Raw genomic sequence first — 54,645 nt, forward strand, 5'->3', positions numbered from 1 at the left:
GGAAGAGCGCTGCGTCGCCTTCACCGACCTGTGCCTGGTTCAGTTCGACGAATCCGCGGATGTCGCGTTCATAGGCGGCGAAGGCACCGGTGTGGTCGCGATGGGCGGCAAGCGAGCCGGCGAGCATGTAGGCCCCGACGAGGGCGAGGCTGGACCCTTGCCCGGTCAGGAACGACGGGGCGTGGGCGGCATCGCCGACCAGCGCGACGCGGCCGCTGGACCAGCACGGCATGCGGACTTGGCTCACGGTGTCGAAGAACGGAGCGTCCGCGTGGCGCATGGCGGTGACCATGGCCGGGATTTCCCATCCGTCGTCGGCGAATGTGGTGGCGACGAGGTCACGTTGTGCCCCGGCGTCGCGGAGGACTTCGTACGGTGGTTCGGGGTGGGCGAAGTTGAGGAATGCGTGCAGTTCGTTGCTGTCTCCGACCGCGTAGAGCGCCGCGGCCCTTCCGGGGGTGTTCCAGATGAGTACTTCATGGGAGAGCCCGAGGGTGTTGGGCATGGTGAAGACGGCGAAGCAGTACCCCAGATAGTGATGGAACTGCCGCTCGGGGCCGAATACGAGCCTCCGGGTGTGCGAGTGCAGCCCGTCCGCCCCCAGGACCAGGTCGAAGCTGCGCTGGACGCCGCTGCGGAAGGTGACGTCGACACCGTGCTCGTGTTCGGTGAGCGTGTCGATGGAGTCGTCGAACACGAACTCCACCTCGTCACGGACGGTCCCGTACAGGACGTCCGCCAGATCCCCGCGACGCACCTCGACGTCACGTCCCTCGACGCCGCCGGTCACGGCCTGTGGATGAACCACCGCCGCCTCACTGCCATCGGCATTGAGGAAGGTCAACCGGCGTGACTCGATATGCGCTTCCTGGAGCTGCGGCAGGATTCCCATCCGGCGGGCCACTTCCACCGCGGTGCCACGCACGTCGATCGGGTACCCGCCGCCCCGCAGTCCGATGGACTTCTCCACCACCGTCACCGCGAATCCGTACCGGTGCAGCCAGAACGCCACGGCGGGACCCGCGATGCTCGCGCCGGAAACCAGGACCGTGCTTTTCGATGCGGTTCTTGTGTCCATTCGTCAACTCCTACCGAGTACGCGAGAGACTGCCGGTCGGCGAGTTGGTGCTGAGGCGTGTGCTTCGTACGAGCCTGACGGCCGGCACCGCGGCGATCGCGAAGGCGACGGAGGCGATCCCGATATAGCTGAACACGCCCGTGGCCGAGTTCGTCGTTTCGCCGTCGACGACCACGGTGGTCGACTTCAGTACGGCCGCGCCGACGAAGTCCATGACCACCGCCCCGGTCGAGACCATGACCATGACCAGGCTGGAGACGATTCCCTGCCGGTCGGGGGACGCCAGGCCGGCCGCCATGTTGAAGCCGGATGTCCCGAGCGCTCCTACCGTGACGCCCAGCAGGAATCCGCAGCAGAGCGCGACGGGAAGCCGGGAAGCCCCGAGGAACATCCCGAGGGTCACCACCGTTCCGAGCATGATCGCCCCGGCCAGCGTCAAGGCCGGTCCGGTGCGCGCGGCAAGCCATCCGGCCGCCGGACCTCCGAGCGTGACGCCGACTCCCGGCGCCGCGAGCAGCAGGGCCACCGATCCCCGGTCGGCCAGTCCGTAACCGAGTTGCTGATCCGCCGAGACGTCACCGATGAGAGAGACGAGCTGAAGCATGCTCTGGTACGAACCGGCTGCGAGGAAGACGACGAGGAGCGTGAGCGTCAATGGCCCGCTGATGTCCCTGACGTCGATCAGGGGGTCGGGCTTTCGGCTCGACACCAGGAACCACCTGGCCAATGCCGCGACGCCACCGGCGAGGAGAGCCAGCGGGCCGGCGGCGAGCCAGCCGACGTCCGAGCCCAGACTGACGTAGCCGAGCACCCCGGCGAGACCTCCGCCGAGGAGGAGGGCGCCGCCGACGTCGGTCTTCCCCGGTGTCCTGACCGGGGACTCGGGAACGACCTTGCGCACGCAGATCGCCATCGCGGCCGCCACGAAGGCCGAGCCGAGGAACAGGATCTGGAAGCCGAACTCCGTGGCCAGTTTCTCGATGAGGAAACGGGACGCGATGTTGAGCACCGCGGACCCGGAGGTCACGATGCCCACGGTGATCATCGCGATGCGGGGTGCGCAGACATCTCGGACGATGGCGACGGAGAGGAAGACGGTGGCCAGGGCCGCCCCTTGAAGCATGCGCCCCGGCACGAACACCCAGAGGCCGGGGGCCACGGCGCATAACAGGGCGCCCGCGCAGCTGAGGAGCAACGTCAGTACGAGCACCCTGCGCTTGCCGTGGATGTCGGCACTCTTTCCGAGCAGGGGTGCCCACAGCACTCCCGCCAGCATCGCGGTGGCGTTGAGCCACGCCGTCTGGTCGGTGCCGAAATGGTCGAGCATCTCCGGGAGGACGACCAGCGGCGCCGTGATGGCCGAGTCGACCACGAAGTTCACCAGGGCCAGGACGGCCACCAGGCCGACCAGCCGCCCGTTCCCTCTCGTGTGCAGTGCGCCGACGTGTTCGGTGCTCATACGCACCCCCTTAAGATACGTTTTAGTTTCTTATTCGCAGAGTAGGGTGCGGCAATAAGAAACGTCAAGGTTTCTAAGGAGTGTCGTGAGTGGTGTGGGACGACGGCGCGGCGAAGCGCTCGAGGCAGCGATCCTCGATGCGGCCTGGGACGAGTTGAGCGAGCGGGGGTACGCGAACCTGACCTTCGACTCCGTCGCCCGGCGGGCCGGCACCAGCAAACCGGTGCTCTACCGGCGCTGGGCGGACAAGCGGAAGCTGGTCGAGGCGGCAGTCGTACGCCGCAATGTCAGCCGGCTGACCGCCCCGGCCGACACCGGGTCCCTGCGCGGCGACCTGATCGCCACCCTCACCGAGATGAGCGAGAAACGGGGGCCGTTCCTCGCTCAACTCAGCCTGCTGCTCACCGACTACTTCGCCGAGACCGAAACCGGCTTCGCCGAGCTGCGCGAGATGATCCTCGCCGGACGCCGCTCCGGACGCGACGAGATCATGGAGCGCGCCATCGAGCGCGGCGAACTCGATCCGGCCAAGCTCACACCACGGATCGCCTCGCTCCCCTTCGACCTGCTTCGCGGCGAGGCGATGATGACGCTTCGGCCGGTCGCACCCGAGGTGATCGAGGAGATCGTCGACACGATCTTCCTCCCGCTGGTCCACCCTCAAGGACACGATGGTCCGCGCCGGGCGTAGGTTGCCACCAAGGAGGGAGACATGGTCACCGTCGAGGACGTACGGCGCCTGGCGATCGCGTTGCCGCGCACCGAGGAGCACCTGGTCCGGGACCGGGTGAAGTTCCGCATCGGCCAGATCGTCTACCTCGCGCTGTCCCGCGACGAGACCGTCCTGGGCTTCGCGTTCCCCAAGGAGGAGCGCGCGGCCCTGGTGGCCTCGGAACCGGAGAAGTTCTCGCTGCCCCGGACCTCCGAGCTGCGCTACAACTGGGTCGAGGCGAGGCTGGCCGCGCTGAGTCTGGCCGAACTCACGGAACTGGTCACCGAGGCGTGGCGTATGTGCGTCCCGGCGAAGGTGGCCCGCGCACATCTCGGACCCGGCCCGGAGCCACCCCCGCAACCGGCCCCGCGGACAGCCCGACTGCGCCTGTCGGCCGAGGTGTTCGCCGCTGCCGGGGGCGTCGACCGCAGCTGGCTGGAGCTGTGCCGCCTGACCGCCCCCGCCCTCGACCTCACCGTTCCTGACCACCGCACGGCCCTGCACCGGTGGCTCAACTCCTGGGGGTGCAGGCTCCCTTGTCCGCCCGAGGGCGGGCCGTACCCACTCGGCGAGGGCCTGGCTGCCTGGACGGACAGGCACCCCCTCCCCGGCACACCGCTTCCCGACCTGACCGATCCCGAGATCGACGCACTGGCCGCCGCGTACGAGGAACTCGCCCGTCTCCCGGCCGGCTCCGGGCCGCGCCCTCGGCCCCTCGGCCCGACGGCCGCCGCGAAGGCGCTGTACGCGCTGCGCCCGCACACAGTCATGCCATGGGACGCGGCCATCGCCAAGGAGCTGTACGGCGCCCGGGACGGTGCCGCCTTCGCCCGCCATCTGCGCACCGGCAGGGCCTGGGCACGGGCCGTCCTCGCCGAGAGCGGCCTGAGCGCCGACGCGCTGGTCGCCGACCTCGGCCGGCCCGCCGTCACCCTTCCGAAGGTCCTCGACGAATACCTGTAGGTGACGATCACTCGCCGTACGCCCCCCCATGTCGCTGCGGCCCGGGGAGACCGAGGCCGACCGCGCCGAGCGGGTGAAGACGGAGAACCCGCTGGGCCGGATTGCGGAGGCCGAAGAAGTGGCGGCCGCAGTGCTCTATCTCGCCTCGCCCCTGGCCGGCGCGGCGGTCGGCACCGACCTGGTCGTCGACAGCGGAGCATCGGCCTGACGGTTCGCAGGCGCGTCAGCATGGCGAGCCGTGAGCGGGCCGGCGGACGGTCTCCGACGTGCATGGCGTGGTCGGCTCCCTGGATGGGGTCGGAGCTGGCCGAGCCTCTGAGCACGCCGTTCGGCGCCGAGGTGGGCGCAGTGGTCGGTGAGGGCGGGGTTGTCCACGGCGGAGTAGTCGGAGAGGCCGGCTTCGAGGCCCCGGTGCCGGGCGGCCCAGCGGCCGAAGTCGGCGATCCGGCTGCGTGCGGCGGCTTTCGGGTCCGGGGCCCGGAAGGGGCGGGCGTACGGCGTGGTCATCGCGCGGAACTCCTCGAAAGAGGTACGGATACGGACTGTTCGACGGGCCCGCGGGTGGTGCACAGCAGGGGCGCCCAGGCGGCGGTGCCCGTGAAGTCGCCGCCGCCTGCCGGAACGACGTCCATCACGACGCGATCGGGACGCAGCAGGACGGCGTCGGCACGGCCCGCGCGCAGCCAGGCGGCGAGGGTGCCGTCGTCGCCGGTCCCGTGTACGTCGACGACCCGGGCGCCGAGTCCATCGGTGAGCGCGCGCAGTGAGGGCGGCAGCGGCACCGCGGTCAGCACGGCGAAGGAGTCGCCGAGGACGTCGTCGAGACGGACATGTCGTCCACCCTCGGCGGTCACCCGGGGCTGCGGGCAGAAAGTCCCGCCGAGCCCGCTGCGGCGTACGAGCGGGCCGGCGCGCAGCGGGCGGCCGAGGTCCCGGCTCGCCCTGCCCGTCACCCCGGGGATGCGGCAGGCCGCGGCGACGGCGGTGCGGCGCAGGGCGGCCGCGCGGTCCTGGCCGCCGGTCATGGCCCAGCCGGTGGCGACCGCGAGGCGGATCACATGGCGGGCGTGGGGCTTGCGTTCCCGCTCGTAGGTGTCCAGCAGCCGTTCGTCGGCGCCCTGTTGCAGGACGCGGGCGAGCTTCCAGGTCAGGTTGTGGGCGTCGCGCAGCCCCGAGCACAGGCCCTGTCCGACGAACGGCGGGGTGAGATGGGCGGCGTCGCCGAGGAGGAAGACACGGCCGAGGCGCCAGCGGTCGGCGATGCGGGCCCGGAAGGTGTACTGGGCCTGCCGGATGACGTGGAAGCCGTCGGCAGGGGAGAGGCGGGAGAGGTCCACCCAGGGCGCGACCAGCTCGCGCAGTCGCTCCCACCCGCCGGGGCCGTCGAGGCCCTCACCCGCACGGAGCCGGAACTCCCAGCGGTAGCGGTCCTCGCCGATGCGCATGAACGTCGCCGGGCGGTGCGGGTCGCAGACCTGGTCGACGCCTTCCCAACAGCGGACGGCGGCTTTCGTCGTCACGTCGATGGCGGTCCAGTGTTCCTCGAAGCGCAGGTCCTCCCACCCCGCGCCGATCGCGTCGCGGGTGAGGCTGCCCGCGCCGTCGCAGCCGAGGACGGCGTCCGCGAGCAGCAGGTGCTCGCCGTCGTCGTCGCGGTAGGTGACGCGGACCGGTCCCTCGGCGGGCTGCTCGATCGCCGTCACCTCGACCCCGCCCCGCAGCTCGCACTCCGGGTGGCGGGCGAGTGCCTCGCGCAGCAGCCGCTCCAGCTCGGGCTGGTCGAACATGCTGGTCTGCGGGAAGCCGTGGTGGCCGTGCGGGGACCGCCGGAACTCGGCGATCACGCGGTGCCCGGCGTCCAGCAGCCTGAGGCCGCGCGCGGGACGGGCGATGGCGGCGAACTCGTCGGCGATTCCGGCGGACTGGAGGATCCTGCGGACCTCGTCGTCGGTGGCGACGGCACGCGGCAGGAGGTAGACGTCCCGGTGGCGTTCGAGGACGAGGCTACGTACCCCACGCCGGGCGAGCAGGAGGGCGGCGGTCACGCCCACCGGTCCGGCGCCGACGATCACCACGGGTACGTCTGCCGAGTGGTGCACGGATTGCTCGACGGTCATGTGCGGCTCACTTCCGTCGTCTCAGTGCGCGTCGGCCACGGGCGTGCGCTGCTCGCCCAGGTCGATCCGGCCGTCCGGCGTGGCGATGGAGGCGGTGACGACATCGCCGTGCCGCAGGTAATGGGGGTTCTTGGCCTGGGACTTGAAGAACGCCTTCCACTTCACCGCGGGCGGCAGCAGGGCGCCGATCTTCTCGACCGGCTTGGGCGGGGCCTTGAGGGCCGTACCGCCGGGGGTGCCGGTGAGCAGCAGGTCGCCGGGGTCGAGGGTCTGGAAGCGGGCCAGCAGCGTGAGTGCCTGCGCCGGGCGGACGATCATGTCGGCGAGGGTGCGGTCCTGGCGCAGGTCGCCGTTGACGGACAACGTCAGCCGCAGGTCGAGGAGGTGGGCGAAGTCCTCCGGCTCCAGCAGGGCCAGGTGGGGGCCGGTGGGCGTGAAGGTCGGGTACGACTTGCTCTCGTAGAACTGCGTCTTGGTCAGCTGGACCTCACGCGCGCTGACGTCGTCGGTGACGACGAGACCGGCGACGTACGACGGCAGGTCCTTCTCCTCGACCACGGTGCCGACGGGCAGGGACGCCCCCATGACCAGGCCGAGCTCGATCTCGTAGTCGAGGAACGTCACATGGGAGGGGCGGACGATGGCCTCGCCCGGGCCGCTGACCGAGCCGGACGCCTTGCGGAAGAAGGCGGGCGGAATGTCGCCGGTGAAGCCCGAATCCCGGGCGTGGCTGCGGTAGTTGACCATCTGGGCCACCACCCGGCAGGGCGTGGTGACCGGCGAGAGCGCTGCCAGGTCGGAAACGGGCGTGCCCGCCTCAGCGGAAAGAGCCGCCTCGCGTACGGCGTCACGGTCGGCGATCAGCTCGGCGGTGGTGACGGCCTTGGTGTCGACGGGGACGGCGCGCTCGCCGAGGACGACCCACCAGCCGTCGGCGGTACGCAGGACATTCGTACTCATGAGTTCATCGCTTTCATCAGGCCCAGCAGACGTTCGACGTCCAGTTCGTTGTCGCCGCGCAGGGCGTGCAGCACCTCGCGGACCTTGGCGGGCCACGGGCTCGCGCCCAGGAAGTCGCGGGTGGCCGGCGGGCCCCACTGGGCCAGCCCGCTCGCCGACATCGGCGCCCAGCCGGGCTCGACGTCGCAGGAGAACAGGTCGCCGTCGGCGAAGTGCTCCAGCATGAAGTGGTCGGGGTCGCGCCAGTAGTCGAAGAGCTGACTGCCCTGGATGTGCCGGCCGATGCCCCAGCTGCGCCGGTAGCCGCGCTCGGCCAGGTACTCGCCGCCGGCCGCGATCGCGTCCAGGTCGGTGACCTGGTAGGCGGAGTGGACGTACCCCGTCCCCGGTCCCAGGTGCATCGCGAGCGTGTGGTGGTCGGCGGGCACGCTGCCCAGATCGCAGCGGATGAACGCCATCGTCGGACCGCGCCCGCGCTGCCCGTCCAGGAACAGGAAGTCGGACACGATCATCCCGAGGAGGTCCAGGTACCAGTCCAGGGCCCGCGCGAACAAACGCGTCTCCAGCACGACATGCCCCAGCCGCTGGATCCGGGACGGCTCCCGCGGCGGACGCTGCGTGACGTTGATACGACGGTGATCCGTGCCGAAGTTGAGGGGCAGCGGCCGCTGCCCCGGCAGTTCGGGGAGCTGTTCGGCGCAGTGCACGACCCGCACCGGGACGCCCGAGGGATCGAGCAGGTCGACCGCCTTGCCGCCGCCGGGCACGTCCGCGTCCCGTACGGCCGCCCCGGTCGCCCGCGCCAGCCGGTCCAGGTCGGCCCGCTCGGCCGCCCGGAACGCCGGGCCGATGAAACGGGACGTACGACCGCGCCGGATCACCATGCAGGGCGGGCCGGCGAAGGTGCCCCGCAGCCACAGCTCCCTCTCCGTGCGGGCGGCGACACCGAAGCCGAAGTCCCGGGCGAAGACTTCCGCACGGTCCAGGTCGGGCTTCTCGAACTCCAGCCACGCCAAGTCCGCCACCTTGATCACGGGGTTCCGGGACCTGCCCGGATGCTCGCCGCGCAGGGCGCCCCGCTCGCTGTGCAGGTCCTGATGAGGGGGCGCGACGGCGGCTTGGGCCACGCGAGGTTCAGACATGGTGCCCTCCGAGCAACATTGCCGTATTGAGGAAATCATCATTACTGACAGAATCCTCGTCAATAGGCCGGCTGTCATGAGATGAGGATTTCATCAGAACTGTGGCGGTGGCGGATTCCGCAACTAGACTCGGCCCATGCCCACGTCAGCCCCGCCCAGCAACCGGTTCGAACGGCGCCGCGCCGAGACCCGCAGGGCACTCGTCCGCGCCGCCCGGCAGATACTCGCCGAGACCGGGGACACCAGCGTCAGCATCCAGGCGATCGCAGAGCGCGCGGACGTCGGCTTCGGCTCCTTCTACAACCACTTCGAGTCCAAGACGGTGCTGTTCGAGGCGGCGGTGACGGACGCCCTGGAGGAGTTCGGCCAGACCTTCGACGAGCGGCTGACCGGGATCGACGACCCCGCGGAACTCGTCGCGGCCGGCTTCCGGCTCAGCGCCCGCATGGCCGATTCCCACCCGGAGCTCATGCAGGTGCTGCGCCGCCGCGGCCTCGGCCACCTCCACTCGGAAAACGGCCTGGCCCGGCGGGCTCTGCGCGATCTCCAGGTCGGCATCGCCTCCGGCCGCTTCACGTCCGTCGAGCCGGTCGTGGCCCTGTCCGCGCTGGGCGGAACCCTCCTGTCCCTGGTGGAGCTGAGGTTCGCCCGCCCCGACCTGGACGGTGACGAGGCCGCGGTGAACCTCGCCGAGATGGTCCTGCGCATGCTGGGCGTCCCCTCGGACGACGCCCACGAGGTCGCCCGGCGCCCGCTGCCCGAGCTGGACTGACGAGCCGGCACCGCGGGCAAGGCACCTCCCATGACGCCCGATTCCCCCGGTGGCTGATCGAAGAGCGGCGCATCCGGAGGGTTGCCCGAAGGCCGGCGAGCGGGGAGACGTCGCCGATTTGGCGCCGTGCGGCAGTACCGGTCCGGCCGTGGGGCGGCGTCGTACCTCGGGCCTGATGGGGAGTGCATCGGCGCCGAGGAGACGTTCGAGACCGGGCTGGCGCGCCCCGCCGCCGGGGCGGTCAACTTCCTCCCCGACGGCTTCCGTGTCACGGCTCTCACCACTCCGACGAGGAGCGGCAGAGAGTGAGAGAGGCGGCCGCCGGACTTGACGACCTGGTGCGCGCCGAGCGCCCGAAGCACCACAGGGACGACCCCGCACACCACGACGTGCACCACAACGAGGAGGCCACCGGGTTGGCCTGCGCCTACGTGCCTCAGACGGTGCCGCGTGAGAGCGGGTTCGCACCGCTGTTGACCGCTGTCGTCTGCCCTTGAGGGCACGCTATGGGCACGGCACCGTGATGGACAGGCCGATGGCGGCCGGGGGGGGGCGCCTTCCAGGCCCCGCCCTCTACATCCGAGTTCTGCTCCCCGTGCTTCCGCTCAGTGCCTCCGCGGGATGACTGAGCTCTAACGGGCCCAGTCGAAGGGCATCGGCGCGCCCTGCTGGATCACCCAGGGGCCGGGATAGCGAGCCTGACAGCCGGTACAGCGCGCGACGAACGGACCGATCTCGGGGTTCGTCAGAACGCTGTAGTGGCTGGAGGGCTCGGCCGGGAGCATGTGCCCGTTCGCGGTCGTCTCCAAGCCGGGCCACTCCGGCGAGCATCGGCACGGGTGCTCCACTGCGAACGAACCACCGTCGGCAGTCTCAACGGTGCGTTTGAAAAGCTTGACAAAGCTCTCGCGTATCGACACGGCGGCGGCCCTCCCCTTCCCGACTCCCGGCTCCCGGGCCCTCGACAGTAACCGACGTCGGTGGACCCTCCTCGTCGATGCCGCCGCGCGCGAGGGCGATGAAATGACCGGAAGCTCTTGTTCCCGGGGTTTCCTCGCGGCTGCTCAGCGACCGAAGCCGCCCCTCGCGCTCAAGATCAAACGGAAGGTATGGAACATGTCAGGCCACTTCGGTCTCTCGCTCGATGGCCTTGAGGCGGTTCTTCCAGCCGGTGGCCAAGGCCGTTGATGGACAGGACCCCGCAGTGGTGCAAGGGGCGGCCAAGGATCCCGGTGGCGGAGCCGGGCGCGTACGCAGGTGAACCAGTACGAATGTGGGCTGCGTGTCTCTCCCGATGGGGTCAGCCGTGCTCGGGAGCAGGAGCAGCCCACTCGACGAACTGGATGATCACTCCGCTGGGGTCGGTGACCTGGAACAGGCGCTCGCCCCACGGTTCCTGGCGCAACGGCATGGTGATCCGAACTCCGGCCTCACGCAGCCGCTTCTCCTGCTTCTGCAGACCGGAGGCGACGGTGAAGGCCAGGATCAGGCCGCTGGCGCGCTGGTCACGCTGCTCGGGCGGCAGCACCTCGATTCCGCGGGTGAGCAGGACGATGTCGACCGCGTCGTCGCGTGTGAGGGATGCGAAGCCGTCGGCGGCCTGCCGGACGGCGTATCCCAGGTGGGCGGTGAAGAACTCCTGGGAAGCGGTGACGTCGTCGACGGTCAGCGAGACGGTGGAGGCGGTGAACTGCAAGGGGTCTCCCTAGGGACGTGGCGGTGAGGACGGGGGGTGAGGGGCGGGGGCGGGTCAACGGCCGTGGCGCCGCGGGATGTTACGGGCGCCTTGGGCCTGTTGCCGACCCCGAATGCTGTGGTGGAACGGCGGACGGCGCAGTTCGGTGCCGCGCAGCGGGAAGCGCTCGGGCTTCTCCGGCCGGCGCTGAGGGGCGGAGGGGTCGTGGATGGGCTTGCGCATGGGTGTCCCCCTTCGTAAGCGACGTACTGTCGGCGTAAATTTGCTACGGACGTAAACTTAGGCCGGGTGGCTGGGGGGTGTCAACATAAATTTAGGACGAGGGTAGAATTGCGCCCATGGCCAACCAGACGACCGCCCCCGCCACCGGGCTGCGCGAGGCGAAGAAGCAGGAGACCCGGCAGCTCATCTCCGACCATGCGACCCGGCTGTTCATCGCCCAGGGCTTCGAGCAGACGACCATCGCCGAGATCGCCGCCGCCGCGCGCGTCGCCAAGAAGACCGTCACCAACTACTTCGCCCGCAAGGAAGACCTCGCCCTGGACCACCAGGAGCAGTTCGCCGCCTCCCTGGCCCGCACGGTCGCCGCTCGACGGCCGGGGGAATCGGCGCTGGCCGCGCTGCGCCGGGCGTTCGACGACGCCGTCGCGGCCCAGGACCCGGTCGCCGGGTTCTCCGGCCAGGACTTCGCCCGCATGATCGCCGACAGCCCCACCCTGAGCACCTGCCTGCGCGGCCTGCACGACCAGCGCGAACACCGCCTCGCCCACGCGCTCGCCGAGGCCACCGGTGCTCAGCCCGACGACATCACCGTTCAGACCGCCGCCGGACTGCTGGCTGCCGTGCACCGCGTGCTGTTCCGCCGCATCCAGGAGCTCACCCTCGCCGGACACCCCAACGACCGGATCGCCCGGGCCGTCGCAGCCGAAGCCACCCGAGCCTTCGACCTGCTGGAACCCGCCCTGTGCGACTACGCCACCGCCTAGCGAGGTGTTCCCCCTCACCGACTGGGGTTCGGATGCGATGTGTGCGTGAACCGAACGGTGATGGACAGGCCCCCTTCGGGGCGTGCAGTGGTGGTGAGGGCGGCGTGGTGGGCTCGGGTGACGGCGTTGACCACGGCGAGGCCGAGACCGCGGCCCTCGCGGTGGCCGTTGCGATCGGGCGCCAGTTTCTGGAGGGGCGAAAGAGCCGCTGAATCTGGTCGTCGGGGATGACCGGCCCGCTGGCGGCATCCGGGTGGTCCTCGGCCTGCTCTATGTCGTCCCCATCGTCTCCCGGACCATCAGCGACCCGGACCGATCTCCCCGGCCGGCCCATCAGCCCCGGGGCCGGCCTCGGCGTGACCGCCGGGTGGGCCGCCGCGGCGCTGTCGGTCGGCGGCCTGCTGCTGCGCACGCGTGACGCCTGAACGCCCGCTCCGCCCAGTCGACTTCGCCCGCAGCGGCCACGCCTCCCGCTCGTCGGCGAGAAGGGCGCCCCGCTCCGCCGCTCGACCTTCGGCGGGAAGTGCCCCGGGCCATTGACGACCGTGGTGCTCCGCTCTGAAGGGCGCGTTATGGGCACGATCCCGCAGGGTGAATGAGTGAAGCGCCCGTCTCGCCTTCTCCGCCCCGCGGGCTGGTCGACGCGCGGGGCGAGGGAGCGGAGTCGTCGCGACTCTGCGCGGGAACCGGCTCGCCACTTTCCGGACCGGAAAGCCTTCGCTTGCCATACAGGAAAGTCAGACCTAGTCTTTCCTGTATGGAAACTGACGCGAGCTTCCCCGGCCGCTCCCCCCTTCCCACGTCGGACGAGGCGCGGGCCGCGCTGACCGAAGCCGCTCGCATCCGGCGCTCGGCCACCGCTCTGTCGGCCACACCCTGGCCGACCTGGTTCGCCATGGTCCTCACCGCGTACAGCGCGGCCTTTCCCATCGCGTACGGAGGGTTGCTTGCCGACGAGCGGTGGCTGCTGCCGAGCGAGGCCTGGGGGGCAGTGCTGCTGGTCATCACCGTGGCGTACCTGGCGCTGTTCGCTGTCGCGGCCCGCTCCTGGAGGCGGCGCACCGGCGTGGCACTCCGGTTCGACGTGCTGCCCAAGCGTGCGGCCGTTCCCCTGGCGATCGGCATGCCCGTCATGTTGGTGGGGTCGGCCTGGGTGTTCCGCGCCACGGGCCAGGCATGGTGGCTCGCCGCCGCCTCGATTGCCGCGGCCGCGGTGTCCGTCGGCTTCCACCTCGCTTTCGTACGGCTGCACCGGAAGGCATCATGACCACCCGGTCCACCGACCCGATGGACGGCTTCGACACTCTCGTCCACTCGCCCAACAAACTGCGCGTCTGCGCCTTGCTCGACACCGTCGGCGAGGCCGAGTTCGCGGTGATGCAGGAGCAACTCGGGCTGTCGGCCTCCGTGTTGAGCAAGCACGCCGGAGCCCTGATGGAGGCCGGTTACGTGGAGCAGCGCAAGGCCGTACGCGACACCCGGCAACGCGTCTGGCTGCGCCTGACCCCGCAGGGGCGCAAGGCGTACCACGGTCACCTCGCGGCACTACGGGCGATCGTCGGAGAGTAGACGCCGCCGCGGCGCTGACCTCACTCCGGCTGAGCCCTCTCGGCAGCGGCCGTCATCCGCAGTCGCCGCTCCTCGGGTCGACCGTCACGGGGGCCGACCCGACCGCCAGGTACGTCCTCGCCAGGCGATCCGCCTCGTCAAGCCACTGCACCGCCACCGCCCACCTCGATGACGATCTCCGACGGCCTCAGGTGCCTGCGGACGCCAGGGGCACCTGCACGGTCTGCTTCAGCATGCCGCTGAGCCGCCAGACGACGGCGGCGGTAAGGGCGGCAGCGCAGACGGACAGGAGGTCGCCTTCCATGACCTGCTGCAACGCCTCGCTGGTCTGGCCGGCGGTGTGTGCGTGCTTCAGTGCGGACAGGGCGTCGGTGCCCGCGGTTCCCGCGGCGATGACGGAGAGCCACCAGAAGGTGAGCAAGGGATGGCCGCGCTCACGCCGCGACGCCGGCCGGGCGGCGGCCCACAGGTCGTTGACGAACATCTTCAGCACGAAGACATTGGCAACGGGAACGACCCAGCCGAAGAACAACCAGGCACGGCTGCGACGCTGCCCCTCGGGCCAGGCCAGCTCCGCGAGGTCGCGCATGCGCGACATCCAGACGCTGAAGACCAGCACCGCCACGAGGGTGGCCCCGTTCCACCAGCCCCTCAGATTTCCGAACCATATGTCGGCGTTGAGCAGCGGCAGCGCCTCGCTGCCGTCCGGCTGAGCCGGCAGCGGCGGTGCGTGCAGCACTTGGTACTTGTGCCACGCCGCGATCCCGGCCGCCGCACTCAGCAGTGCGTACGCGGCGAGCACGCCGCACGTCCATCGGCTCAGCCCGCCCCGCGGCCCTCCACTCCTGCCCACCCCACACCTCCTGGAAGCCGCCCGATTGGAACTTCCCGCAGGTCGGCGGGGGATCTTAACCCCAGGCCGGCGCCAGATGCGACAAGACCGCCACCCTCCTGCTCGACAGCGGCGGTCGGCCCGGCGTCGTTCCCGCCCCCGGGCAAGACCCGTTTTGAAGACGGGCCCCTGAAAGAGACGCCGTGGGCACGCACCAAGGGCGAGCCTGACGTGGTCAGTTCGTCGGCGCACCCGTCAGGTCGTCCAGCTCGGCGGCGAAGAGCTGCGCGGGGTCGATTCCCATACCGGTGAAGTGGCCGGCGAGTTCCAGGGACAGGACGCCGTGCAGCCGGGTCCAGAAGGTCAGGGCCCGATGGAGGGCCGTGGGCGGGGCGGGATGGCCGTCCGCCCAGTCCCGGTGGTCTTCGAGGTGCGCGTCGAACGGCGTCGCCGGTCCGCACAAGGGCAACCCGGCACAGGCGTCCAGCAGGGTCGCCATGATCTCGGACGCGATCGCGGTCGTGTCGTCGGGTGCTCGGTAGCCGGGGACGGGCGTGCCGTAGATGAGGAAGTAACGCTGTGGGTCCCGCAGGGCCCAGCCCCGCAGGGTGTGCGCCAGCGCGGTCACATCGGCACCGCCCTCCGACGCCGCGCGGAAGGTGTCGGCAAGGCTTCGGTACGCGTCCCTGACGAGCTCGGTGATCAGCTCGTCGCGACCGCCGAAGTACCGGTACAGCGCGGGTCCGCTCATGCCCATCTGCTTGGCGATCGCGTTGAGGGAGAGCGCGGACGCACCCGCCGTGGCGATCTGTTCCCAGGCGCGCTCTTTGATCTCCGTGCGCACCTGGGCGCGGTAGCGCGCACGCGGGGTCTCCGCTTCCGAGTTCACCATAGTTAGAGGTTATCACTGAAGTTATTGACACTCTCGAACCCGTGCAGTTATAACTTCTAACGAACGCGAAGCCAGATAACTCACTGACTCTGTGGAGGTCGCCATGAACGCCGATGGACTCGTCGAGGTCGTCCTGCCGGGCAAGGTCGAGCCCGAGGGACTTCAGATCCGGCATGGAGCCGTACCCGCCGCGGGCCCCGGCCAGGTCGTGATCCGGATGGAGGCGACCGGCGTCTCCTTCGCCGAGCAGCAGATGCGGCGCGGCCGCTACTACGACCAGCCGCCCTTCCCGTTCGTGCCCGGCTACGACCTCGTGGGTACGGTGCTGTCGACCGGCGAGGGAGTCGAGCCGGGCCTGGCCGGCACCCGGGTCGCCGCGCTGGTCAAGGTCGGTGGCTGGGCCAGTCATGTGCTCGTCGACGCGGCGGACGCGGTACCCGTGCCCGACGGGATCGGTGCGGCGGAGGCGGAGACCCTGGTCGTCAACGGCATCACCGCCTGGCAGATGCTGCACCGCAAGGCCCGCGTCCGTGCGGGGCACACCGTCGTGGTGCACGGCGCGAACGGTGGCGTCGGATCGGTCCTGGTCCAGCTCGCCCAAGCCGCAGGCGCGCGGGTGGTGATCGGCACGGCGTCCACGCGCCACCACGACGCCCTGCGCGAACGGGGGGTCGCCCCCGTCGACTACCGCACCGACGACGTCGCCGCACGGATCCGCGAACTCGCCCCCCGCGGGGTGGACGCCGTCTTCGACCACGTCGGCGGCCGCGGCATCGTCGACTCCTGGCGCCTCCTCGCCCCCGGCGGCACGCTCGTCTCGTACGGCAGTGCCTCGACCCGGGACGACGAGGGCTCCAAGCAGTGGCCCGTCCTCAAGCTGCTCGGCCGGGTGTGGCTGTGGAACGCCCTGCCCAACCGCCGCCGCGCGTACTTCTTCAATGTCTGGGCCGGCCGGGCCCTGGCCAAGAACCGCTTCCGCGCCCGCCTCCGCACCGACCTCGCCCAGGTCTTCGCCGCCCTCCAGCGCGGCGAGGTCACAGCTCAGATCGCCGCGCAACTGCCGCTCACCCGCGCCGCCGAAGCCCTGCGGCTGGCCGAGTCGGGCACCGCAGCCGGAAAGGTCGTCCTGAACCCGTAGCAGGGCCCGAGTGGCCCGACCCGATCACCCCAACGAAACGAGAGGAACACGATGTTCAGCACCGGCCCGTCGAACGCCCCCGGCCTGCACCATCGCCCCCTGCACCCGCGCGCCCTGCACCCTCGCCCCCTGCATCCGCGCACGCGAACCCTCCGGCACCGGCCTCGCGCCGGTAAGGCCGCGGTCACGGTCGCACTCGCCGTCGCCGCCGTCCTCGCAAGCACCATCCCGACCGCCCAGGCCGCCGTCGCCCCCCACGGCGATACGTCCCAGTGCGGCGGGCGAGGTGTCGATGCCACCGCCCTCATCCGCTACGAGTCCGACATCGTGATCAAGGCGCCGCTGAGCACAGTCTGGAAGCTGCAGACCGACATCGAACGCTGGCCGTCCTGGCAGCCCCCTGTCACCACCGCCGAACGTCTCGATCCCGGCCGCCTGAAGGCCGGTTCGCAGTTCCGGTGGACGACCCCCGCGCCCGCCACCCCCACGACCCCCGCCACCACACTCGCCATCACCTCCACCGTCCAGGAACTCCAGCGCCGCACCTGCATCCTGTGGAGTGGACCCGCGACAGGTGAGGGGCTGCGCATCGACGAGGGCATCCACCTGTGGACCTTCCGCACATTCGAGGGCGGCGTACACGTCCACACCGAGGAAACCTGGACCGGCACCCAGGTCGAAGCGGACGTGCCCACCGCGACCGCGGCCCTCGGCGCGGGCCTCGAAGCGTGGCTGCACGACCTGAAGACCACCGCCGAAGCCTCCACCCGCGACCACCCGCGTCCCCACTGACCGGGTCGAGGGGTCGGCGACCTCGTTGAACGGCTCGCTCGGCGCCTCGACGGGGGCTGCCTCGGGCACCGTGGCCCAGACGCCTGTGCAGTACCTCAAAGGTCAGCTCGTCCAGCTCAGCCCTGGCGTCCGCCTTGGGTAGCTCCGTGATGTCCGCAAGCACGTCTTCCGCGGTCCGACTCAGCGTGGGGTCATCCGTCAGCATCTGCACCCGGAACCACGACGCACCCCGAGCGGCACACCCTCTACTGGGGAAGGAGCACGCTCACGTCGGGGTCCGAACCCGCTCGCTCATCCGGGTGGTCACGCAGGTCGATCAGCTCGGACTCGGCGTCGGTGCGGCGCGATGCGGTGCCATGGACCACGTGGCGACCTGTTCGCCGTTGCGGCCCGGGCGGGCGCTGCCGACGCATCTGTTCAGCGGGCGCCGGCGCTGCGCGGGGGCACGGAGCCCGTCAGGGGACTCTCATCCAGGTACCGGATCTCGTAGACGCGTTCGGTGAACTTCCAGCCACCCGAGGTGCGCTGGTAGCGGTCGTGGTAGATGGCGTAGTTCACCCCGGACCGGCCGTCGCGGCCGCGCCCGACCTCGGACATGTACGCACGACCGGACGCGGTGTCGCCGTCGAGCTGAATCATGCCTGTATGCGTGTTCTGCACCAGGAAGTCCACGAAATCCGGTACCCGTCGGCCCCAGGCGCGGATCTGCTCCTGGCCGGACATCTCAGCGGGGATGTCGGGCATCCGCCACACGCCGTCCGGTGTGAAGAGTGACGCGACACGGTCGTAGTCGCGCATCATCACCGCGTCGGTGAACTCACCGCGCAGCGCCTCGATCTCGACCCGGTCCGCGATCGCCTGAAAGTCGCTCATCGTTGCCTCCCTGCCACATCCACGGATGGATGCTGTGCCGGTGTCAGCTGTACGACGGCGCAACTCCCCGAGATGTCAGGCGCGACGCCGACCTCACGTTCGGTCCGCTGTCTCGTCGTGGCCGGCATCGAGCCGAAGCCGCACAGACCGAGAAGTACCGGGCCGGCGCCCGGTCATCACCATCGGATCACATGGCCGACGGGCCTCTCGCTGCGTATCGAAGCGCTTCAATTCACGCTCAAGCCAATGAGGGCTCCCTCGCGGAACAAGAGGCATGAAGGCACCATGACCTTGCTTCTCACCGGGCATTGACACCACATCTCGGTCAATGGGAGCGTCGAAGCGCTTCACACAATCCGGCTCACCCCCAGCCGCCCGGATTCCCGAAAGGACGCCGTCATGTCCCGGAAGCCCAAGAAGAGAAGCGTCAAAGGCGTACTGGTGGCCCTGCTGACGGCGATCTCGCCGCTGATCGCGGCGCTCGTACTGACCGGCGCCTCGGCCACGACCGCGTCGGCCGCGTCACTGACCGAGGTGACCAACTTCGGCAGCAACCCCGGAAACCTGCGGATGTACGTCTACAAGCCCGACAGCGCTCCGGCCCGCCCGGCGGTGCTGGTGGCAGTGCACTACTGCACCGGCACGGCGCCCGCCTTCTACTCCAACACGGAGTTCGCCCGCCTGGCCGACCAGTACGGGTTCATCGTCGTCTACCCGGACGCGAACGTCAGCGGGCAGTGCTTCGACGTCTCCTCGCCCCAGGCGCTCAGGCATGACGGGGGAAGTGACCCCACGAGCATCGCCCAGATGGTCCGGTACACCCTGCAGAACATGAACGCCGACCCCAGCCGGGTCTACGTCACCGGCGCCTCGTCCGGCGCGATGACGACCAATGTCCTGCTCGGCGACTACCCCGACCTGTTCAAGGCCGGTGCGGCGTTCATGGGCGTGCCGTTCGGCTGCTTCGCCACCACCGACGGCTCCGGCTGGAACAGCGACTGCTCCACCGGCAAGATCACCAAGACCCCGCAGGAGTGGGGCGACCTCGTCCGGGGCGCCTACCCGGGGTACACCGGCCCCCGGCCGCGGATGCAGCTGTGGCACGGCACCGAGGACGAGGCGCTGAACTACGTGAACTTCGGTGAAGAGATCAAGCAGTGGACCAATGTGCTCGGAGTGAGCCAGACCCCGGTCTTCACCGACTCCCCGCAGTCCGGCTGGACCCGCACCCGCTACGGCTCCGCCACCGCGCAGGCACCGGTCGAGGCGAACAGCTTCCAGGGTGTCGGGCACTCCCTGCCTGCCAGCGGCATGGCGGCCCGGGCCATCGCCTTCTTCGGACTCGACGGCGGGACCGGCGGCACCACCACGGGTCCGCTCCACGCCACCGGTTCGAGCAAGTGCCTTGACGTGCCCGGCCTCTCGCAGACCAACGGGACCCAGGTGGCGATCTGGGACTGCAACGGCCAGACGAACCAGACCTGGACCAGCACGTCGACCAAGCAGCTCACCGTCTACGGCGGTGCGAAGTGCCTCGACGCGACCGGCACCACGGCCGGCTCCAAGGTCGCGATATGGGACTGCAACGGCGGCACCAACCAGCAGTGGAACCGCAACTCCAACGGCACCGTCACCAGCGTCCAGTCGGGCCTGTGCCTGGACGTCACCGGTGCCTCCACCGCCAACGGCGCACTGGTCGAACTGTGGGACTGCAACGGCGGCAGCAACCAGCAGTGGCGCCTCGGCTGACACCACCGCCCAAAACCGGGAGGGCTTCTCGAAACCGAGTGTGGTTTCGAGAAAGCCCTCCAGGCTTCGGGGCGTATCGCTCACTCCGTGCGCAGGCCGTCCGGGCGCATCAGCCGCAGCAGCGGTGGCAGGCTGAGCACGGTCACCAGCAGGACGACGGCGGCCGCGGCGCCGGTCATGGACAGTACGCTCGTCCAGTCCACGCCCACCGGCTTGTCCGTCATCTTCAGCAGTGCCGCGCCCAGTGTCATCCCGATCGCTGTGGCCAGCGTCAGGCCGAGGCCGATCGGGATCGCCGTCTGCCACAGCACGGACAGACACAGGGTGCGGCGCCGGGTGCCGAAGGCGATGAGCGACGACAGCAGTCTGCGGCGCTCGCGCAGCTGCTCCAGCTGCGCGACCAGCAGACTCGCGCCGATCAGCGCCAGTACGCAGGCCGCGCCGACGAACAGGAAGGTGCGGATGGAGGCGTAGGTGTCGTCGGTCTTGCTGGACACCAACATCGCCGGGTCGTCGGTCAGGCCGATTCGGTGGGCCGTGTTCCGCGCATGGTCGGGTGCGTCCGCCAGCTTCTGGTCGAGCGCGAGGTAGACCTCCCCGTGGAGACCATGTGCGGCGCCCGGGGGCAGGGCGCCCGGCGTCAGCAGCAGGCCGCCACGCTTGTACCCGGTCGGGTCCGGGATCGCCCGTGCCTGCTTCACGCCGGCGGGCACGGTCCAGGGCGACTTGTGCTGACCAATGACGCCGTCGGTCGTGTAGAACCACAGCTTCTTGCCGGCCTTGGAAAGGTCGGCCGCCTTCAGCTCATAGTCCTCATCGTCGCCACCCCGGAGGGCGAAGGCGTCACCGTCCTTGCAGGAAGGCAAGGAAGCGACCTCGCGCAGGGACGCGCAGTCGGCGATGGTGACCTCGGCGCTGATGTCGACGCCCACGCGCTGGTCGCTGACACGGCCCTCGTCGTAGGCGTAGACCTTGGCGACGCCTCTGGTCGCCTTGAAGTCGGCCGCCGCCCGGTCGAGCGGGACTCCGTCCGGCAGCTCCGCGCGCATCTGGGCGCGGGTGGGGTCGTCGCCGGTGTGCTTGGTGTACTGCCCCTGCACCCCGGAGAACAGCATCTGCAGGGCGATGGCGCCCGCCACCGCGACCGCGATGCCGTTGACCATGCGGGCGGCCGTTCCGCTGCTCAACTGAAGCCGTCGGATGGCCAGCTGCCAGGCGACCCCGCCGGAACCGAGCCGGTTCACGACCCTCTCCACGACCCACGGCAGCAGCGCGGTCACTCCGACGAGCAGCAGCAGGACACCACCGGTGACCTGGTACTGGTTGAAGTCTCTGCTGTACCGGTCCTTGCCGATCATCGGGTAGAGCAGTCCGAGCCCGCCCAGGGGCAGCAGTATCCGCCACCACAGCCGGCGCCGCGGGGGCTTCGCGGTGCGCATCACGCCGAGCGGCTCGATCACCACGCCGCGCAGTGCGAACAGCGTGACCAGCACCGCGGCCGCCGGGACCGCGACCGCGACGAGCAGGGCGAGCACGGGGGAGGGGATCAGATAGCTGGGGAACACGCTCACGTCGAACAGGTCCACGGACCCGGAGAGCTGCCGGACGATCAGGAAGAAGGCCGTCCCGAAGGCCAGGCCGGCCACGGAGCCGGCGAAGGCCTCGCCGGCGGCGATCCGCCGGGTCATCCCCCTGTCCGCACCCACCAGCCGCAGCGCCGCCAGTCGCCGGTCCCGGCGCTCGCCGCCGAACCGCACGGCCGCGGCGATGAACACGCCGACCGGCATCAGCAGCGCCAGGAACATGACGAGGGAGAGCAGGACGAGGAGGGGGTCCTCCTTCTCGTCGGTCTTGTACCCTGCGCCGAATCGGTCGATGCGTTCGACCCCGCCGCTGTTCTCCTTGATCACGAGGTTGTCGGCGCCGCGGTAGAAGGCGAGTTCCTGGGCCCCGATCAATCCCGGTTCCGCGATGGTGCCGACGATCCGCTCCGGCAGCCGTTCGCGCAGCAGTTTCCCTTCGCCGGACTCCAGCAGCCGCTTCAGGGCGGGAGAGACGACCATCTCGCCCACCCCGGGAAACTTGGAGACTCCCGGCGGCAGGGGCGCCTTCGGCCCTTCTGGCTCCAACGCCCGGCCCCGCACCTCCTTGTCACGGAAGACCGTCGTGGCATAGCCGACCAGCAGGGTGTCGTCCGCCTTCCGCAGCGGTGACTTGCCCAGGCCCGACACTCCGTACGTGAGGTCGGTGCGCGCGTTCTCCCGGTCGTGCCGGACGGCCAGCGCGTTCGGGAGAGCGGTGGCGAGCAGCAGCACTGCCACGCCGAGCCCCACGCCGACGGCGGTGAGCAGCATCCGCACCCACCCCTCCCGCCCGCCGGTGAAGGCGAACCGGGCCCCCATGGCCAGATCCCTGGACCTCCCCCACCCTCGACTTCGCCCGAGCGGGAGGTGCCCCCTCCGGGCACTCATATGGCCCGCTCCATGTCCCTGGACTTTCCGTCACGCACGACGACCTCGCGGTCGGAGTAGGCGGCGACCCGGGCCTCGTGCGTGACGAGGACGACGGCCGCGTTGGTGGAGCGGGCCGCATCGGTGAGCAGCCCCATCACGCGTTCGCCGTTGAGCGAGTCGAGCGCGCCGGTCGGCTCGTCGGCGAACAGCACCCGGGGGCCCGTGACCAGCGCCCGGGCCACGGCCACCCGCTGCCCCTGGCCGCCGGAGACCTCGCCTGGCCGCTTCTTGCGCAGGTCGTCGACCTCCAGGCGCTCCATCCAGGCCAGGGCCGCCTTCTCGGCCTCCTTGCGGGAGGTGCCGTTCAGCCGCAGCGGCAGGGCGACGTTCTCGACGCAGGTCAGCTCGGGCACGAGCTGGCCGAACTGGAAGACGAAGCCGAACTCGGAGCGTCTGAGGGCACTGCGCTGGGCGTCGTTCATGGTGGCCAGCTCACGCCCCTTGTAGGTGATGGATCCGGAGTCGGGCGGCACGATCCCGGCGAGACAGTGCAGCAGCGTCGACTTGCCGGATCCGGAGGGGCCCATCACGGCGACGACCTCACCGGGGTGGATGGAGAAGTCGGCGCCGTCGAGCGCGGTGGTCGGTCCGTACGCCTTGCGCAGGTCCTGGGCGGCGAGCAGGGAACCGGGCGGAGGAGGAACACGGGTCACGCGGTCACCGCCTCGGCGAGCTTGTCCAGACGCGCGGCGGTCAGCTCCAGCCAGCGCAGATCCGCCTCCAGATGGAACAGGGCGTGATCGCAGATCAGCTGGTCGGCCAGGTCGCCCTTCCGCTTGCGGTCGGTCAGGATCCGCATGCTGCGCAGGTGCTCGGAGCGCTGCGTGTCGAGGACGCCGGCCGCGTCCCGCTGCGTCAGCAGCGCGAGGACGACCTTGCTGTACAGGGTCGACTGCAGGTACGGCTCCGGCTTCTCCGGCGTCGCGAGCCAGCGCTCGACGTCGGTGATCCCCGCGTCCGTTATCGCGTACCGCTTGCGCTCGGGCCCGCCGCCCGCCTCGACGCCCTCGACCTCGACGAGGCCGTTCTTCAGCAGCCGGGACATCGTCGCGTAGACCTGGCCGTAGTGCAGCGGCCGGTCATGACCGAACTTCTCGTCGAAGGCCCGCTTCAGGTCGTAGCCGTGTCGCGGGCCGGACTCCAGGAGCCCCAGGAGGGTGTTGCCGATGGACATGCCCGGCACTATACACATCAGGTATACGTGGCGTGTATACGCACGGTGTTTAGATCATGCCGGTGGGTACATCCGTGCAGGTGAGGGGCTTTGTCGCGGCCTCTGCTACCGGCGCTGGACAAGCATCTGCCGACCCGGACACCGGAGCCCAGCAGTGGGCGTCGCGGCGAGCCGTGGAAACCGGCCCCACCGGAGCGGCATGCTTCCGTAGCGGCTCAGCACTCGATGTATACACGTGGTTTATACACCTCGTGTATAGTGCCGGGCATGTCCATCAGCCCCACACTCCCGGGGATCCGGGAGGCCAGGCCCCAGCCACGGTTACGAGGCCGGCAGCGGTTCTGAGTGCAAGCGGTACGCCATTACGGAAGCCGGGGTCACCGGCATGGGGTCACCGACATGGACCGGTTGCCGGCCACGCCCCGAGCTGTACCTGAAGTCGCCGCTCCATACGCTGCGCACCCCCCCGCAACGCTGTACAGCCGAACCGGCCGATGTCCGCCATCAAGCCAGGGGCCACGGGGCGTTGTTGCGCCCGCTGGGCGATCTGAACGCCCTGGCTGTCCCGTCGGCCGCTCCTTCCGCAGGCCCGAGGCGCGCCGGGAGGAAAAGTTCCCGTGGTCGGCGACAGGGGCGTCGAACGACGGTGGCGAGCAGCGCGCCACCCGCACCAGAGAGTAAATCGAGTGAAAAACCAGACGCCACCTGTAATGGGAACCGGTCAGACGCCTCCAGCAAGTGAAACGCCTCAAGGGGAATCGGAAGACCTCGAAATCCGCAGGTTTGCCATCGGGGTCATCCTTTTCACGTCGACATGCGTGACACTGATGTCCGAGCTGGTGCTCGCCCTCGTCGGCGTGGGCCTCAAGGTGACGGCAATGGCCGCTGTGAGCGTATTCGGCGGCACCTTCGGTCTTGGATACTTCATCGCCAAGAGGCGCGGATATATTCGGACGAGCACGTAAGACTCGATAAAAGCGGTGGGCGGAGTGCGTGCCGGGACGGGCGCCGTGTTGCGCCGGCCTCGGTCGGACATCCAGTCAGGGCACGCCTTCGCGCGTGCACGGGGCTTGGCTGAAGCCCGTTCTGACGCCGCAAGGCCCATGGCCGCGACTTCCCCGGAACGGCCGGTACTCGCCCTGGGCTCACGCGCGAGCATCGGGGCCGTATCACTGGAGCGCCTGGCCGTTGACGGCAGCGACGCAAAGTGAGCCCCGCGAGTCGGCCGTGGCGGCCACTGAGGTCGACGGCCCCGGCGCTGCGTGCCTCCGGAGGCGTCTGTGACTTCTGCCGCCCTCTTGTGTTCGATTCATTCGACTCCTAGTGTCATCTTCGTTTCGCGTGGGGGCTCTGATCTGCGCCGTTGTCTGCGGAAGCGCTTCGACACAGGGGTGTCGACGGGCCCCCGCCGACTACATCGCACGCCCCGCCGTTCCCTCCCCGACGGTTCCCTGAGAGCTGGAGATGCCATGCAAATGTCACGTCGTGGCGTTCTGATCCTCGGCGCCGCCGGCGCCGCCGTCGCCGGAGGCATCTCCGCCGGCTCGGCCCGGGCCGCTGAGACGGCCGACGGAACGGACGCCTCCACGCGCACCGAGCGCCTGTATCTGTCCGGAGAGGACGCCGACCACCCGGTCGACTGGGACTTCCTGTGCACCAGCGGTCGGCGCAGCGGCAGTTGGGGCAGCATCCCGGTTCCGTCCAACTGGGAGTTCCACGGATACGGCACGTACAACTACGGGTGGAATCTGCGCCCGGAGGAGAAGGGCCGCTACCGGCACACCTTCACGCCGCCCGCCCACTGGCGTGACAGACGCGTCTTCCTCGTGTTCGAAGGGTCGATGACCGAGACCGAGGCGTGGATCAACGGCGAGTCGGCCGGGCCCGTCCACCGCGGCGGCTTCTACCGGTTCCGCCACGAGGTGACCGGCAAGCTGCGTCCGGGCCAGGACAACCTCCTGGAGGTGACGGTCAGCAAGGAGTCCACCGACGACTCCGTCAACCGGGCCGAACGCCTCGGGGACTACTGGAACTTCGGCGGCATCTACCGCCCCGTCCATCTCGAGGCGTTCCCGCTCCAGCACGTCGAACGCATCGCCGTCGACGCCCGCGCCGACGGCACGCTGCGGATCGACGCCCATCTGTCGGGTGCCGGTTCCGCCGACCGTCTCGTCGCCCAGGTCACCGACCTCTCCGGGCGCCCGGTCGGCGCCCCGTTCACCGCGTCCGTCGCTCCCGGCGACACGACGGTGACCCTCAGGACCGCTGTCGACTCCCCCCGGCAGTGGACGGCGGAGACCCCGCACCTCTACCGCGTCGAGGTCGCGCTCCGCGCCGGCGACGACCGCACCGTGCACCGCGTCGACGAGAGGTTCGGCTTCCGCACCGTCGAGGTGCGCCCCGGCGACGGCGTGTACGTCAACGGCGTCAAGATCCTCCTCAAGGGAGCCAACCGGCACACCATCTGGCCCACGTCCGGCCGGGCGACCAGCGCCCGCATCAGCCGCAAGGACATCCTCCTGATGCGGGAGATGAACATGAACGCGGTCCGGATGTCCCACTACCCGCCCGACAGTCACTTCCTCGACCTCGCCGACGAACTCGGGCTGTACGTGCTCGACGAACTGGCCGGCTGGCAGAAGTCGTACGACGAGGCGGCGGGCAGACCCCTCGTCGCCGAGATGGTCACCCGTGACGTCAACCACCCGTCGATCCTGTTCTGGTGCAACGGCAACGAAGGCGGCTGGAACACCGCCCTCGACGACGACTACGCCCGCCACGACCCCCAGCGGCGCACCGTTCTCCACCCCTGGGCGAACTTCGGCGGCATCAACACCGACCACTACGAGACGTACGACAGCACGCGCCGCATCCTCCAGGAACGGGGCGACGTCTTCATGCCCACCGAGTTCCTCCACGGCCTCTACGACGGCGGCGCCGGCGCGGGGCTCGACGACTACTGGAAGCTGATGGGCCGTGAACGGCTCTGTGCCGGAGGCTTCCTGTGGTCACTGATCGACGAGGGCATCGTGCGGGACGACCTCGGGGGCACCATCGACGTGGCGGGCAACGCCGCACCCGACGGCATCCTCGGCCCCTTCCGCGAGAAGGAGGCCAGCTTCTACACGATCAAGGACATCTGGTCTCCCGTACAACTCGCGGAGCCGGAGCGGTTCATGTCCGCCCTCCCGGACGACTTCGACGGCCGGATCGCCCTCACCAACCACTACGCCTTCACCAACACCCGCACGTGCCGGTTCACTTGGCGGCTCCTGGACTTCCGCACCCCGTCGCAGCGGCGGGACGGCCACACGGTGCGGGCCCAGGGCACCGCCTCCGCTCCGGACATCGAGCCCGGCGCGCAAGGAGTGCTGCGCCTGCCCCTGCCGTACGGGTGGCGACGCGCCGACGCCCTGGCGCTCACCGTCACCGATGCCGACGGCCGCGAGATCCGCGGCTGGACGTGGACCATCGCGTCCGCCGCCGACCAGGCCCGACGGCTGGTACGGACGGGCCCGGGCCCGGCGGTAAGCGGCTCGCTCTCGGACGACAGGCTCACCCTCGCCTCCCGCCACACCACGGTCACGCTCGACGCCGCGACGGGCCTGCTGGCCGGTGTCACCCACCGAGGGAGCGACTTCGCGCTGTCCCGCGGGCCGCTGCCCACCACCGGAACGGCCGACCTCACGCGCCTGACGCACGGGCCCGACGGCAACGGCTACACGGTGGAGGCCGAGTACTCCGGCGTGCTGCGTCACGTCCGGTGGCGTCTGCACCCCAGCGGCTGGCTGCAGTTGGACTACCGCTACCACCTCACCGGCGAGTACGACCTCTTCGGCGTCGGCTTCGACCATCCCGAGTCGCAGGTGAGCGGTGTGACGTGGCTCGGCCACGGACCCCACAGGGTGTGGAAGAACCGGCTGCGCGGCGTCGCGACGGACGTCTGGACGAAGCAGTACAACGACACCGCGACCGGCGCCGACGGCTGGGTGTACCCGGAGTTCAAGGGCTACCACGCGGACGTCCGCTGGGCGTCCCTGCACACCACCGCCGGACGTCTCACCGTGGTCTCCGAGGACGAGAACCTCTACCTCCGCCTCTTCACGCCCCGTTTCGGACCCGACCCCCGCCACACCGCGCCCCCCTTCCCGAAGGGCGATCTCTCCTTCCTCGACGCCATCCCGGCGATCGGCACCAAGTTCGACGCGCCGGCCGCGCTCGGCCCCAGCGGCGCCCCCACCACGGCGACGGGCGACTACGGGCGAACCCTGTACTTCTCGTTCTCCCAGTAGCACGTCCCCAGCTCGCCTGACCGACATCTACGGAATCCAGATCGTCGTCCCGCCGAGGGGTCCCGCCGCTACTTCGGCGACTCGTGGAACGCCACAACTGCGCGCGGGGGAGCGGCTTCAGTCGACGGGACAGATTCTCAGCCAATGCCTCGAAAGTAACGCGCGGATCATCAGCGCACGGATGGGTGTGAACGCCTGAGGCGTTTCGCTACCGTGGGGTGTCAAGCGGGGGTAGGAGACGACGGTGGGGCGGGTGCTGAGGTGTCGGGCCTCCATCGGCGGCGTCGGCGGCAACAGGCCCCCGCCCACCGACTCACCCCACCCAGAGGCGCGGGACACCCGTATGACACTTTCAGCTCTTTCTTGGCCCGACTGGCTCGAATCAGGAACGCTCTGGACGGTCGCCATCGGTGCTCTCGCATCGATTTTGAGCGCCGTTGCCGGAGCGTGGGTAAGCAACAAGTACAGCAACCCAAAGCGAGAGCTTCAGTACCAGTGGCGAAAGAACACCTCCCTACTCGAAACTTCTTCTTCTAGCGCGAGCAGCCTTACCGTTACCCACGGATCAACGCCACTCGCCGAGCCCCGCGTGATCGATGTCTTATTGCGTAACCACGGTAGGAGGGAAATCACCTCTGGTGATTTCCATAATGGGGATCCGATCACGGTCAAACTGGACTGCTTGATCGTTGAATTGAAAGGGGTGCACAGTGAGCCCCCGACTAGCATCGCGCCCCTCGTTACGGTCTCATCCAGCAATGAGGAGCTGCTGGTAAGCCCATGCCTCCTCGTCGGGGGGCAGGAAGTGGTGATTACCGTCGTAGCCGATGGTCCGGGCGATGAGAATAAGTTCGAATTACGTTCACCATTGGTCGGCATGCGCCCGCCGAAGCTGATTACAGGACCAGGGCAAGAAGAAAAGTTTCAAGAAATAAAGAAAAATGCACAGGCTGCCGGATATTTCCTGGCTGGTGTTGCGGTGGCAATGTTGTTCCTATTCGCTGACGATGTGCCAGACAGTTGGAAACATGACCCTATATTCTTCGACCAGAAGGGAGCGTGCAAGTTGCTGAGCGAGGATGATGCGAAAAATGTCGGATGCCCCTAAGGGTCTGGGCGGCCGAATCGCATCCCGAGTCCTCAAGAATGGAAAACGCCTTCGCTCCCTGAGGGTCATGCCGGTGTGCGGAGGTTGGGGTCCAGCCGCCGCAGGGTGAGAAACGCCTGGGCGGCAGTGACCAGGGTGACGTGGTGGTGTCAGCCGCGCCAGGTGCGGCCCTCGAAGTGGTTCAGACCCAGGTCGTGCTCGCGGGTGGGGACGAGGACCAAGGCGAGCGGCTGCCGTGATTCCGCGCGCCGACTGGCTGTATGGGCCAGCATGACGCGACCGAAAGCGAGGGTCTTGCCCGACCCGGTACGGCCGCGGCCGAGCACATCACGTCCGGTCCGGCGAGAGAGTTCGGCAGGGTCGCTCCCTGGATGGGGGAACGGTACGGTCACGCCCTCGTGCCCGAGCGCGCCAGCAACGGCGCCGGCAGGGTGAGGCCGGCGAAGGACTCGACGGCGGGCAGCGCGGCCTTGATCGTCTTCGGCAGCGCGAACTCGCCCTGGGGTGCGGCCTGTCGACGTCCGTAGCTCTGGGAACGCCGCAGCGCTCCCGAGCGCTGGGCGGCAGAACCCCGGAAGAGGACCGGCTCGTGTGGATCTTCACCCTGATGCTCGTCGCCGTATCGGCGGGCTGCACGGCGATCGCCGTCACCTCCACCTTGCTGACGGCCACCGCGGGCCGGGTGCGCGACTTCCGCGTACTGCGCCTGTCCGGTGCGACGCCCCGGCGGGTGCTGCTGGCCCTTACAGCCGAGACGTGCTGTGCCATCACCCTGGGTGCGGCCCTGGGCCTGGCAGCGGCCGCCCCGGCCCTGTTGGGGCCAGGTCAGCGACAACTCCACTGGCAGGCCCAGCTCCTGGCGAAGGCCGTGGACTGTGCCGACTCACGGGCGTGGTGACAGGCTGCCTGCTGCTCGACACGGCGGCAACCGTCCTCACGGCCCGCGTCGCTCTGCGGCGTATGAGGCGGGCGTGAGCAACCGTCCGCAGGGCTCGCAGGAAGCTGCGGCCCTGCTCGATGAAGACATCGGTGATCCAGACGATCAGCATGCCGGCACGAATCCGGCACGCGACCGCTGATCACGACGGACAGCAAAAAGGCCCGGGTCTCTGACCTGGGCCTTCTTCATGGAGCGGGTGACGAGAATCGAACTCGCGCTCTCAGCTTGGGAAGCGACGGCGCTTGGAAGGTCATGTGACCGTTGACCTGCGCTTATGTGGCGTAGCGGCCGCCTCGCGTGAACTGGTTCGCACCGCTGTTGACCGTGGTTGTCCGCTCTTACGGGCAGGCTGTGGGCACGGCTCTGAAGTGCGGCAGGCCGAGTAGCAGAATGAACGAGCGCCGCTCTCGGCTCGACTGGCTCATATGTCCAGCTCCCGGAGCGCTTTGCGAGTGGGCAGTCATCCGGCGAAGCGTCCGGCCTGCACCTGGCTCACTTGCCGGCTTCAGGGCCGTACCACTGGAGCGCCTGACCGGTGACGGCGGCGATGCACTCGAAGTCCCGGTCGCGGTGCAGAAGAGTGAGCCCCTGCAACTCGGCCGTGGCGGCCAGCACCAAATCGACGGCCCCGGCGCTGCGGTGCTGTCCGCGCTGGGTGAGGACCTCCTGGACCCGCCAGGCGCGGTCGTAGGCGCGGTCGTCGACCGGCACCCAGCCGAAGAGCAGGCGTAGGTCTTCGATGCCTTGTGCGCGGTCGGTGGCGGAGCGCGCGCTGTAGAAGAACTCCAGCTCGGTGATGGGGCAGGTGGCGATGAGGCCGGCGGCTGCCGCTTGGTCCCATCCGTACTGCTCGGCGTCGCCGCGCAGCATGCGGGCGAGTGCACTGGTGTCGATCAGGTATTGCGCGGCGTTCACCGGCGGTAGTTCCGCTTGTCCTCGAAGAGATCGAGGTCGAAGGCGCCTTCTTCCGCCGATGCCCGCAGGCGGGTGAGCGCCAGGGCCCGCCGCCGGTTCTCCAGCACCTCGCGTAGCGCGGTGTTCACCGTCTCCTTCTTGGTGCTGGTACCGAGGGCCTTGGCGACGTCGGCGACCAGCTGATCGTCGAGGTCGATCACGGTTCGGCTCATGCGAAGACACCTCCATGGATATCATTGACGCCATCGATTATATCTCCATGGGTAGGGGTGGTGTGGGGAATCAAATCGATGCCTCGGCCGCTGTGCGCGGCACGCACTTCGGGCAGGCTGATGGTGATCGCCTGCGCGAAGTCGGCGAGGCGGATGGGCCTGGCTGCCCTGCCCCATTCAACGGAAGCCGGCGTCCGTCCCACACCCCGTAGGTGATGACGGAATCCTGGCGCCGCACCGTCGCATTCAGCGGTGCCCCGGGGTTGTCCGCCCCGGCCGGCAGCCGACGTCCCACTCCGAGCGATGGTTGCTGTGGGCCGGGATGCCTCCTGCCCGCTTGAGCAGGGCCGCCATGTGCCGCCCGCGATCACGGTGCCGACGCCGCTCCTCCGGGGCGAGTTCGATGGTCGTCATCGAGTGTCGCCTGTGCGTTCACGGAAGCCAGGCCCCGCCGCCGACCCTGGCCCGGTCGAGTAGGACGAACGTGACCGTCGCCGCCGCAGGGTGGCCGTCCTGGTCGGCGCCGCGATGCAACGGGAGCACAGCATCCCTGCGCGTAGGCCGATCTCAGGGAGGATGACGTCCTTGGCGGGTGGACCCGACGAGGGACGCGGCTTCGCCAGGAGCTTGCCACGCCCAAGTAGTTCGCGGACGGCCGGCGGGATATACGACCCGATCTCGCGCAGGCGCTCCTCGACGTCGGGAAGCCGGGCACCGCCGGTGGTCTGCCGGTGCGTCGAGGGGGCGGCCAGACGCGTCGGCCATTCCTCGGAGCGCGCCCAGCTGATCTACCAGCACTCGACTGCGAAGCATCAGCGGAAGCTGGCGCAGGGGATCGACGCCGAGGTACGGCAGCAACTGCGTGAATCAGCAGGCGAGGGGCGGCGGCGAGCGATAGAGGCGTAACGGCGTCAGGGGCTTACGGAAACGGCCGGGACTTGGTGCCCGTTCACGCATGAGGCCGGAGTGGTTCGTCTTCCCCCGCGCAGGCGGGGTACCGCTCGCTGCGCGAGCCGTCGGCGGACGGGGAGGACGGCGAGGCGTAGCGCCCGCCCGCCGAACGCGGTCACGCCCTGCCGTCGGATGCTCGACCACAGAGCTGCTCCGTCCAGGCCCAGGCCATCACGGGTATCCGAGCAAGGCCCTCGCATCGCACCCGTCTGTGTGCGCGAGCCGCTGTCCGTCGCCGTCAGGCTTGGAGGGTTTCAGCGCGGGAAAGGGCCCGCTTGAGCAGACCCTCCAGCGCGTCCTGCTCATCCTGCGTCAGGCCGGCGAACAGGGGTTCCTCGGTCAGGACCTTCAGGAGCCGTTCCCGCAGCTCGGTGCCCTCCGGGGTGAGGACGAGCTGCTTGGCCCGGCGGTCGGTGGGGTGGGGACGGCGCTCTATCAGTCGCAGGGTCTCCAGTTTGTCGATCACGACGGTGGCATTGGACGGTTCGCAGCTCATCCGCCCGGCCAGCTCGCGCATGGTCATCGGTCCGGTCATCTCGCGCAGGGCCGAAGCCTGCGCGACGGTGAGGCCGAGCCCGGTCACCCATTCGCGCATGCGCGCATTGCTCTGCATGTCCAGGTCGTGGACCAGCTTGCCCAGCTCCCACTGCGCTTCCGCCTGCTCCTGTGTCATCGCCATGGCTCGAGGCTAGCAAACTGCTTCAACCCATGATAGATATGATTTGAAGCATTAAAGTCATATGCATTGGGGAGCCTCCGCGGCGGCACACAGAATCCAGCACCTCAACCCACAAACATGGAGGTCAGACCCATGGCTCACATCGTCGCCGCATCCGCCGAGCGCACCATTGACGCCCCCGCGGACGAGGTCTACCGGTACCTGGCAGACACGCAGCTTCACTCCCGGTTCCTGCCGCCCCCCTTCTACGACTTCCACGTCGAGGAGAGCGGCGTGGGCACGGCCGGCGCCCTCCGGTACAAGATCGACTTCGCTGGAGGCGTCCGGGAGCTTCGAATGCAGGTCACCGAGCCGGAGCCGGGCCGAACCCTGGTCCACACCGACACAGGCGACTCCGGCCTCGTCACGACGTTCACCGTGACTCCGCACGGCGAACAAGCGCTGGTGAACATCACCTCCCGCTTCGACGGCGAGAGCGGCGTTGCCGGCTTCGTCGAGCGGATCATCGCTCCGCGCAGGTTGCACCGGGTCTACGGCAAGGAACTCGCCCGCCTCGACGCCTACGCCCGCGAGCAGCGCGTCGGTTAGCAGCGGCACGCCGGCTGGAACGGGAGCTGGGGCCTCACGGCTTGCGGGACGGTCCGCACCGGTTATCAGTCATCAGTGATCAAGGAACAGGAGTTCAACCATGAAGATGCTCACCTTCAAGGCCACGACCCACGAGGCGAAGCCTGCCCGTATCGGTGCGCCGATCAGCGCGGCGGCCATGGAGTCCGTGATCGACGAGCCCGGTCCGGTCGAGGTCAAGACAATCGGCGCGGACTGGGAGGCCCCCATCACGGGGCTGCTCAACATCAAGCACCCGAAGGCCGTTGCGGCGGGTATCACCGACCGCAAGGAGCCCATCAAGATCTATGCCCACGTCGTGCGCCACCCCACGCGTGGCTTCTTCCTGGTGGACACGGGCGTTTCACGGCGGCTGGTGGAGGACCCCGTCGGCGTGGGGGTCGGCATGATGCTGAGGAAATACGGGGGCATCGAGAAGATGCACGCCCAGAAGAGCACCGCGGAGATCATCGAAGCGGAGGGAGTCCCCCTGAACGGGGTCTTCATGACCCATCTCCACCTCGACCACGTCTCCGGACTCCCGGACGTTCCCAAGGACGTCCCCATCTACACCGGCGCCAATGAGGCCGAGGCGTCGCTCTTCCTGAACCTGTTCGCCCAGGGCACCAACAACCACCTCCTGGCCGGACGGCCGCCGCTTCAGGAACTCCAGTTCACGAAGGACCCGGGCGGAAGACTCGAAGGTGTCAACGACGTATTCGGCGACGGCTCGTTCTTCGCGATCCTGACCCCGGGGCACACCACCGGACACGTCTCCTACCTCGCCCGCACCGCCGCAGGCCCGGTACTCATGACCGGCGACGTCAGCCACACGCGCTGGGGTTGGGACAACGACGTCGAGCCCGGAACCTACATGCAGGAGCGCGAACCCAGCATCAAGAGCCTGCTCGCCTTGAAGGCGCTCAGCGAGCGCCACCCGAACATGATCGTGAGGCTGGGTCATCAGGAGTAGGCAGCGCGGCCCGGGGCGGCCGACAGCAGCCGAGGCCGAGCCCCCGATGAGCTGATCGGGGCCAACACCCGGCCATCCTGGCCTGCCGGAACGCCCTCCAGCGAGTGGCCGCGACCAGGCCGATGTCAGCAGGCGCCGGGTGATCCACGGTCAGGGAGCCGGAGGCCGGTGAGCCCGGCGACGGCAAGCTGTGGTGCTGACGAGCACGCCGGGGGGCGCAGGCCGGCCGCGCAGACCGAAGACCGAGACTCAGTCCTTCAAGATCATGGCACGGCCCAGTCAGGTGGAACTCTGAGGCGAGTCAGCAAGTCGCCCTTTGCGTACGTGACTTGCTTGCCGTTTGCTGGCTATGTGACCCAGTTCGCCGAAAATGCGTCTCACAATTCGAGATGACTGGGCGTCGCGGTGTCAATGTTGGCAATCAAGGGCCTCGGTGAGGGCGGTTGACCTGTACTTAGGGCACATGGAGGGCACGGAGCCCTCAAAATGGTCTAGACAACAAACAAACCCCAGGCCACTGACCTGGGGTTTCATCATGGAGCGGGTGACGAGAATCGAACTCGCGCTCTCAGCTTGGGAAGCTGATGTTCTACCATTAAACTACACCCGCGTAAGACGCCCGCTCCGAGATGATCCGGAGGCGGTGTCCGATCGCCTCGTCACTGTACCTCATCTCCGGCCCCGGGCGCTGACGCCATGGGGCCTGAGCGCGTTTCAGGGGGTGGATGTGGGTGCGGGGTACCGGAGTTGGGGCGTACGGTGGAGGGGTGGGAGAGGGTCCCGGCGGGGGCGGAGTGCCGCCTGGAGAGCCGTCCTTTTGATCCCGTAATGTGGCCTTCGTCGTCAGGCAGGTAGCAGCCGGACGCGGCTCTTGGGGAAGGGACTCTAGGACTTGATGGAGCGCACCGTCGTCCGTTGTGCCGATGGGCACGTGTTCAGCACCGCTTCGTTCCCGATGCAGCAGGCCGAGCGACTCGGCCCCGGCCGGCTCCTCCGGTGTCCACGCTGTGCCCGGCTCCGCAGTGTGGTGCCGGTGACGCTGGAGAAGCGGTAGCAGCGGTAGCAGCGGTGACTGAGCAGTAGTCGTAACAGCAGTAGCAGCAGGTGTGCGCCGGGCGCGCGGAAGCCGCGATTGTGGCTGTTCCGCGCGCCTTGCGTATCCTCGGGGCGTGCTTCTCTCAGACAAGGACATCCGGGCCGAGATCGACGCCGGGCGGGTACGGATCGATCCCTACGACGAATCCATGGTGCAGCCGTCGAGCGTCGATGTACGGCTGGACCGGTACTTCCGGGTGTTCGAGAACCACCGGTACCCGCACATCGACCCCTCCGTGGAGCAGGCCGACCTCACCCGGCTTGTCGAGCCCGAGGGGGACGAGCCGTTCATCCTGCATCCCGGGGAGTTCGTGCTCGCCTCGACGTACGAGGTGATCACCCTTCCCGACGATCTCGCCTCCCGGCTCGAAGGCAAGAGCTCGCTCGGGCGGCTCGGGCTGGTCACCCACTCCACCGCCGGGTTCATCGACCCGGGGTTCAGCGGGCATGTCACCCTTGAGCTGTCCAACCTCGCCACCCTCCCCATCAAGCTCTGGCCCGGCATGAAGATCGGCCAGCTGTGCATGTTCCGGCTCAGCTCGCCGGCCGAGTTCCCGTACGGGAGCGAGCGGTACGGGTCCCGGTACCAGGGGCAGCGCGGGCCCACCGCCTCCCGGTCCTTCAAGAACTTCCACCGGACCCAGGTGTGAGCGTGCGGGAGAACCTGACCTACGAGCGGTTCGGCACCGCCATCCGCGAGCTCGCGCAGACCATCGCCGACGACGGCTACGAGCCGGACATCGTGCTCAGCATCGCCCGCGGCGGGGTGTTCGTCGCCGGCGGGCTCGCCTACGCCCTCGACTGCAAGAACCTTCATCTGGTCAACGTCGAGTTCTACACGGGCGTCGGGACGACCCTCGACATGCCCGTCATGCTCGCTCCCGTCCCCAACGCGATCGACTTCACCGACAAGAAGGTGCTGATCGCCGACGACGTCGCCGACACCGGCAAGACGCTCAAGCTCGTGCACGACTTCTGCCTCGATCATGTCGCCGAGGTGCGGTCCGCCGTCATCTATGAGAAGTCCCAGTCCCTCGTGAAGTGCGAGTACGTGTGGAAGCGCACCGATGAGTGGATCAACTTCCCGTGGAGTGTGCTGCCTCCGGTGCACAAGTCGGGGGAAGCGGCCAAGCAGAACAAGGAAGCTCTTTGATCTGCTGATCTGCTGATCCGGTGATCTGTAACGCGTTGGAAATAACGGCGTGTGAATCGTTGGCCAACGTCGTACGCTCCCTCTGATCAACACAGACTTCCTGGGGGGAACGTTCATGCGCGCAACCACGCGCCTCGCCCTGCTCGGCACCAGCGTCGCGCTGGTCGCCACCGCCGTCAGTGCCACCGCCGCCCAGGCGGAGGACGGCGGCTCGGGCAACATCACGATCGACAAGGTTGTCGTCAATGGCGGCAAGCCGGTCGTGGTCGGTACGACCAATGTGGTGACTGCCAAGGTCTCCGTGACCGCGTCGGACGACTCGGGCATCAAGGAGACCACGTACATCCACGCCCAGGGGCCGAACCCGAACTTCGCGCAGATCTGGTACGACGACGGCGACATCACCTGCGTCAAGGTGAGCGACACCACATCGACCTGCTCGGGCATGCTGACGTTCGACCCGCAGGCGTCGACCGGCTTCGTCGACAACAACGCGGCGGCCACCTGGAACCTCGCCACGCTGGTCTCCGCCAATGACTACGACTACATCCACCGGGACGCGGCCACCACGTTCAAGGTGCAGCGCGCCTCGAAGCTGACGGTCAACGCCTCGCCGGAGCCGGTGAAGAAGGGCAAGACCATCACGGTCACCGGCAAGCTCTCCCGGGCCAACTGGGAGGACAACCTGTACCACGGCTACGCGAACCAGCCGGTGAAGCTGCAGTTCCGCAAGAAGGGCAGCAGCACCTACACCACGGTGAAGACGATCAAGACCAACTCGACGGGCAACCTCAAGACGACCGTCACCGCCTCCACCGACGGCTACTTCCGCTACAGCTTCGCGGGCACGGCGACGACCCCGGCGGTCAACGCGGCCGGCGACTTCGTGGACGTCCAGTAGTAGGTCCAGCAGCAGAAGGGCCCCCGGCGTTCGCGCCGGGGGCCCTTCTGCGTGCCAGTGGGCTAGAACGTGCCCAGCTTCACGATCGACAGCAGCGCGACCAGCTGGATCGCGCTCGCGCCCAGCGCCTTCGGCCAGGGCAGGTCGTGGGACTTGGACACCATCAGGGTGAGGAGGGCGCCGCCCGCCACCCACGTCGCCCAGCCCAGCACCTGGACGAACGTCGCGTCGCCGCCGGCGAACATCGCGAAGACGAGGCGGGGGGCGTCCGTGAGGGACATGATCAGCATGGAGAGGCCGACCGTGGGCTGCCAGGCGCCGTCGCCGCCGAGCTGGCGGGCCAGGGTGTGGGTGACCACGCCCAGGACGAAGGCGGAGACGACCATCGCGATCGCCGTCGTCAGGACGATCGGGACCGCGTTCGAAAGGGTCGCGTTGATCGCGTCTTCCCGCGCGCCGTCGAAGCCGAAGACCGCCAGCAGGCCGTAGAAGAAGGTCACGATCAGGGCGGGGCCCCACATCGTGTAGTCCCGCATCTGGAGGAACGTCTGGGCGGGGGAGAGGACGATGCCCCGCAGCAGGTCCTTCCAGTGCAGGCGGGGGCCGATCGGGGCGGCGGGGGCCGCGCCGGCCTGGTAGGTCTCGCCCTGGTTGTAGGGGTCCTCGCCGACCGAGAAGGCCTGGGTGTGGCCCGGGTTGTTCGCCGCGTACGGGTCCGGGGCGCCGCCGGGGCCCTGCGGGTAGCCGCCGTCGCCGAAGTACTCCGGCTCGCCGTGCCCGCCATGACCGCCGTGGCCGCCGCTGCCGTAACCGCCGTAGCCACCGCCGCCGCCGTTCGCCTGCGGCCAGCCGCCTCCGCCGCCGCGCGAGCCGCCGTACGGCTGCTGCGGCGGCGGGGGAGAGCCGTACGGCGGTCCCTGGGGCGCCTGCTGCCCGTACGGAGGTTGTTGGGGGCGCGCTTGCGGGGTGCCGTGGTTCCGGCTGCCGCGTCCGATCCTGAATCCAGCCACGTCTTCGAACGTACCTGGTCCCGGAGAGTCGCGTGCCGGGCCCTGCGGTTCGGGCCCGGCTTTGCGGCCGAGCTGTGACATCCCCTGCACATCCCCTAAGGGGGTTGGCACGCCTGCCCCTTACTTCCCCCTTAAGCCTTCCCCCTCAAGGGACTTCACATGGGTCAGTCGGGTCAGCCCGCCAGTGCGTCGCCGAAGTACGTCAGGCCCGACGGGCCGCCCAGCGTCGTGCTGCCGAAGGACTTCGCGCCCGTGGCCGTGATGCCGGTGGACGTGCCGCGCAGGGCCCAGGCCGCACCCGCGCCGTCGTTCTCGCCGCGGGCGGACGCGATCAGCTCCGCGCGGCCGTCCTTGCTCATGTCGGTGAGCAGGACCGCGTGGCCGAAGAAGTCGTGTCGCTCGGCCGTTCCGGGTACGCCCGTGGTGTCCTGCGAGAAGGACTTGGCACCGCTGCCCGTCAGACCGGTGGCCGAGCCGCGCAGGACCACGACCGAACCGGCGTCCGTCTTGCCGCTCAGGTCCTCGTTCGGGACTCCGACCGCGATGTCGGCGTAACCGTCGCCGTTGGTGTCACCGGCCGCGAGGCTCCAGCCGAAGGCGTCGTTCGTCTCCGCGGTGCCCGGCACGCCTGTCGTGTCCTGGGTGATACGGACGGGGGTGCGGGTGCTCAGGCCGGTCGCCGCGCCGTACGTCACGGTGATCGCGCCGCCGAGGCCGCCGTTCGGCTCGGCGGCCGACTTCTCCATGAAGTCGCCGGTGACGATGTCGCCGTAGCCGTCCTTGTCGACGTCCGCGATGACCGCGTCGTAGCCGCCGGCGACCTTGGGACCCGCCGTCGGGCCGGAGGCCGACCCCTTGTAGAGGACGCTGCGGGTGCGGTAGCCGCCGGTGATCTCCTCCTGGCCCATGACCAGCAGGTCCGACGTGCCGTCGCCGGTGACGTCGCCCGCCACGAGCTTGTCCGTGCTGACGCCGGTCTGCTCCTGCGTGTCGATGCCGACGAGCCCGGTGGCCGCGCCGGTACGGGAGATCGGGCCCCGGAAGATGTTGAGCCCCGGGGCGGCGACGTTCGCCGCGGCCAGGTCGGTGTGGCCGTCGCCGTCGAAGTCGCCGGTCGCCACGGACCAGCCGAGCTCGTTCTTGTACTGGGGCAGCGGCGAGGTGATGTCGGTGCCGGACTTGATGCCGGTCGCGCCGCCCCACAGCACCGTCAGAACGCCGAACTGGTCGGTGGCGGCGATCCGTTCGCGGTGCACGCCGACGACGATGTCCGTGTAACCGTCGCCGTCCAGGTCGCCGGTGGTCAGGCGGTCGCCGAAGTCGTCGTAGTTCTCGGGGACGCCGGGGATGCCGTCGGTGGCCTGGCTGATGATCTGCCGCTTGCCGGTGTCCAGGCCGCTCGCCGTGCCGTACATCACGGCGACGTAGCCGGCGTCGCTCTTGCCGGCGACCGGGGCGAGGGGCGCGCCGATGACGGCGTCGCGGTAGCCGTCGCCGTTGAAGTCGCCGGACAGGCCGGACGGCGCGGCGGAGGCGGTGGCGGCGGGCAGCGCGGTGAGGAGGCCGCCGGTGAGAGCGGCGGCGAGAAGGAGGGTGCGCTTGCGCAAGGTGCGTGCTCCTGGGAAAAGGGAGGCCGGGCCCGGGGGCCCGGCCTCGGAAGGGGTACGACGGGGCCGCTCAGTCGGCGAAGTTCGAGCCGAAGTACGGCGCGCCCGTCGTCGAGACGCCGGAGGTGCTCGGGGAGACGGTGCGGGCGCCGGTCGTGGTGATCTTCGTGCCGTTGGACGGCAGGTAGAGGACCGCGCCGTTGCCGTCGTTCTCGGCCGAGCCCGCGACGAGGTCGGCCTTGCCGTCGCCGGTGACGTCGTCGAGCTTGACGTCCATGCCGAGCCGGTCGTCGCTCTCGTCCTCGCCCGGAACGCCCGCGGTGCTCTGGGCGAAGGACTGGGCGCCGGAGGCGGTGTTCAGGCCGTCCGCGGTGCCGTAGAGGATCGTGACCGCGCCGGTGTCCACCGCGCTGCCGATGTTCTCGCCCGCGACGCCGATCGCGAGGTCGAGGTAGCCGTCGCCGTTGACGTCGCCGAGGTCGAGCTCGAAGCCGAAGTAGTCGTTGCCCTCGGAGGTACCGGGGACGTTGCCGGTGTTCTGCGTGATGCCGGTGGCCGACGAGGTGAGCGGGCCGCCGTCCGAGCCGTACGTCACCCAGACCTTGCCGCCGTTGGCGGAGTCCGGGACGGTCGTGCCGTCCTCCGTGGTGGCGTTCCAGTAGGCGCCGGAGACGATGTCGCCGTAGCCGTCCTTGTCGATGTCGCCGACCGCGGTGATCACGCCGGGCTTGAGGGCCGTGGCCTGGGAGCTCTGCAGGCCGCTCGCGCTGCCGGGGATGAAGTAGTTGCGGTTCCAGCCGTTGCCGGTCTCGGTCTCGAAGCCGTCGACCACCAGGTCGGTCTCCGGGCCGCCGTTGATGTTGCCGGCGGTCAGGTTCAGCGGACCGCCCGCGCCGCCCATGATCGGCGGCTTGACCGTGTAGCGGCCACCGGCCGTACCGGTGCTGCTGAACCCGCCCTTGAAGACGTACACGGTGGTGCCGGAGCTGCCGACGGCCAGGTCGGCCTTGCCGTCCCCGTCGAAGTCGCCGGCGGCGAGGGTCCTGCCCCAGCGGTCGTGGCCGGAGGGGGCCGGGTCGGCGACGGTGACGCCCTTGCCGGTGATGCCGGAGGCCGAGCCCCACAGGATGGCGAGGCCGCCGCCGTCGACGTCACTGCCGACGTCCTCGCCCGGGGAGCCGACGGCCACGTCGTCGTAGCCGTCGCCGTTGAAGTCGGCGTACGCGGTGTCCGCGCCGAACCAGTCGCCGGACTCGGCGGTGCCCGGGCTGCCGGTGGTGTTCTGGCTGACGGTGCTGCGCTTCGCGGAGGACACGCCCGTGCCGGTGCCGTAGAGGACGACGAGCTGGCCGGCGCCCTTCTTGCCGCCGACGTAGGCGTCCTGGGCCGAGAAGGCCACGTCGCCGATGCCGTCGTTGTTGAAGTCGGCCTGCGGGACGGTGGTGGAGTCGGCGGCGGTCGCCGTCGCCGCGGTGAAGGTGAGCAGACCGCCCGTCAGCGCGGCCGCGGTGGCCGTCGCGAGGGCGAGACGCAGGTGGTGCTTGTGCATGCGGGTTCTCCTGCTGCATGCGGGATGCCTGGCCGGCATCGCAGTCGTTGGGGTGCCTCGTCCGCTTTTTGTTGGCCGGGGGTTGGCCTTGGGTTCACGGACGGTTGGCGATCAGGAGACTCGCGATGGGGCGTCAGGGTTGTACGTGAGTTCGGGGGTCTTCTGAGACGCCAGGGGCTATTCGGGTTTGGTGCCGATTTCGCACCATACGTACTTGCCGCGGCCTCCTCTGGGGCCGTTGACCTGGAACCAGCCCCAGTCGTCGGCGCAGGCCTGGATGAGCTGCAGTCCGCGTCCGGATTCGTCGTCGTCGGGTGGGGAGGCGGTGGGGGGTGTGGGGTCCGTGTCCCAGGCGCCGAGGCGGAAGGAGGGGCCGGACCGGCGGAGTTTCAGGGCGGCGGGGCCGGTGGTGTGTCTGATGGCGTTGCCGAGGAGCTCCGAGGCGAGGAGTTGGGCGGGTTCGATGAGGGTGGGGAGGTGGTGGGCGGTGAGGATGTCGGCGAGGGTGCGGCGGGAGATGGCTACGGCTCGGGGGTCGTGGGGGATGTAGAGGGTGTACTCCCAGGGGGTGGGCATGGCGGGGCTCCAGGTGTGTGGGGTGGGGAGGCGGTGGCTCCGTCGGCCGCGCGGGTGGTTGAGGGCAGGGCGCGGTGATGCACTTCCGCTCCGGGGAGTGGTCGGTACGTCACCGACGGTAGGGGGTTCAATTGAACCCCGTCAAGCGGAACGGGATACTGGGCTCCTCAACTCCCAGAAGAGGACGGGCACATGCCGGCACGGAGCATCATCACGGCACGCCAGGATCGGCTCGGCGCTGAACTGCGCAAACTCCGAGAGAGGGCCGGGCTCAGCGGTCGGGAGGCGGCGCGTACGTTGGGGATCGCCGAGAGCAAGCTCTCCGCCACGGAGATGGCCCGGGTCGGGGTGAGTGCCGAGCGCGTTCGGCATTGGGCCAGCCGGTACGCGTGTGATGACGTCGCTCTTGTCGACGCCCTGGCGGCCATGGCGACGGAGCGCGGGCGGGGATGGTGGGAGGAGTACCGGGGGCGGGTGCCGTCGGGCTACCTGGATGTAGCCGAACTGGAGCATCACGCCGTCGAGTTGAGGACCTTCCAGAGCGTGCACATTCCTGCGTTGTTGCAGACCGAGGAGCAGATCCGGGCGATCTTCACCTCAACGGTGCCGAAGCTGTCTCCGGAGGAGATCGAGGTGCGGACGCGCTTCCGGTTGCGGCGCCAGGAAGTCCTGGACGAGATCGGCTACCTGGCCGTGGTGCACGAGGCCGCACTGCGGATCCGGGCGGCTGATGCGAAGGTCGCCCGTGATCAGCTGCTGCACCTCCTGGAGCAGTCCGAGCGGCCACAAGTCACCGTCCGAGTAGTCCCGTTCGATGTGGACGGATTCGCTGGGATCGACACACCGTTGGTGTATGCGAGCGGTCCTGTTCCCCAGTTGGACACGGTCCTCGCGGACACGCCGCACGGTGGTGCATTGCTGGACGCGGAGGCGCAGCTCAACCGCTATCGGGCGATCCTCGGCACCATCGAGGAGGTGGCTCTGGGCGTCGTAGAGTCGAGGGACTTCATCCTTCGCCTAGCTCAGCAGATGTGAAAGGTCCCGACATGGCACAGGACACCGTCTGGCAGAAGTCCTCATTCTCCGGCGGCGGCGACGCCTCCGACTGCGTTGAGGTCGCCGCCCGCGAAGACGCAGTCCTTCTCCGCGAAAGCGACGAGCCCGGCACGATGATCACCACCACCGCCACCGGACTCGACGCCCTCATACGTCACCTGCGCACGACCCAGGCCTAGCGCCCGCGCCCCGTCGCCGCCAGCACCAGCCCACCTTGGGGGCATTGCGCCGCTCGCGACCATCCCGCCCCGTGCCGTTGCTGATCCAGATCGCCGGGGTACGGGCGACATCGCCTCAGACTTCGGCTGACCGGGACGGACACATGACCACGCACCTCGGCGAGCAGGGCTTCGACGGCCCGGTGGCCTGGGACACACCGGGCACCCGAACGGCGCTACGCCGCTGGGTGGTGGGGAACCTGGCCAAGTTCCTCGTTTGGATGGCCCTTTGGTGGGCCGCGCTGTACGCCACGGTCGTGCTGCCGGTGGCGGCCGTGGTGCCCATGGTGCTCGTCCTGCTCGTCCTCACGGTCCTGGAGGTCCGGGCTCTCGGCCAACTCGCCAGGGGCATGCGGATGCGGCGCGTCCTCGCCGTCTACCCCTGGCGTCAGCAGCCGGGCGCGGTCCGGATCGACAAGGGCAAGGCGGTCTTCGTGCTGCCCGACCCCGACCACCCGGAGAAGACGGTGTCGCTGAAGCTCGCTGCCGTGCTGTTCCGGCCCTGGACCCATGAGGCCCTGAAGGACTACGACGAGGAACTCCGGTACGCGGGCGACCCCCGCTTCGCCTGTGTGGTGGCCAAGCCCGGCCTGCGCGGACTGGACTGCCTGACCCAGCCCACCGCGTACGACCACCGCACCGACCCCCGCCGCAAAGGCCTCAGCCCCGAAGCCCGCCGCAGAGCGCGGGCCATCGGGGCCCGCGTCGCCGACTGACGCAGACGGCGTCAGCCCTCTACGGCGCCAGGAACTCCGCGCTGGAGAACGTCACCGACGGCTCCGCCGCCACCAGCCCCTTCTTCGCGCCCGGATACACGGCCACCGTGTCCTTCGTCTCGCCGACGTACGCCCGCACCACCAGGTCCGCCCGCCCGTCCCCGTCGAAGTCGCCGACGGTCACGACACGCGTCGTGCCCTGGGCCGGTGGCTGCACGGTCACCGTGCCCGCGGTGGCGAGGCCTGCCGTGCGGCCCCGGAAGATCCGCAGCCGTGAACCGCTGGAGAGGAGTTCGCTGAGGCCGTCGCCGTCGAAGTCGGCGGCGTCGAGCACCGAGCCGGGGACGTCGAGGGTGCCCCGTGCGGCGGTGGCCGGGAGGTCGTAGCGCAGGGACGTGCCGCCCGGTGTGCCGATCGCCGCGTCCAGGGTGGCCTTGGCCTTGCCGAAGGCGCCGAGGGCGACGTCGATACCGGAGGGGAGGGTGACGCCCGTGCGGGTGGGGCCGGTGGGGCCGCCCAGGACGAGGGCCGAGGGGCCGGTGCCTTCCGCCGTACGGATCACCAGGTCGTCGTATCCGTCCCGGTTGACGTCGGCGGACGGGCCCGTGGGGGCGTTGCCGGGTGCCGGGACGGGTGCGCCCGCGGCCCGGGGGGTGCCCTTGCGGCTGAACGGGCCTCGGAGGAAGGACAGTTGGCCGTTCGACGCGTGAACGACCAGGTCCTGCGCGTCGTCGCCGTCGAAGTCGCCGCACACCGGCTGGTCGGGCCAGTCGTTGCCGGCGCGGGCGGCGGCGGGGATGGTGAGCTTGACCGCCTTGCCGGTGAGGCCCTCCGGGGAGCCGAAGAGGAGCTGGAGGGGGACCGGGGGCCGGCCCTGGCCGTCGTAGGGCGGGTCGGTGGAGACGACCAGGTCCGTGAAGCCGTCGCCGTCCAGGTCGCAGGTCGCCTCCGCGTCGAACACGGCAGGCAGCTGCCCTTTCGTCGGGGCCGCCTGCCGCTTCGGGCTGAGCAGCTGCCGTGCGCCGGGGGTGAGTCCGCGATCGCTGCCGTAGACGATGCCGATGCCCGCGTCGTCGGCGTGCGCCTGGGCCTTGACCAGGTCGTTGAGGACGAGGTCGCGGTGGCCGTCGCCGTTGAAGTCGTCCGCCGCTTTGCTGCCCTTGCCGTGGGGGACCGGGAGCTTGGCGGGGGCGTCGGCGATCGCGAGGGGGGTGTGCCGGGTCGCCTCGGGCTCGTCGTGCCGGCCGGCTCCGCAGGCCGTCGTCAGCAGGAGGGTGGCGCTCAGGGCCGCCGTACACATCCCGGCTCTTCGCATGCGCACCGCTCACCTCGTCAACACCAGGGACAACAAGAACTGGGTAATCATGCACGCGTTCGAGAAGAGGGGACAGGCCTGTGCGCGCATTGCCGCGCGGGTTGCGGGGATTATCGGACAGGCCGGCCTCCCGTCCCCGGGCGGGCGGCGGTCCGCGGGGCTAGGTTATGGGTGACATCCGGCCAACTCGGGGAGCTCCCATGTCACTTGAACGCCCGCTGATCAACAGCAACGTGCCGCATTCCGCCCGGATCTGGAACTACTGGCTCGGCGGGAAGGACTGCTACGAGATAGACCGGCAGGTCGGCGACCAGATCGCGGGCGGCAACCCGGCGATCCTCGACATCGCCCTGGCCCAGCGGGCGTTCCTCGTCCGGACGGTGGAGTTCCTGGTCCGCGAGGCCGGGATACGGCAGTTCCTGGACGTCGGCACCGGCCTGCCGACCGCGAACAACACCCATGAGGTCGCCCAGCGGCTCGTCCCCGAGACCCGGATCGTCTACGTCGACCACGACCCCGTCGTGCTGGCCCACGCGGAGGCGCTGCTCACCAGCACCCCCGAGGGCGCCACCGACTACATCGACGCCGACCTGCGCCAACCCGAGGCCATCCTGGAGCAGGCCGCCAAGACCCTGGACTTCAGCCGGCCGGTCGCGCTGATCCTGCTGGGGATCACCGCCCACATCACCGACGACACCGTGTACGACATCGTCGGCCGCCTCGTGGACGCGCTGCCCTCCGGCAGCTACCTCGTGCTCTGCGACGACACCGAGGTGCTCAACCCGCAGCAGATGCGCGAGATGATCGAGCAGTGGAACGAGGCGAGCGACAACCCCCGGGTCAACCGCAGCCCGGAGGAACTCGCCCGGTTCTTCGAGGGCCTGGAGCTGCTGGAGCCCGGCCTCGTGTCCGTCTCGCGGTGGCGGCCGGGCGGGTCCGGTGAGCAGGCGCCGGCCGAGGTCGACGACTTCGGTGGGGTCGGGCGCAAGCCGTAGCGTTTTTCTCGGGGGTCAGCTGTTGGCGGCGGTGTGCGGTGGGCGTGCCATGAACACGTCCACCGGATCCTCGGTCTCGACGGTGAATCCGTGCCGCTCGTACAGCCGTCGGGCCGGACTGCCCTGCAGCACGTTCAAGCGGACGAGGAGACCGCTGCGGTCGCACCGCTCCAGCAGGGCTCGCAGGACGCCCGAACCGATACCGCTGCCCTGAAGGTGCGAGGCCAGGTAGAAGTGCTCCAGCCAGTGGGCGTCCTCGGCCGGTCGCAGCGCCACGCAGCCGGCGAACGCGCCGCCCACCTCGATCACCCAGGTGTGGGCCGGGTCGAAACCGTCCCGCAGCCGCTGCCGCACCCGCCGCTCGTCGTACCGCCCGAGCCGCTCCAGATCCGCCCGCAGCACGACAGCGCGCAACTCGGCCACCGCCTCGACGTCCGACGCCGAGGCGGGCCGTATCTCCCAGTCCGCCATGATCGGCACGCTAGCGTGCCGGGGTGCGCCCGGCTTCACTGAGGGCATGGAGTTCTTCTGCTACCACCGCGACCGGGCCGGCTCCGTCGAGTTGCGCGAGAAGTTGGGGGAGGCGCACTGGGCCTACATGGACGGGTACGCCGAGGAGTTGATCGCCCGCGGCCCGACCTTCGCCGACGACGGCGAGACGCCCAGCGGCAGCGTGCACATCGTCGACCTGCCGGATGCCGCCGCCGCCCGCGCCTTCGCCTTCGACGAGCCCAACTACCAGGCCGGCGTCTACCGGGACGTCCTGCTGCGCCGGTGGCGGAACCTGCTGGGGCGCACCATGTGGGACTTCCCCGGCGGCCGGACCGGCGGCAACCGCTACCTGGTGCTCGGCCTCGGCGCGGGGGAGGCCGCCGACCTCGCGGTGCCGGCCGACCGGGACGGACTGATCGCGTACGGGCCGCTGCTGTCGGACGACGGCGCGGCCTGGCTGGGTACGGCGGTGCTGCTCAGGGCCTCGGATCCGGGCGCGGCGCGGGGCGTCCTGACTGTGGACCGGTATGCCGAGGTGGAGGTGCACGACTGGGAGTTCGGGGGTCGGCGATGACGGTTCGGGCCCCGTCCGGACGGAACCCTGAGCCGCCCCACGAGGGAGGTGCCGGATGACCGCGCCGCCGGCCCGGCGAGCCGCCGCCCCCGCCTCCCGGATGTGGCCCCTCTACGCCGCCGGCTTCACCACCGCCTTCGGCGCCCACGGCATCGCCGCCAACCTCGGCGGGCCCAGCGAGGACGCCGTGACCTCCCTGCTCGTCCTGGGCGGCCTGCTCGCCCTGTACGACGGTGCGGAGGTATTGCTGAAGCCGCTCTTCGGGACGCTGGCCGACCGGATCGGCGCCCGGCCGGTGCTGCTCGGCGGGCTCGTCGCGTTCGCGGCCGCCTCCGCCGCCTATGCCGTCGCGGACAGCCCCGGCCGGCTCTGGGCGGCGCGCCTCGGGCAGGGCGCCGCGGCCTCCGCGTTCTCGCCGTCCGCCTCCGCGCTGGTCGCCCGGCTGAACCCGGCCGCGGGGCACGGGCGGGCCTTCGGCAGCTACGGGTTCCACAAGTCCATCGGCTACACCCTCGGCCCGCTGCTCGGCGCCTCCTGGTGTGGGCCGGTGGCCTGCGGCTGCTGTTCACCGTCCTGACGGTGCTCGGCGCCGCGGTCGCGCTCTGGGCCGCGCTCGCCGTCCCGCACGTCGCCCCGCTGCCCAGGCAACGGCAGACGGTCCTCGACCTCGCCCGGCGCATGGCCGACCCGGCGTTCCTGAGGCCCACGGCAGCGCTGGCCGGCGCGACCGCCGCCCTCTCCGTCGGCGTCGGCTTCCTGCCGGTCTCCGGCGCCGCCGCCGGACTCGGCACGGTGGCGACCGGCGCCGCGGTGTCGGTGCTGGCGGCCTGCGCGGCCGTCGTACAGCCGAAGGCCGGGCGGGCCCTCGACGACGGCCGCCTCACCGTCCGCACCGGCCTCACCGCCGGGCTGCTGACCACGGCGGCGGGCCTGGCCTGCGCGATGCTCCCCGGCCTGACCGGCGTCCTCCTCGCCGCGGCCCTGACCGGCATCGGCACCGGCCTGATCACCCCGCTGGGCTTCGCAGCCCTGGCCGCCTCCACCTCCGCCGAACGGCTCGGCCAGACCATGGGCTGCGCCGAACTCGGCCGCGAACTCGGCGATGCGGGCGGCCCGCTGCTCGTCGCCACCGTGGCCTCCTCGGCCACCCTCACCTACGGCTACGGGGCCCTCGCGGTCCTTCTCGCCATCGGCCCGGCTTTCGCCCTTGCGACGAGGCGGCGTCCCGCGCCGGATGCTGTGCGGGAGGGGCCGGGCGACCGCTGAGTATTCGATGACGGGTGCGGGCCGCATGCGGTTGATCGCGCCCACGCGGCGGAGCCGCATATCGATACGGCCCCGCGCCCCTGAGGGCGTACGGGGCCGATGGCCGGCCTTGATCACGTGGTCCCTACACTCGGCGGTGTGAAGGGTGATGGCACTGCGCGTTGGGACGGCGTCGTTCGCCGGTCCTCTCTCAAGGACGCTTGGGCCGTGGAGCGGGACCGTCTTGCCGATGCCGCTCGGGACGGGGACTGGCCGACCGTGTTCCGGGTTCTCGACAAGGACCCCGAGTGGGCCAACTCCGGGCGCCTGGAGGGGCGTAGCGGTTACGCGCCGCTGCATCAGGCCGCCTGGCACGGGGCCTCCGCCGAGACGGTCGAGCGGCTGGTGGAGTACGGCGCCTTCCGTACGCTGCGGGCCGGCGACGGGACCCGGCCCGTCGACATCGCCGTGCAGCGCGGGCACGCTCACCTCGAAGCGCTTCTGCGTCCGCAGATCCGGCACCCTCTGCCGGCGGACGTCGTCACCGGCCTGCGCGCGAACCTGCACCGCCTGATCCGGTACCGGGCGGGCGGCGACACCGGCGCGGAGGACCTGGCCACCCGGCAGGGGCTGCGGCTGCCGGAGGTCGAGGCGCTCACCGAACTGGAGCTCCCGCACTGCTGGTTCCCCGTGCCCGGCATGTACGGCGGGTTCCACATCAAGATGCGCGGCAGCGAGCTGAGCGTGGACAGCTGGATCCGCGTGGTCGGCGGCTCGGAGCGAACGGACCGCGTCACGGCCGACGGGGTGTACCTCCAGGAGGGTGTACGGCTGTGACCCGGTCGGCCTATCAGCCGGGCTATCGATAACACCGCACCATACATTTTCTGAATTTCAGCACCCGGCCCGGAACTCGATCTTCCAGATAATCACCGTTCACGCATATTCCCCCGAATGCCAGATGTCCTGCCCCGCGTGGCAGTCGTTAGGTGGGCGTGACTTGGCAGGAAAAACACGTAGCTGAGGCTCTTTCGCTGGGCTCGCGTCAGGCAGCTGATCAGACCGCTGCGGAGGGCATCACGCACTGCTCGGATCTGCTCGAGGACTTCCTGAAAACCATCAGCCGGATGGAGCGTGAATATCTCCGGGCTGCGCTGGAAGGGGAAAAATTCTAGCAATGAGGGCCGACTATGAAGCGGTAGACGAACAGCCCCATTACACCCAGCAGCTGGATATGCAGCACCTCTGGCAGGTTCCCGACCCGGCGATCTCGCCGGAGGGCTGGGACCTGGACGAGGAGCTGGCGCAGATGCTGAGTACGACGCAGGGCCTGGAGCAGATCCGGCTGGATCCACTGCGCCCGGATCCGTTTCGCCCGGATCCGGTTCCGCCCCCGCCGGACAACGACCGGCCCCCGCCCCGCCCGGCCCACCACCGGCGACCTCAGCCCAGCGCTCAGATCATCGCCGGAAACCCGAAGATCTTCTCCGTCGGAATCCTGGTCACCCTCATCACCCTGTGCGCGGTGACGATGCTCACCTGGTCCATTTCGTATTCGTACGATCAGCTGCGCTCCATCGCACTGACCGTGGTGTCGCCGAAGCTGGCCCATTGGTGGCCGCTGACGGTGTACGGGCCGTGGCTGCTGGCGGGTCTGTCCATTCTGCGGGCATCCGTTCAGCGCCGCACCGCCCGGCGGTCCTGGGCCGTCATGCTGATCTCCTCCGGCACGGCGGTGGCCCTGTGCATCGGTCAGTCGGCGGATTCCCTGCTGGGGATGGTGGTCGTCGGAATTCCGCCGATCACCGCCCTGGTCTGCTTCCGCGAACTCGTCAGCCAGTTCTCGTCACGGCCGGGCCCCAAGCACGCCGCCGACACGCTGAACGGGCCCAAGCAGCCGAAGCCGTAGAGCACTGCCGCCGTGGACGGCTGCCGCCGTGGACCGCTCAGGGCCGGTACGGCTGCTGCGGCTGCCCGTACTGCTGCTGACCGCCGTGACCGCCCGCGGCGGCCTGCGCCTGCAGCTGCTCGGCCTGTTCCCCGGTCACCTTCTGCTCGGCGCCGCAGAAGGTGCACTGCGTCGCGTACTTGGTCGAGAACGGGAACAGCGGCACGAAGAACAGCGTGAACTTCGTGACGCGCTTCCTGAGCGTGTGCGCGGAGGGGTTGCCGCACCGGCCGCACACCAGGGTGAGTATCGCGAGCTGGTACAGGTAGCCCTTGGTGCCGAAGATGATCACGCCGGGGGTCCTTCCGGGAAGCGGGCGGTGCGGTCAGGGGATCCAGTCTGCGTCATTGACCGGCGGTTGCCTGTTTCCGCTCCCACTCCCAGCGCCACAGCGCGCTGACGCGGTGGTCGTCCGGGTGCAGGTCGCTGAGCCGGCCCACCCGCTCGATCGCGTCCGCGGTGCGCGGGTCGTCGCGCCTGGCGAGACCGTAGCCGGCCTCCAGGAGGACGTTCTGGTCGCCGTCGTCGAGCAGCGCGGCCAGGGCGTCGGCGACGGCGGGCGCACGGTCCCCGGAGGTGGCCAGCCGCTCCGCGGCCGAGGCCCGCAGGGAGGCCTCCGGCTCCTTGAGCAGGAGCAGCAGCGCCCGGGTGGCGTCGGCGCGGAGGCCGTCGTCCCGCATGGCCCCCGTGCAGGCAGCGAGGCGTACCTCGGCGTCCGGATCGCGGGTGAGGGTGCGCAGGGCCTCCCTGGCCGCAGGGGAGCGGGGTTCGTACTTGGTGCACAGGGCGTACGGCACCTCGCGGCGGACGCGGGGGTCGGGGTGGCCGGCGTGGCGCAGACCGATCGCCTCCTGGTCCGGATGGTCGTAGTTGGTGAAGGCGTCGAGCACCTTCGCGAGGGTCTCTCCGTCGGGTTCCTCGGCCGCCCAGTCCGCCAGGAACGCGGTGTCCCACTCCTCGTAGGGCTCCTCGCCGGTCGCCGTCAGCGCCCTGACCCGCAGGTACTCCAGCACGAACCGGCGGTGCGCGTCGGAAGGGCCGTGGCGATGGGCCACCACGGCCGACCACGCCTCGTGGCTGCGCCGCTGGAGCAGGGCCCAGAGCACCGCCCACCAGTTCGCGTCGTGCTCGTCCGGCTGCTCGATGGCACGGTCGATCAGTTCCTCGACGGGGGGCAGGACGCGGAAGGCCCACTCCAGGGAGGACAGGATGCCGGCGTGTCCGGCCCGTACGACGAGTCCGCCGAGGGAGACCTGGTCGATCTCGTCGTACTCGTCGTCCTGGACCCGGACCGTGGTCGCGGGACCCGATGCGCCGGTCCGCCGTCGCAGCTCCTCGGCCACGCCCGTCTCGTACCAGTGCCGGGCCCGGCCGAGGAGCCGTTCGCGGGCGTCCTCGGGGAGCCGCAGCCGGGGCTCCGCGCCGAGCACCGCCGAGAAGACGGCCGGGGAACCGCCGTCGATGGCCCGCTCCAGCGGGGTCGTCCCGTCCGGCAGCACCCGGTCCGGATCGGCCCCGCCCTTGACCAGCGCCTCGGCGACGGGCGCGTCGTACGCCGCGACGGCCCTGCAGAGCACGGGCAGCCCGCTCTCCTCCGGCGTGTCCGGATCGACCCCCTGCCCCAGCAACTCCCGTACGGCATCGGCGTCCCCCGCCACAACCGCCGCCACGAGCGCGTCCGCCCCGTCCGTCTCCATCCCCCTGCTCATGCGCATCAAGGTACGCAGGAACTCCTCGCGGCTCGCCTGGTTTTCGCGGCCCGCCCGGTCGCAGAGACGCCGACGCCCCCCGTCCCGTGCAGGACAGGGGGCGTCGTGATGCGCCGTCCGGAGCGGTTACTTCACCGGCGCCGGCTCCGGTTCGCTCTCCGTCTCGGCCTCGCCCGCCGGGGGCTCGTCGTCCGTGACCGGGGTCTTGACCGACTCCAGCAGCAGCTGGGCGACGTCGACGACCTGGATGGACTCCTTGGCCTTGCCCTCGTTCTTCTTGCCGTTCACGGAGTCCGTGAGCATGACGAGGCAGAACGGGCAGGCGGTGGAGACGATGTCCGGGTTGACGGAGAGGGCCTCGTCGACGCGCTCGTTGTTGATGCGCTTGCCGATCCGCTCCTCCATCCACATCCGCGCACCACCGGCGCCACAGCAGAAGCCGCGCTCCTTGTGGCGGTGCATCTCCTCGTTGCGGACGCCCGGGACGCTGGCGATGATCTCGCGCGGCGGCGTGTAGATCTTGTTGTGGCGGCCCAGGTAGCACGGGTCGTGGTAGGTGATGATGCCCTCGACCGGGGTGACCGGGACCAGCTTGCCCTCGTCCACCAGGTGCTGCAGCAGCTGGGTGTGGTGGATGACCTCGTAGTCGCCGCCGATCTGCGGGTACTCGTTGCCGATCGTGTTGAGGCAGTGCGGGCAGGTCGCGACGATCTTCTTCGCCGACTTCGGCTTCTTCGACTCGGGCGTGACGTTGCCGTCCTCGTCCATCTCCTCGCCGAAGGCCATGTTCAGCGCGGCCACGTTCTCCATGCCGAGCTCCTGGAACAGGGGCTCGTTGCCGAGGCGGCGGGCGGAGTCACCGGTGCACTTCTCGTCGCCGCCCATGATCGCGAACTTCACGCCCGCCATGTGGAGCAGCTCGGCGAAGGCCTTGGTGGTCTTCTTGGCGCGGTCCTCCAGGGCACCGGCGCAGCCGACCCAGTACAGGTACTCGACCTCGGTGAGGTCCTCGATGTCCTTGCCGACGACCGGGACCTCGAAGTCGACCTCCTTGAGCCACTCCAGGCGCTGCTTCTTGGCCAGGCCCCAGGGGTTGCCCTTCTTCTCCAGGTTCTTGAGCATCGTGCCCGCCTCGGACGGGAACGCGGACTCGATCATCACCTGGTAGCGGCGCATGTCGACGATGTGGTCGATGTGCTCGATGTCCACCGGGCACTGCTCGACGCAGGCGCCGCAGGTGGTGCAGGACCACAGGACGTCCGGGTCGATGACGCCGTTCTCCTCGACGGTGCCGATCAGCGGCCGCTCGGCCTCGGCCAGCGCCTCCGCCGGCACCGAGGCGAGCTGCTCCTCGGACGCCTTCTCCTCGCCCTCCATGGTCTTGCCGCCGCCCGCGAGCAGGTACGGCGCCTTGGCGTGCGCGTGGTCGCGCAGCGACATGATCAGCAGCTTCGGGGAGAGCGGCTTGCCGGTGTTCCAGGCCGGGCACTGCGACTGGCAGCGACCGCACTCGGTGCAGGTGGAGAAGTCCAGCAGGCCCTTCCAGGAGAACTGCTCGACCTGGGACACACCGAAGACGTCGTCGTCACCGGGGTCGGTGAAGTCGATCGGCTTGCCGCCGGACGTCATCGGCTGAAGGGCGCCGAGCGCGGTCTCACCGGTGGCGTTGCGCTTGAACCAGATGTTCGGGAAGGCGAGGAAGCGGTGCCAGGCGACGCCCATGTTGGTGTTGAGCGAGACCGTGATCATCCAGATCATGGTCGTGCCCAGCTTGATCATCGCGGACAGGTAGACCAGGTTCTGGAGCGTGGCGACGCTCAGGCCCTTGAAGGCGAGGATCAGCGGGTACGACGCGAAGTACGCGGCCTCGAAGTGGTCCACGTGGTGCAGCGCGCCTTCGAGCCCGCGCAGGACGTAGATCGCCAGGCCGATGGTGAGGATGACGTATTCGACGAAGTACGCCTGACCCATCTTCGAGCCCGCGAACCGCGACTTGCGGCCCGCCCGGGAGGGCAGGCTCAGCAGGCGGATGACCATCAGCGTGACGATGCCGAAGGTGGTCATCGCGGCGATGAACTCGATGTACAGCTCGTACGGCAGGAAGCCGCCGATGACCGGCAGCGTCCAGTCGGCCTCGAAGAGCTGGCCGTACGCGGTGATGATGGTCGGCGGCAGCGTCAGGAAGCCGACGGCAACGAACCAGTGGGCGAAGCCCACGATGCCCCACCGGTTCATCCGGGTGTGGCCGAGGAATTCCCGCACCAGCGTCACACTGCGCGCGTAGGGGTTGTCGGTCCGGCTGCCGGCCGGCACCGGCTGGCCGAGCTTGAAGTACCGGACGAACTGGCCGATGGCGCGTGCGAGCAGCGCAACGCCGACCACGGTCAGGACCA

Annotated in this window: 54 protein-coding genes, 1 tRNA gene and 5 pseudogenes (2 of these 60 cut by a window edge); 29 read left to right on the forward strand and 31 right to left on the reverse strand. The window is 69.7% G+C overall.

Annotated features, from left to right (window positions below; all coding sequences use genetic code 11):
• Nucleotides 1–1,078, reverse strand: partial view of an FAD-dependent monooxygenase gene (locus tag ACIBU0_RS07520; RefSeq protein WP_398813071.1) — the 5' portion only. 164 nt of this gene lie to the left of the window's left edge; only the first 1,078 of its 1,242 coding nucleotides appear in the window; the start codon lies at nucleotides 1,076–1,078; its stop codon lies beyond the left edge, outside the window.
• Between the two features lie 10 nt (nucleotides 1,079–1,088).
• Nucleotides 1,089–2,537, reverse strand: a complete 1,449-nt coding sequence (locus ACIBU0_RS07525) for an MFS transporter (RefSeq protein ID WP_398813075.1) — start codon at nucleotides 2,535–2,537, stop codon at nucleotides 1,089–1,091.
• A 94-nt stretch (nucleotides 2,538–2,631) separates the two neighbouring features.
• On the opposite strand from ACIBU0_RS07525, the gene ACIBU0_RS07530 reads away from it, so the two are divergent.
• From ACIBU0_RS07530 to ACIBU0_RS07540, 3 genes and pseudogenes are all read left to right on the forward strand, one after another.
• A complete protein-coding gene (locus tag ACIBU0_RS07530; RefSeq protein WP_398814000.1) occupies nucleotides 2,632–3,228 on the forward strand; it encodes a TetR/AcrR family transcriptional regulator in 597 nt (198 codons plus the stop codon).
• Between the two features lie 21 nt (nucleotides 3,229–3,249).
• Entirely contained in the window at nucleotides 3,250–4,212 is a 963-nt protein-coding gene (locus ACIBU0_RS07535) for an MmcQ/YjbR family DNA-binding protein (RefSeq protein ID WP_398813078.1), read from the forward strand.
• 25 nt (nucleotides 4,213–4,237) lie between these two features.
• Nucleotides 4,238–4,420: pseudogene (locus tag ACIBU0_RS07540) on the forward strand (SDR family oxidoreductase); the annotation flags it as partial.
• 295 nt (nucleotides 4,421–4,715) lie between these two features.
• On the opposite strand, the gene ACIBU0_RS07545 reads toward ACIBU0_RS07540, so the two are convergent.
• From ACIBU0_RS07545 to ACIBU0_RS07555, 3 genes are read right to left on the reverse strand one after another with little or no spacing between them, the layout of a single operon-like run.
• Nucleotides 4,716–6,329, reverse strand: coding sequence for a bifunctional 3-(3-hydroxy-phenyl)propionate/3-hydroxycinnamic acid hydroxylase (locus ACIBU0_RS07545; protein ID WP_398813081.1), 1,614 nt, complete (start codon nucleotides 6,327–6,329; stop codon nucleotides 4,716–4,718).
• A 21-nt stretch (nucleotides 6,330–6,350) separates the two neighbouring features.
• Nucleotides 6,351–7,289, reverse strand: coding sequence for a fumarylacetoacetate hydrolase family protein (locus ACIBU0_RS07550; protein ID WP_398813084.1), 939 nt, complete (start codon nucleotides 7,287–7,289; stop codon nucleotides 6,351–6,353).
• Complete coding sequence (locus tag ACIBU0_RS07555) at nucleotides 7,286–8,431, reverse strand: VOC family protein (RefSeq protein WP_398813087.1); 1,146 nt, start codon at nucleotides 8,429–8,431, stop codon at nucleotides 7,286–7,288. Before ACIBU0_RS07555 ends, ACIBU0_RS07550 begins: the two co-directional genes overlap by 4 nt.
• A 136-nt stretch (nucleotides 8,432–8,567) precedes the next feature.
• Between ACIBU0_RS07555 and ACIBU0_RS07560 the strand changes: the two genes are divergently transcribed.
• Nucleotides 8,568–9,203 carry a TetR/AcrR family transcriptional regulator gene (locus ACIBU0_RS07560; protein WP_398813090.1) on the forward strand — a complete coding sequence of 212 codons (636 nt, stop codon included), beginning with the start codon at nucleotides 8,568–8,570 and terminating at the stop codon, nucleotides 9,201–9,203.
• A 305-nt stretch (nucleotides 9,204–9,508) separates the two neighbouring features.
• Nucleotides 9,509–9,700: a hypothetical protein gene (locus ACIBU0_RS07565; protein WP_398813092.1), complete on the forward strand. Its 192-nt coding sequence runs from the start codon at nucleotides 9,509–9,511 to the stop codon at nucleotides 9,698–9,700.
• Nucleotides 9,701–9,835: 135 nt separating this feature from the next.
• On the opposite strand, the gene ACIBU0_RS07570 is transcribed toward ACIBU0_RS07565, so the two are convergent.
• The 3 genes from ACIBU0_RS07570 to ACIBU0_RS07580 all read right to left on the reverse strand — a co-directional run bounded on the left by ACIBU0_RS07570 (nucleotide 9,836) and on the right by ACIBU0_RS07580 (nucleotide 11,121).
• A complete protein-coding gene (locus ACIBU0_RS07570) occupies nucleotides 9,836–10,012 on the reverse strand; it encodes a hypothetical protein (protein ID WP_398813095.1) in 177 nt (58 codons plus the stop codon).
• Between the two features lie 491 nt (nucleotides 10,013–10,503).
• A complete protein-coding gene (locus tag ACIBU0_RS07575) occupies nucleotides 10,504–10,899 on the reverse strand; it encodes a VOC family protein (RefSeq protein WP_398813098.1) in 396 nt (131 codons plus the stop codon).
• A gap of 54 nt (nucleotides 10,900–10,953) precedes the next feature.
• On the reverse strand, nucleotides 10,954–11,121 hold the full coding sequence (locus tag ACIBU0_RS07580; RefSeq protein WP_398813101.1) for a hypothetical protein: 168 nt from the start codon (nucleotides 11,119–11,121) through the stop codon (nucleotides 10,954–10,956).
• Nucleotides 11,122–11,237: 116 nt separating this feature from the next.
• On the opposite strand from ACIBU0_RS07580, the gene ACIBU0_RS07585 reads away from it, so the two are divergent.
• The 3 genes from ACIBU0_RS07585 to ACIBU0_RS07595 all read left to right on the forward strand — a co-directional run bounded on the left by ACIBU0_RS07585 (nucleotide 11,238) and on the right by ACIBU0_RS07595 (nucleotide 13,454).
• Nucleotides 11,238–11,885 carry a TetR/AcrR family transcriptional regulator gene (locus ACIBU0_RS07585; protein ID WP_398813104.1) on the forward strand — a complete coding sequence of 216 codons (648 nt, stop codon included), beginning with the start codon at nucleotides 11,238–11,240 and terminating at the stop codon, nucleotides 11,883–11,885.
• A 757-nt stretch (nucleotides 11,886–12,642) separates the two neighbouring features.
• Nucleotides 12,643–13,152, forward strand: a complete 510-nt coding sequence (locus tag ACIBU0_RS07590; protein ID WP_398813106.1) for a hypothetical protein — start codon at nucleotides 12,643–12,645, stop codon at nucleotides 13,150–13,152.
• The gene (locus ACIBU0_RS07595) at nucleotides 13,149–13,454 is read left to right on the forward strand and encodes a transcriptional regulator (protein ID WP_398813109.1); all 306 of its coding nucleotides are present in this window, start codon (nucleotides 13,149–13,151) and stop codon (nucleotides 13,452–13,454) included. Before ACIBU0_RS07590 ends, ACIBU0_RS07595 begins: the two co-directional genes overlap by 4 nt.
• A 187-nt stretch (nucleotides 13,455–13,641) precedes the next feature.
• Here the strand turns inward: ACIBU0_RS07595 and ACIBU0_RS07600 are convergent, their stop codons facing one another.
• Both ACIBU0_RS07600 and ACIBU0_RS07605 read right to left on the reverse strand, forming a co-directional pair.
• Entirely contained in the window at nucleotides 13,642–14,256 is a 615-nt protein-coding gene (locus ACIBU0_RS07600; RefSeq protein WP_398813112.1) for a DUF4328 domain-containing protein, read from the reverse strand.
• Nucleotides 14,257–14,521: 265 nt separating this feature from the next.
• Entirely contained in the window at nucleotides 14,522–15,178 is a 657-nt protein-coding gene (locus tag ACIBU0_RS07605; protein WP_398813115.1) for a TetR/AcrR family transcriptional regulator, read from the reverse strand.
• Between the two features lie 103 nt (nucleotides 15,179–15,281).
• On the opposite strand from ACIBU0_RS07605, the gene ACIBU0_RS07610 reads away from it, so the two are divergent.
• Nucleotides 15,282–16,316, forward strand: coding sequence for a medium chain dehydrogenase/reductase family protein (locus ACIBU0_RS07610; RefSeq protein WP_398813118.1), 1,035 nt, complete (start codon nucleotides 15,282–15,284; stop codon nucleotides 16,314–16,316).
• A 51-nt stretch (nucleotides 16,317–16,367) separates the two neighbouring features.
• The gene (locus ACIBU0_RS07615) at nucleotides 16,368–17,108 is read left to right on the forward strand and encodes an SRPBCC family protein (RefSeq protein WP_398813121.1); all 741 of its coding nucleotides are present in this window, start codon (nucleotides 16,368–16,370) and stop codon (nucleotides 17,106–17,108) included.
• Nucleotides 17,109–17,525: 417 nt separating this feature from the next.
• Here ACIBU0_RS07615 and ACIBU0_RS07620 read toward each other — a convergent pair whose 3' ends face one another.
• On the reverse strand, nucleotides 17,526–17,981 hold the full coding sequence (locus ACIBU0_RS07620; RefSeq protein ID WP_398813124.1) for a nuclear transport factor 2 family protein: 456 nt from the start codon (nucleotides 17,979–17,981) through the stop codon (nucleotides 17,526–17,528).
• Nucleotides 17,982–18,380: 399 nt separating this feature from the next.
• On the opposite strand from ACIBU0_RS07620, the gene ACIBU0_RS07625 reads away from it, so the two are divergent.
• Entirely contained in the window at nucleotides 18,381–19,730 is a 1,350-nt protein-coding gene (locus tag ACIBU0_RS07625; protein WP_398813127.1) for a PHB depolymerase family esterase, read from the forward strand.
• 80 nt (nucleotides 19,731–19,810) lie between these two features.
• On the opposite strand, the gene ACIBU0_RS07630 is transcribed toward ACIBU0_RS07625, so the two are convergent.
• The 3 genes from ACIBU0_RS07630 to ACIBU0_RS07640 form a co-directional block, all read right to left on the reverse strand.
• Entirely contained in the window at nucleotides 19,811–22,132 is a 2,322-nt protein-coding gene (locus ACIBU0_RS07630; protein ID WP_398813130.1) for an ABC transporter permease, read from the reverse strand.
• Between the two features lie 65 nt (nucleotides 22,133–22,197).
• Nucleotides 22,198–22,896: an ABC transporter ATP-binding protein gene (locus ACIBU0_RS07635; protein ID WP_398813133.1), complete on the reverse strand. Its 699-nt coding sequence runs from the start codon at nucleotides 22,894–22,896 to the stop codon at nucleotides 22,198–22,200.
• Entirely contained in the window at nucleotides 22,893–23,417 is a 525-nt protein-coding gene (locus tag ACIBU0_RS07640; RefSeq protein WP_398813136.1) for a PadR family transcriptional regulator, read from the reverse strand. Before ACIBU0_RS07640 ends, ACIBU0_RS07635 begins: the two co-directional genes overlap by 4 nt.
• A 686-nt stretch (nucleotides 23,418–24,103) precedes the next feature.
• Between ACIBU0_RS07640 and ACIBU0_RS07645 the strand changes: the two genes are divergently transcribed.
• From ACIBU0_RS07645 to ACIBU0_RS07655, 3 genes are all read left to right on the forward strand, one after another.
• On the forward strand, nucleotides 24,104–24,382 hold the full coding sequence (locus ACIBU0_RS07645) for a hypothetical protein (RefSeq protein WP_398813139.1): 279 nt from the start codon (nucleotides 24,104–24,106) through the stop codon (nucleotides 24,380–24,382).
• A 510-nt stretch (nucleotides 24,383–24,892) separates the two neighbouring features.
• Nucleotides 24,893–27,709 (forward strand): glycoside hydrolase family 2 TIM barrel-domain containing protein, encoded by a 2,817-nt coding sequence (locus ACIBU0_RS07650; RefSeq protein ID WP_398813142.1) that lies wholly within the window; start codon nucleotides 24,893–24,895, stop codon nucleotides 27,707–27,709.
• Between the two features lie 343 nt (nucleotides 27,710–28,052).
• Complete coding sequence (locus ACIBU0_RS07655; protein ID WP_398813145.1) at nucleotides 28,053–28,817, forward strand: hypothetical protein; 765 nt, start codon at nucleotides 28,053–28,055, stop codon at nucleotides 28,815–28,817.
• Between the two features lie 65 nt (nucleotides 28,818–28,882).
• Here the strand turns inward: ACIBU0_RS07655 and ACIBU0_RS07660 are convergent.
• Nucleotides 28,883–29,017: pseudogene (locus tag ACIBU0_RS07660) on the reverse strand (IS701 family transposase); the annotation flags it as partial.
• A pseudogene (locus ACIBU0_RS07665) lies at nucleotides 29,015–29,382 on the reverse strand (DEAD/DEAH box helicase); the annotation flags it as partial. The pseudogenes ACIBU0_RS07660 and ACIBU0_RS07665, both read right to left, overlap by 3 nt.
• Before the next feature lie 24 nt (nucleotides 29,383–29,406).
• Between ACIBU0_RS07665 and ACIBU0_RS07670 the strand changes: the two are divergent.
• The gene (locus tag ACIBU0_RS07670; RefSeq protein ID WP_398814040.1) at nucleotides 29,407–29,715 is read left to right on the forward strand and encodes a hypothetical protein; all 309 of its coding nucleotides are present in this window, start codon (nucleotides 29,407–29,409) and stop codon (nucleotides 29,713–29,715) included.
• A 534-nt stretch (nucleotides 29,716–30,249) separates the two neighbouring features.
• Here the strand turns inward: ACIBU0_RS07670 and ACIBU0_RS07675 are convergent.
• The 4 genes from ACIBU0_RS07675 to ACIBU0_RS07690 form a co-directional block, all read right to left on the reverse strand.
• Entirely contained in the window at nucleotides 30,250–30,672 is a 423-nt protein-coding gene (locus ACIBU0_RS07675) for a PIN domain nuclease (protein WP_398813148.1), read from the reverse strand.
• Nucleotides 30,669–30,884: a type II toxin-antitoxin system VapB family antitoxin gene (locus ACIBU0_RS07680; protein WP_398813150.1), complete on the reverse strand. Its 216-nt coding sequence runs from the start codon at nucleotides 30,882–30,884 to the stop codon at nucleotides 30,669–30,671. Before ACIBU0_RS07680 ends, ACIBU0_RS07675 begins: the two co-directional genes overlap by 4 nt.
• A 246-nt stretch (nucleotides 30,885–31,130) precedes the next feature.
• Nucleotides 31,131–31,298, reverse strand: coding sequence for a hypothetical protein (locus ACIBU0_RS07685; RefSeq protein WP_398813152.1), 168 nt, complete (start codon nucleotides 31,296–31,298; stop codon nucleotides 31,131–31,133).
• Nucleotides 31,299–32,073: 775 nt separating this feature from the next.
• Entirely contained in the window at nucleotides 32,074–32,508 is a 435-nt protein-coding gene (locus ACIBU0_RS07690) for a MarR family winged helix-turn-helix transcriptional regulator (RefSeq protein WP_398814004.1), read from the reverse strand.
• A 138-nt stretch (nucleotides 32,509–32,646) separates the two neighbouring features.
• On the opposite strand from ACIBU0_RS07690, the gene ACIBU0_RS07695 reads away from it, so the two are divergent.
• Together ACIBU0_RS07695 and ACIBU0_RS07700 are read left to right on the forward strand one after the other, a co-directional pair.
• A complete protein-coding gene (locus ACIBU0_RS07695; RefSeq protein ID WP_398813155.1) occupies nucleotides 32,647–33,102 on the forward strand; it encodes an SRPBCC family protein in 456 nt (151 codons plus the stop codon).
• A 100-nt stretch (nucleotides 33,103–33,202) separates the two neighbouring features.
• Nucleotides 33,203–34,093, forward strand: a complete 891-nt coding sequence (locus ACIBU0_RS07700) for an MBL fold metallo-hydrolase (protein ID WP_398813158.1) — start codon at nucleotides 33,203–33,205, stop codon at nucleotides 34,091–34,093.
• Between the two features lie 536 nt (nucleotides 34,094–34,629).
• On the opposite strand, the gene ACIBU0_RS07705 is transcribed toward ACIBU0_RS07700, so the two are convergent.
• Nucleotides 34,630–34,703: transfer RNA gene (locus ACIBU0_RS07705), tRNA-Gly, on the reverse strand.
• Nucleotides 34,704–35,262: 559 nt separating this feature from the next.
• Here ACIBU0_RS07705 and dcd point away from each other — a divergent pair.
• The 3 genes from dcd to ACIBU0_RS07720 all read left to right on the forward strand — a co-directional run bounded on the left by dcd (nucleotide 35,263) and on the right by ACIBU0_RS07720 (nucleotide 37,242).
• Nucleotides 35,263–35,838 (forward strand): dCTP deaminase, encoded by a 576-nt coding sequence (dcd, locus tag ACIBU0_RS07710; RefSeq protein ID WP_274241424.1) that lies wholly within the window; start codon nucleotides 35,263–35,265, stop codon nucleotides 35,836–35,838.
• Nucleotides 35,835–36,341 (forward strand): phosphoribosyltransferase, encoded by a 507-nt coding sequence (locus ACIBU0_RS07715; RefSeq protein ID WP_398813161.1) that lies wholly within the window; start codon nucleotides 35,835–35,837, stop codon nucleotides 36,339–36,341. Before dcd ends, ACIBU0_RS07715 begins: the two co-directional genes overlap by 4 nt.
• Nucleotides 36,342–36,456: 115 nt before the next feature.
• The gene (locus tag ACIBU0_RS07720; RefSeq protein WP_398813164.1) at nucleotides 36,457–37,242 is read left to right on the forward strand and encodes a calcium-binding protein; all 786 of its coding nucleotides are present in this window, start codon (nucleotides 36,457–36,459) and stop codon (nucleotides 37,240–37,242) included.
• 62 nt (nucleotides 37,243–37,304) lie between these two features.
• On the opposite strand, the gene ACIBU0_RS07725 is transcribed toward ACIBU0_RS07720, so the two are convergent.
• The 4 genes from ACIBU0_RS07725 to ACIBU0_RS07740 form a co-directional block, all read right to left on the reverse strand.
• Nucleotides 37,305–38,333, reverse strand: a complete 1,029-nt coding sequence (locus ACIBU0_RS07725; protein WP_398813167.1) for a Yip1 family protein — start codon at nucleotides 38,331–38,333, stop codon at nucleotides 37,305–37,307.
• 92 nt (nucleotides 38,334–38,425) lie between these two features.
• Complete coding sequence (locus tag ACIBU0_RS07730; RefSeq protein ID WP_398813170.1) at nucleotides 38,426–39,859, reverse strand: FG-GAP and VCBS repeat-containing protein; 1,434 nt, start codon at nucleotides 39,857–39,859, stop codon at nucleotides 38,426–38,428.
• A gap of 70 nt (nucleotides 39,860–39,929) precedes the next feature.
• Nucleotides 39,930–41,408 (reverse strand): VCBS repeat-containing protein, encoded by a 1,479-nt coding sequence (locus ACIBU0_RS07735; RefSeq protein ID WP_398813173.1) that lies wholly within the window; start codon nucleotides 41,406–41,408, stop codon nucleotides 39,930–39,932.
• Nucleotides 41,409–41,585: 177 nt separating this feature from the next.
• Complete coding sequence (locus tag ACIBU0_RS07740; RefSeq protein ID WP_398813176.1) at nucleotides 41,586–41,984, reverse strand: ATP-binding protein; 399 nt, start codon at nucleotides 41,982–41,984, stop codon at nucleotides 41,586–41,588.
• Nucleotides 41,985–42,176: 192 nt separating this feature from the next.
• Here ACIBU0_RS07740 and ACIBU0_RS07745 point away from each other — a divergent pair, with 192 nt between their 5' ends.
• Complete coding sequence (locus tag ACIBU0_RS07745) at nucleotides 42,177–43,019, forward strand: Scr1 family TA system antitoxin-like transcriptional regulator (RefSeq protein ID WP_398813179.1); 843 nt, start codon at nucleotides 42,177–42,179, stop codon at nucleotides 43,017–43,019.
• Between the two features lie 11 nt (nucleotides 43,020–43,030).
• Nucleotides 43,031–43,219 carry a DUF397 domain-containing protein gene (locus ACIBU0_RS07750; RefSeq protein ID WP_398813181.1) on the forward strand — a complete coding sequence of 63 codons (189 nt, stop codon included), beginning with the start codon at nucleotides 43,031–43,033 and terminating at the stop codon, nucleotides 43,217–43,219.
• Here the strand turns inward: ACIBU0_RS07750 and ACIBU0_RS07755 are convergent.
• Nucleotides 43,188–43,325: pseudogene (locus tag ACIBU0_RS07755) on the reverse strand (DUF5701 family protein); the annotation flags it as partial. The gene ACIBU0_RS07750 and the pseudogene ACIBU0_RS07755 sit on opposite strands and share 32 nt — an antisense overlap.
• A gap of 37 nt (nucleotides 43,326–43,362) precedes the next feature.
• On the opposite strand from ACIBU0_RS07755, the gene ACIBU0_RS07760 reads away from it, so the two are divergent.
• On the forward strand, nucleotides 43,363–43,974 hold the full coding sequence (locus ACIBU0_RS07760; RefSeq protein WP_398813184.1) for a hypothetical protein: 612 nt from the start codon (nucleotides 43,363–43,365) through the stop codon (nucleotides 43,972–43,974).
• Nucleotides 43,975–43,993: 19 nt separating this feature from the next.
• Here the strand turns inward: ACIBU0_RS07760 and ACIBU0_RS07765 are convergent, their stop codons facing one another.
• A complete protein-coding gene (locus ACIBU0_RS07765; RefSeq protein ID WP_398813187.1) occupies nucleotides 43,994–45,289 on the reverse strand; it encodes an FG-GAP repeat domain-containing protein in 1,296 nt (431 codons plus the stop codon).
• A gap of 200 nt (nucleotides 45,290–45,489) precedes the next feature.
• On the opposite strand from ACIBU0_RS07765, the gene ACIBU0_RS07770 reads away from it, so the two are divergent.
• On the forward strand, nucleotides 45,490–46,284 hold the full coding sequence (locus ACIBU0_RS07770; RefSeq protein ID WP_398813189.1) for an SAM-dependent methyltransferase: 795 nt from the start codon (nucleotides 45,490–45,492) through the stop codon (nucleotides 46,282–46,284).
• A 15-nt stretch (nucleotides 46,285–46,299) separates the two neighbouring features.
• Here ACIBU0_RS07770 and ACIBU0_RS07775 read toward each other — a convergent pair whose 3' ends face one another.
• On the reverse strand, nucleotides 46,300–46,755 hold the full coding sequence (locus ACIBU0_RS07775; RefSeq protein ID WP_398813192.1) for a GNAT family N-acetyltransferase: 456 nt from the start codon (nucleotides 46,753–46,755) through the stop codon (nucleotides 46,300–46,302).
• Nucleotides 46,756–46,801: 46 nt separating this feature from the next.
• On the opposite strand from ACIBU0_RS07775, the gene ACIBU0_RS07780 reads away from it, so the two are divergent.
• The 5 genes and pseudogenes from ACIBU0_RS07780 (at nucleotide 46,802) to ACIBU0_RS07800 (ending at nucleotide 50,504) form a co-directional block, all read left to right on the forward strand.
• Nucleotides 46,802–47,350 carry a YciI family protein gene (locus ACIBU0_RS07780; RefSeq protein WP_398813195.1) on the forward strand — a complete coding sequence of 183 codons (549 nt, stop codon included), beginning with the start codon at nucleotides 46,802–46,804 and terminating at the stop codon, nucleotides 47,348–47,350.
• 100 nt (nucleotides 47,351–47,450) lie between these two features.
• A pseudogene (locus tag ACIBU0_RS07785) lies at nucleotides 47,451–48,616 on the forward strand (MFS transporter).
• A 207-nt stretch (nucleotides 48,617–48,823) separates the two neighbouring features.
• On the forward strand, nucleotides 48,824–49,432 hold the full coding sequence (locus ACIBU0_RS07790) for an ankyrin repeat domain-containing protein (protein WP_398813198.1): 609 nt from the start codon (nucleotides 48,824–48,826) through the stop codon (nucleotides 49,430–49,432).
• 158 nt (nucleotides 49,433–49,590) lie between these two features.
• The gene (locus ACIBU0_RS07795) at nucleotides 49,591–49,770 is read left to right on the forward strand and encodes a hypothetical protein (protein WP_398813200.1); all 180 of its coding nucleotides are present in this window, start codon (nucleotides 49,591–49,593) and stop codon (nucleotides 49,768–49,770) included.
• Between the two features lie 2 nt (nucleotides 49,771–49,772).
• Complete coding sequence (locus ACIBU0_RS07800) at nucleotides 49,773–50,504, forward strand: DUF2637 domain-containing protein (protein WP_398813203.1); 732 nt, start codon at nucleotides 49,773–49,775, stop codon at nucleotides 50,502–50,504.
• A gap of 37 nt (nucleotides 50,505–50,541) precedes the next feature.
• Here ACIBU0_RS07800 and ACIBU0_RS07805 read toward each other — a convergent pair whose 3' ends face one another.
• From ACIBU0_RS07805 to ACIBU0_RS07815, 3 genes are all read right to left on the reverse strand, one after another.
• Nucleotides 50,542–50,835, reverse strand: a complete 294-nt coding sequence (locus ACIBU0_RS07805; RefSeq protein ID WP_398813205.1) for a zinc-ribbon domain-containing protein — start codon at nucleotides 50,833–50,835, stop codon at nucleotides 50,542–50,544.
• A 52-nt stretch (nucleotides 50,836–50,887) separates the two neighbouring features.
• Nucleotides 50,888–52,252: a HEAT repeat domain-containing protein gene (locus tag ACIBU0_RS07810; protein WP_398813208.1), complete on the reverse strand. Its 1,365-nt coding sequence runs from the start codon at nucleotides 52,250–52,252 to the stop codon at nucleotides 50,888–50,890.
• Between the two features lie 126 nt (nucleotides 52,253–52,378).
• Nucleotides 52,379–54,645, reverse strand: the 3' portion of a protein-coding gene (locus ACIBU0_RS07815; protein ID WP_398813211.1) for a heterodisulfide reductase-related iron-sulfur binding cluster. 28 nt of this gene lie beyond the right edge of the window; 2,267 of the gene's 2,295 nt are visible here — the last part of the coding sequence; the start codon falls outside the window, past its right edge; its stop codon occupies nucleotides 52,379–52,381.

Source organism: Streptomyces sp. NPDC049627 (genome assembly GCF_044465645.1).
Taxonomy (GTDB): domain Bacteria; phylum Actinomycetota; class Actinomycetes; order Streptomycetales; family Streptomycetaceae; genus Streptomyces.

Coding starts and splice junctions, on each gene's coding strand:
- ACIBU0_RS07770 (WP_398813189.1), top strand. CDS start 45,490: ATGTCACTTGAACGCCCGCTGATCAACAGCAACGTGCCGCATTCCGCC.
- ACIBU0_RS07760 (WP_398813184.1), top strand. CDS start 43,363: ATGACCACGCACCTCGGCGAGCAGGGCTTCGACGGCCCGGTGGCCTGG.
- ACIBU0_RS07745 (WP_398813179.1), top strand. CDS start 42,177: ATGCCGGCACGGAGCATCATCACGGCACGCCAGGATCGGCTCGGCGCT.
- ACIBU0_RS07590 (WP_398813106.1), top strand. CDS start 12,643: ATGGAAACTGACGCGAGCTTCCCCGGCCGCTCCCCCCTTCCCACGTCG.
- ACIBU0_RS07695 (WP_398813155.1), top strand. CDS start 32,647: ATGGCTCACATCGTCGCCGCATCCGCCGAGCGCACCATTGACGCCCCC.
- ACIBU0_RS07535 (WP_398813078.1), top strand. CDS start 3,250: ATGGTCACCGTCGAGGACGTACGGCGCCTGGCGATCGCGTTGCCGCGC.
- ACIBU0_RS07555 (WP_398813087.1), bottom strand. CDS start 8,431: ATGTCTGAACCTCGCGTGGCCCAAGCCGCCGTCGCGCCCCCTCATCAG.
- ACIBU0_RS07810 (WP_398813208.1), bottom strand. CDS start 52,252: ATGAGCAGGGGGATGGAGACGGACGGGGCGGACGCGCTCGTGGCGGCG.
- ACIBU0_RS07595 (WP_398813109.1), top strand. CDS start 13,149: ATGACCACCCGGTCCACCGACCCGATGGACGGCTTCGACACTCTCGTC.
- ACIBU0_RS07720 (WP_398813164.1), top strand. CDS start 36,457: ATGCGCGCAACCACGCGCCTCGCCCTGCTCGGCACCAGCGTCGCGCTG.
- ACIBU0_RS07780 (WP_398813195.1), top strand. CDS start 46,802: ATGGAGTTCTTCTGCTACCACCGCGACCGGGCCGGCTCCGTCGAGTTG.
- ACIBU0_RS07685 (WP_398813152.1), bottom strand. CDS start 31,298: ATGACGACCATCGAACTCGCCCCGGAGGAGCGGCGTCGGCACCGTGAT.
- ACIBU0_RS07775 (WP_398813192.1), bottom strand. CDS start 46,755: ATGGCGGACTGGGAGATACGGCCCGCCTCGGCGTCGGACGTCGAGGCG.
- ACIBU0_RS07525 (WP_398813075.1), bottom strand. CDS start 2,537: ATGAGCACCGAACACGTCGGCGCACTGCACACGAGAGGGAACGGGCGG.
- ACIBU0_RS07680 (WP_398813150.1), bottom strand. CDS start 30,884: ATGAGCCGAACCGTGATCGACCTCGACGATCAGCTGGTCGCCGACGTC.
- ACIBU0_RS07615 (WP_398813121.1), top strand. CDS start 16,368: ATGTTCAGCACCGGCCCGTCGAACGCCCCCGGCCTGCACCATCGCCCC.
- ACIBU0_RS07650 (WP_398813142.1), top strand. CDS start 24,893: ATGTCACGTCGTGGCGTTCTGATCCTCGGCGCCGCCGGCGCCGCCGTC.
- ACIBU0_RS07585 (WP_398813104.1), top strand. CDS start 11,238: ATGGCCAACCAGACGACCGCCCCCGCCACCGGGCTGCGCGAGGCGAAG.
- ACIBU0_RS07630 (WP_398813130.1), bottom strand. CDS start 22,132: ATGGGGGCCCGGTTCGCCTTCACCGGCGGGCGGGAGGGGTGGGTGCGG.
- ACIBU0_RS07690 (WP_398814004.1), bottom strand. CDS start 32,508: ATGACACAGGAGCAGGCGGAAGCGCAGTGGGAGCTGGGCAAGCTGGTC.
- ACIBU0_RS07740 (WP_398813176.1), bottom strand. CDS start 41,984: ATGCCCACCCCCTGGGAGTACACCCTCTACATCCCCCACGACCCCCGA.
- ACIBU0_RS07625 (WP_398813127.1), top strand. CDS start 18,381: ATGTCCCGGAAGCCCAAGAAGAGAAGCGTCAAAGGCGTACTGGTGGCC.
- ACIBU0_RS07580 (WP_398813101.1), bottom strand. CDS start 11,121: ATGCGCAAGCCCATCCACGACCCCTCCGCCCCTCAGCGCCGGCCGGAG.
- ACIBU0_RS07735 (WP_398813173.1), bottom strand. CDS start 41,408: ATGCACAAGCACCACCTGCGTCTCGCCCTCGCGACGGCCACCGCGGCC.
- ACIBU0_RS07765 (WP_398813187.1), bottom strand. CDS start 45,289: ATGCGAAGAGCCGGGATGTGTACGGCGGCCCTGAGCGCCACCCTCCTG.
- ACIBU0_RS07725 (WP_398813167.1), bottom strand. CDS start 38,333: ATGTCACAGCTCGGCCGCAAAGCCGGGCCCGAACCGCAGGGCCCGGCA.
- ACIBU0_RS07800 (WP_398813203.1), top strand. CDS start 49,773: ATGAGGGCCGACTATGAAGCGGTAGACGAACAGCCCCATTACACCCAG.
- ACIBU0_RS07560 (WP_398813090.1), top strand. CDS start 8,568: ATGCCCACGTCAGCCCCGCCCAGCAACCGGTTCGAACGGCGCCGCGCC.
- ACIBU0_RS07610 (WP_398813118.1), top strand. CDS start 15,282: ATGAACGCCGATGGACTCGTCGAGGTCGTCCTGCCGGGCAAGGTCGAG.
- ACIBU0_RS07620 (WP_398813124.1), bottom strand. CDS start 17,981: ATGAGCGACTTTCAGGCGATCGCGGACCGGGTCGAGATCGAGGCGCTG.
- ACIBU0_RS07640 (WP_398813136.1), bottom strand. CDS start 23,417: ATGTCCATCGGCAACACCCTCCTGGGGCTCCTGGAGTCCGGCCCGCGA.
- ACIBU0_RS07545 (WP_398813081.1), bottom strand. CDS start 6,329: ATGACCGTCGAGCAATCCGTGCACCACTCGGCAGACGTACCCGTGGTG.
- ACIBU0_RS07550 (WP_398813084.1), bottom strand. CDS start 7,289: ATGAGTACGAATGTCCTGCGTACCGCCGACGGCTGGTGGGTCGTCCTC.
- ACIBU0_RS07655 (WP_398813145.1), top strand. CDS start 28,053: ATGACACTTTCAGCTCTTTCTTGGCCCGACTGGCTCGAATCAGGAACG.
- ACIBU0_RS07700 (WP_398813158.1), top strand. CDS start 33,203: ATGAAGATGCTCACCTTCAAGGCCACGACCCACGAGGCGAAGCCTGCC.
- ACIBU0_RS07750 (WP_398813181.1), top strand. CDS start 43,031: ATGGCACAGGACACCGTCTGGCAGAAGTCCTCATTCTCCGGCGGCGGC.
- ACIBU0_RS07605 (WP_398813115.1), bottom strand. CDS start 15,178: ATGGTGAACTCGGAAGCGGAGACCCCGCGTGCGCGCTACCGCGCCCAG.